The 55,518-nt window shown below is 71.5% G+C and carries 53 protein-coding genes and 3 pseudogenes (1 of these 56 only partly in view); 24 read left to right on the forward strand and 32 right to left on the reverse strand.

The window, feature by feature from the left end; all coding sequences use genetic code 11:
• Positions 1-91 (reverse strand): annotated as a pseudogene (locus ACFV2X_RS02570) (TetR family transcriptional regulator); the annotation flags it as partial.
• Between the two features lie 91 nt (positions 92-182).
• On the opposite strand from ACFV2X_RS02570, the gene ACFV2X_RS02575 reads away from it, so the two are divergent.
• Together ACFV2X_RS02575 and ACFV2X_RS02580 are read left to right on the forward strand one after the other, a co-directional pair.
• Entirely contained in the window at positions 183-629 is a 447-nt protein-coding gene (locus ACFV2X_RS02575; RefSeq protein ID WP_385610433.1) for an anthrone oxygenase family protein, read from the forward strand.
• A 107-nt stretch (positions 630-736) separates the two neighbouring features.
• Entirely contained in the window at positions 737-1,162 is a 426-nt protein-coding gene (locus ACFV2X_RS02580; protein WP_385610436.1) for a DUF4267 domain-containing protein, read from the forward strand.
• A 239-nt stretch (positions 1,163-1,401) separates the two neighbouring features.
• Here the strand turns inward: ACFV2X_RS02580 and ACFV2X_RS02585 are convergent, their stop codons facing one another.
• The 4 genes from ACFV2X_RS02585 to ACFV2X_RS02600 form a co-directional block, all read right to left on the reverse strand.
• Positions 1,402-4,410, reverse strand: coding sequence for a PQQ-dependent sugar dehydrogenase (locus tag ACFV2X_RS02585; RefSeq protein ID WP_385610439.1), 3,009 nt, complete (start codon positions 4,408-4,410; stop codon positions 1,402-1,404).
• A 102-nt stretch (positions 4,411-4,512) separates the two neighbouring features.
• Positions 4,513-5,274, reverse strand: a complete 762-nt coding sequence (locus ACFV2X_RS02590; protein WP_385610442.1) for a hypothetical protein — start codon at positions 5,272-5,274, stop codon at positions 4,513-4,515.
• Between the two features lie 206 nt (positions 5,275-5,480).
• Positions 5,481-5,948, reverse strand: a complete 468-nt coding sequence (locus ACFV2X_RS02595) for a MarR family winged helix-turn-helix transcriptional regulator (protein WP_385610445.1) — start codon at positions 5,946-5,948, stop codon at positions 5,481-5,483.
• Between the two features lie 150 nt (positions 5,949-6,098).
• Entirely contained in the window at positions 6,099-6,614 is a 516-nt protein-coding gene (locus ACFV2X_RS02600) for a hypothetical protein (RefSeq protein WP_385610448.1), read from the reverse strand.
• Between the two features lie 279 nt (positions 6,615-6,893).
• Here ACFV2X_RS02600 and ACFV2X_RS02605 point away from each other — a divergent pair, with 279 nt between their 5' ends.
• Positions 6,894-7,622, forward strand: a complete 729-nt coding sequence (locus ACFV2X_RS02605) for a GntR family transcriptional regulator (protein ID WP_385610451.1) — start codon at positions 6,894-6,896, stop codon at positions 7,620-7,622.
• 101 nt (positions 7,623-7,723) lie between these two features.
• On the opposite strand, the gene ACFV2X_RS02610 is transcribed toward ACFV2X_RS02605, so the two are convergent.
• On the reverse strand, positions 7,724-8,302 hold the full coding sequence (locus ACFV2X_RS02610; protein ID WP_385610454.1) for a TetR family transcriptional regulator: 579 nt from the start codon (positions 8,300-8,302) through the stop codon (positions 7,724-7,726).
• 210 nt (positions 8,303-8,512) lie between these two features.
• Between ACFV2X_RS02610 and ACFV2X_RS02615 the strand changes: the two genes are divergently transcribed.
• Entirely contained in the window at positions 8,513-9,436 is a 924-nt protein-coding gene (locus ACFV2X_RS02615) for an SDR family oxidoreductase (RefSeq protein WP_385610456.1), read from the forward strand.
• Between the two features lie 191 nt (positions 9,437-9,627).
• Positions 9,628-9,984 carry a DUF488 domain-containing protein gene (locus ACFV2X_RS02620; protein WP_385610459.1) on the forward strand — a complete coding sequence of 119 codons (357 nt, stop codon included), beginning with the start codon at positions 9,628-9,630 and terminating at the stop codon, positions 9,982-9,984.
• A 15-nt stretch (positions 9,985-9,999) separates the two neighbouring features.
• Here the strand turns inward: ACFV2X_RS02620 and ACFV2X_RS02625 are convergent, their stop codons facing one another.
• On the reverse strand, positions 10,000-10,551 hold the full coding sequence (locus tag ACFV2X_RS02625) for a hypothetical protein (RefSeq protein WP_385610462.1): 552 nt from the start codon (positions 10,549-10,551) through the stop codon (positions 10,000-10,002).
• A 2-nt stretch (positions 10,552-10,553) separates the two neighbouring features.
• A complete protein-coding gene (locus ACFV2X_RS02630) occupies positions 10,554-10,796 on the reverse strand; it encodes a helix-turn-helix transcriptional regulator (protein ID WP_014179785.1) in 243 nt (80 codons plus the stop codon).
• Between the two features lie 151 nt (positions 10,797-10,947).
• On the opposite strand from ACFV2X_RS02630, the gene ACFV2X_RS02635 reads away from it, so the two are divergent.
• The 5 genes and pseudogenes from ACFV2X_RS02635 (at position 10,948) to ACFV2X_RS02655 (ending at position 14,181) form a co-directional block, all read left to right on the forward strand.
• Positions 10,948-12,021 (forward strand): Ldh family oxidoreductase, encoded by a 1,074-nt coding sequence (locus tag ACFV2X_RS02635; protein WP_385610466.1) that lies wholly within the window; start codon positions 10,948-10,950, stop codon positions 12,019-12,021.
• Positions 12,018-12,320 carry a putative quinol monooxygenase gene (locus tag ACFV2X_RS02640; RefSeq protein WP_385610468.1) on the forward strand — a complete coding sequence of 101 codons (303 nt, stop codon included), beginning with the start codon at positions 12,018-12,020 and terminating at the stop codon, positions 12,318-12,320. The genes ACFV2X_RS02635 and ACFV2X_RS02640 overlap by 4 nt, the downstream gene beginning before the upstream one ends.
• A 31-nt stretch (positions 12,321-12,351) precedes the next feature.
• Positions 12,352-12,786 carry a cupin domain-containing protein gene (locus ACFV2X_RS02645; RefSeq protein WP_385610471.1) on the forward strand — a complete coding sequence of 145 codons (435 nt, stop codon included), beginning with the start codon at positions 12,352-12,354 and terminating at the stop codon, positions 12,784-12,786.
• Positions 12,783-13,283, forward strand: a pseudogene (locus ACFV2X_RS02650) (aldehyde dehydrogenase family protein); the annotation flags it as partial. The gene ACFV2X_RS02645 and the pseudogene ACFV2X_RS02650, both read left to right, overlap by 4 nt.
• A gap of 124 nt (positions 13,284-13,407) precedes the next feature.
• On the forward strand, positions 13,408-14,181 hold the full coding sequence (locus ACFV2X_RS02655) for an aldehyde dehydrogenase family protein (RefSeq protein WP_385611456.1): 774 nt from the start codon (positions 13,408-13,410) through the stop codon (positions 14,179-14,181).
• Here the strand turns inward: ACFV2X_RS02655 and ACFV2X_RS02660 are convergent.
• Positions 14,172-14,306 (reverse strand): annotated as a pseudogene (locus ACFV2X_RS02660) (TetR family transcriptional regulator); the annotation flags it as partial. The gene ACFV2X_RS02655 and the pseudogene ACFV2X_RS02660 sit on opposite strands and share 10 nt — an antisense overlap.
• 528 nt (positions 14,307-14,834) lie before the next feature.
• On the opposite strand from ACFV2X_RS02660, the gene ACFV2X_RS02665 reads away from it, so the two are divergent.
• Positions 14,835-15,692, forward strand: coding sequence for an NmrA/HSCARG family protein (locus tag ACFV2X_RS02665; RefSeq protein ID WP_385611459.1), 858 nt, complete (start codon positions 14,835-14,837; stop codon positions 15,690-15,692).
• 30 nt (positions 15,693-15,722) lie between these two features.
• On the opposite strand, the gene ACFV2X_RS02670 is transcribed toward ACFV2X_RS02665, so the two are convergent.
• The 4 genes from ACFV2X_RS02670 to ACFV2X_RS02685 all read right to left on the reverse strand — a co-directional run bounded on the left by ACFV2X_RS02670 (position 15,723) and on the right by ACFV2X_RS02685 (position 20,951).
• Positions 15,723-18,725 (reverse strand): NACHT domain-containing protein, encoded by a 3,003-nt coding sequence (locus ACFV2X_RS02670; RefSeq protein ID WP_385610473.1) that lies wholly within the window; start codon positions 18,723-18,725, stop codon positions 15,723-15,725.
• Between the two features lie 105 nt (positions 18,726-18,830).
• Positions 18,831-19,697, reverse strand: a complete 867-nt coding sequence (locus ACFV2X_RS02675; RefSeq protein WP_385610476.1) for a haloalkane dehalogenase — start codon at positions 19,695-19,697, stop codon at positions 18,831-18,833.
• Positions 19,698-19,734: 37 nt separating this feature from the next.
• Positions 19,735-20,124, reverse strand: a complete 390-nt coding sequence (locus ACFV2X_RS02680) for a pyridoxamine 5'-phosphate oxidase family protein (protein ID WP_385611462.1) — start codon at positions 20,122-20,124, stop codon at positions 19,735-19,737.
• A gap of 2 nt (positions 20,125-20,126) precedes the next feature.
• Positions 20,127-20,951 (reverse strand): SDR family oxidoreductase, encoded by an 825-nt coding sequence (locus ACFV2X_RS02685; protein WP_385610478.1) that lies wholly within the window; start codon positions 20,949-20,951, stop codon positions 20,127-20,129.
• Between the two features lie 106 nt (positions 20,952-21,057).
• Here ACFV2X_RS02685 and ACFV2X_RS02690 point away from each other — a divergent pair, with 106 nt between their 5' ends.
• Positions 21,058-21,651 (forward strand): TetR/AcrR family transcriptional regulator, encoded by a 594-nt coding sequence (locus ACFV2X_RS02690; protein WP_385610481.1) that lies wholly within the window; start codon positions 21,058-21,060, stop codon positions 21,649-21,651.
• A 6-nt stretch (positions 21,652-21,657) separates the two neighbouring features.
• Here the strand turns inward: ACFV2X_RS02690 and ACFV2X_RS02695 are convergent, their stop codons facing one another.
• Positions 21,658-22,761 (reverse strand): hypothetical protein, encoded by a 1,104-nt coding sequence (locus ACFV2X_RS02695; protein ID WP_385610484.1) that lies wholly within the window; start codon positions 22,759-22,761, stop codon positions 21,658-21,660.
• Between the two features lie 136 nt (positions 22,762-22,897).
• On the opposite strand from ACFV2X_RS02695, the gene ACFV2X_RS02700 reads away from it, so the two are divergent.
• Both ACFV2X_RS02700 and ACFV2X_RS02705 read left to right on the forward strand, forming a co-directional pair.
• On the forward strand, positions 22,898-24,121 hold the full coding sequence (locus ACFV2X_RS02700; RefSeq protein WP_385610488.1) for a DUF4032 domain-containing protein: 1,224 nt from the start codon (positions 22,898-22,900) through the stop codon (positions 24,119-24,121).
• A 151-nt stretch (positions 24,122-24,272) separates the two neighbouring features.
• The gene (locus ACFV2X_RS02705; protein WP_385610491.1) at positions 24,273-25,835 is read left to right on the forward strand and encodes a hypothetical protein; all 1,563 of its coding nucleotides are present in this window, start codon (positions 24,273-24,275) and stop codon (positions 25,833-25,835) included.
• 117 nt (positions 25,836-25,952) lie between these two features.
• Here the strand turns inward: ACFV2X_RS02705 and ACFV2X_RS02710 are convergent, their stop codons facing one another.
• The 8 genes from ACFV2X_RS02710 to ACFV2X_RS02745 all read right to left on the reverse strand — a co-directional run bounded on the left by ACFV2X_RS02710 (position 25,953) and on the right by ACFV2X_RS02745 (position 33,740).
• Entirely contained in the window at positions 25,953-27,554 is a 1,602-nt protein-coding gene (locus tag ACFV2X_RS02710; protein ID WP_385610494.1) for an AMP-binding protein, read from the reverse strand.
• A 10-nt stretch (positions 27,555-27,564) separates the two neighbouring features.
• Complete coding sequence (locus tag ACFV2X_RS02715; RefSeq protein ID WP_385610496.1) at positions 27,565-28,551, reverse strand: alpha/beta fold hydrolase; 987 nt, start codon at positions 28,549-28,551, stop codon at positions 27,565-27,567.
• A 22-nt stretch (positions 28,552-28,573) separates the two neighbouring features.
• A complete protein-coding gene (locus tag ACFV2X_RS02720; protein WP_385610499.1) occupies positions 28,574-28,996 on the reverse strand; it encodes an acyl-CoA thioesterase in 423 nt (140 codons plus the stop codon).
• Positions 28,950-29,426 carry a holo-ACP synthase gene (locus ACFV2X_RS02725; RefSeq protein WP_385610502.1) on the reverse strand — a complete coding sequence of 159 codons (477 nt, stop codon included), beginning with the start codon at positions 29,424-29,426 and terminating at the stop codon, positions 28,950-28,952. Before ACFV2X_RS02725 ends, ACFV2X_RS02720 begins: the two co-directional genes overlap by 47 nt.
• Positions 29,402-30,349: an acyl-ACP desaturase gene (locus ACFV2X_RS02730; RefSeq protein WP_385610504.1), complete on the reverse strand. Its 948-nt coding sequence runs from the start codon at positions 30,347-30,349 to the stop codon at positions 29,402-29,404. The genes ACFV2X_RS02725 and ACFV2X_RS02730 overlap by 25 nt, the downstream gene beginning before the upstream one ends.
• The gene (locus ACFV2X_RS02735) at positions 30,346-30,642 is read right to left on the reverse strand and encodes a hypothetical protein (protein WP_089506720.1); all 297 of its coding nucleotides are present in this window, start codon (positions 30,640-30,642) and stop codon (positions 30,346-30,348) included. The genes ACFV2X_RS02730 and ACFV2X_RS02735 overlap by 4 nt, the downstream gene beginning before the upstream one ends.
• Before the next feature lie 146 nt (positions 30,643-30,788).
• Positions 30,789-32,252: a cytochrome P450 gene (locus tag ACFV2X_RS02740; RefSeq protein ID WP_385610508.1), complete on the reverse strand. Its 1,464-nt coding sequence runs from the start codon at positions 32,250-32,252 to the stop codon at positions 30,789-30,791.
• 51 nt (positions 32,253-32,303) lie between these two features.
• Entirely contained in the window at positions 32,304-33,740 is a 1,437-nt protein-coding gene (locus ACFV2X_RS02745) for an MFS transporter (RefSeq protein WP_385610510.1), read from the reverse strand.
• A 237-nt stretch (positions 33,741-33,977) separates the two neighbouring features.
• Between ACFV2X_RS02745 and ACFV2X_RS02750 the strand changes: the two genes are divergently transcribed.
• Genes ACFV2X_RS02750 through ACFV2X_RS02775 form a run of 6 tightly spaced genes read left to right on the forward strand, consistent with a single transcriptional unit; the run spans position 33,978 to position 41,635 of the window.
• Positions 33,978-35,792: a fatty acyl-AMP ligase gene (locus ACFV2X_RS02750; protein ID WP_385610513.1), complete on the forward strand. Its 1,815-nt coding sequence runs from the start codon at positions 33,978-33,980 to the stop codon at positions 35,790-35,792.
• 1 nt (position 35,793) lies between these two features.
• On the forward strand, positions 35,794-36,060 hold the full coding sequence (locus ACFV2X_RS02755) for a MoaD/ThiS family protein (protein WP_089506723.1): 267 nt from the start codon (positions 35,794-35,796) through the stop codon (positions 36,058-36,060).
• Positions 36,061-36,065: 5 nt separating this feature from the next.
• Positions 36,066-36,917 carry an acyl-CoA thioesterase gene (locus ACFV2X_RS02760; protein ID WP_385610516.1) on the forward strand — a complete coding sequence of 284 codons (852 nt, stop codon included), beginning with the start codon at positions 36,066-36,068 and terminating at the stop codon, positions 36,915-36,917.
• Positions 36,914-38,674, forward strand: coding sequence for an acyl-CoA dehydrogenase (locus ACFV2X_RS02765; RefSeq protein ID WP_385610518.1), 1,761 nt, complete (start codon positions 36,914-36,916; stop codon positions 38,672-38,674). The genes ACFV2X_RS02760 and ACFV2X_RS02765 overlap by 4 nt, the downstream gene beginning before the upstream one ends.
• A 34-nt stretch (positions 38,675-38,708) precedes the next feature.
• Complete coding sequence (locus ACFV2X_RS02770; RefSeq protein WP_385610520.1) at positions 38,709-38,981, forward strand: acyl carrier protein; 273 nt, start codon at positions 38,709-38,711, stop codon at positions 38,979-38,981.
• Positions 38,978-41,635 (forward strand): acyl-CoA dehydrogenase family protein, encoded by a 2,658-nt coding sequence (locus ACFV2X_RS02775; RefSeq protein ID WP_385610523.1) that lies wholly within the window; start codon positions 38,978-38,980, stop codon positions 41,633-41,635. Before ACFV2X_RS02770 ends, ACFV2X_RS02775 begins: the two co-directional genes overlap by 4 nt.
• Positions 41,636-41,703: 68 nt before the next feature.
• On the opposite strand, the gene ACFV2X_RS02780 is transcribed toward ACFV2X_RS02775, so the two are convergent.
• From ACFV2X_RS02780 to ACFV2X_RS02790, 3 genes are all read right to left on the reverse strand, one after another.
• A complete protein-coding gene (locus ACFV2X_RS02780) occupies positions 41,704-43,914 on the reverse strand; it encodes a hypothetical protein (RefSeq protein ID WP_385610526.1) in 2,211 nt (736 codons plus the stop codon).
• A gap of 11 nt (positions 43,915-43,925) precedes the next feature.
• Positions 43,926-44,432 (reverse strand): hypothetical protein, encoded by a 507-nt coding sequence (locus ACFV2X_RS02785; RefSeq protein WP_385610529.1) that lies wholly within the window; start codon positions 44,430-44,432, stop codon positions 43,926-43,928.
• 142 nt (positions 44,433-44,574) lie between these two features.
• On the reverse strand, positions 44,575-45,399 hold the full coding sequence (locus tag ACFV2X_RS02790) for an alpha/beta fold hydrolase (RefSeq protein WP_385610531.1): 825 nt from the start codon (positions 45,397-45,399) through the stop codon (positions 44,575-44,577).
• 147 nt (positions 45,400-45,546) lie between these two features.
• Between ACFV2X_RS02790 and ACFV2X_RS02795 the strand changes: the two genes are divergently transcribed.
• The gene (locus ACFV2X_RS02795) at positions 45,547-46,467 is read left to right on the forward strand and encodes a LysR family transcriptional regulator (RefSeq protein WP_385610534.1); all 921 of its coding nucleotides are present in this window, start codon (positions 45,547-45,549) and stop codon (positions 46,465-46,467) included.
• Here the strand turns inward: ACFV2X_RS02795 and ACFV2X_RS02800 are convergent.
• Complete coding sequence (locus tag ACFV2X_RS02800) at positions 46,464-47,030, reverse strand: Clp protease N-terminal domain-containing protein (RefSeq protein ID WP_385610535.1); 567 nt, start codon at positions 47,028-47,030, stop codon at positions 46,464-46,466. The genes ACFV2X_RS02795 and ACFV2X_RS02800 overlap by 4 nt on opposite strands.
• Positions 47,030-47,239 carry a helix-turn-helix domain-containing protein gene (locus ACFV2X_RS02805; RefSeq protein WP_385610537.1) on the reverse strand — a complete coding sequence of 70 codons (210 nt, stop codon included), beginning with the start codon at positions 47,237-47,239 and terminating at the stop codon, positions 47,030-47,032. Before ACFV2X_RS02805 ends, ACFV2X_RS02800 begins: the two co-directional genes overlap by 1 nt.
• A gap of 91 nt (positions 47,240-47,330) precedes the next feature.
• Here ACFV2X_RS02805 and ACFV2X_RS02810 point away from each other — a divergent pair, with 91 nt between their 5' ends.
• Positions 47,331-47,990 carry a GNAT family N-acetyltransferase gene (locus tag ACFV2X_RS02810; protein ID WP_385610540.1) on the forward strand — a complete coding sequence of 220 codons (660 nt, stop codon included), beginning with the start codon at positions 47,331-47,333 and terminating at the stop codon, positions 47,988-47,990.
• A gap of 160 nt (positions 47,991-48,150) precedes the next feature.
• A complete protein-coding gene (locus ACFV2X_RS02815) occupies positions 48,151-49,176 on the forward strand; it encodes a hypothetical protein (RefSeq protein WP_385610543.1) in 1,026 nt (341 codons plus the stop codon).
• Here ACFV2X_RS02815 and ACFV2X_RS02820 read toward each other — a convergent pair.
• A complete protein-coding gene (locus tag ACFV2X_RS02820) occupies positions 49,121-49,615 on the reverse strand; it encodes a MarR family winged helix-turn-helix transcriptional regulator (RefSeq protein WP_385610546.1) in 495 nt (164 codons plus the stop codon). The two genes, ACFV2X_RS02815 and ACFV2X_RS02820, sit on opposite strands and share 56 nt — an antisense overlap.
• A gap of 70 nt (positions 49,616-49,685) precedes the next feature.
• Between ACFV2X_RS02820 and ACFV2X_RS02825 the strand changes: the two genes are divergently transcribed.
• Positions 49,686-50,258, forward strand: coding sequence for a carboxymuconolactone decarboxylase family protein (locus ACFV2X_RS02825; RefSeq protein ID WP_385610549.1), 573 nt, complete (start codon positions 49,686-49,688; stop codon positions 50,256-50,258).
• 52 nt (positions 50,259-50,310) lie between these two features.
• Here the strand turns inward: ACFV2X_RS02825 and ACFV2X_RS02830 are convergent, their stop codons facing one another.
• From ACFV2X_RS02830 to ACFV2X_RS02845, 4 genes are all read right to left on the reverse strand, one after another.
• Entirely contained in the window at positions 50,311-51,024 is a 714-nt protein-coding gene (locus ACFV2X_RS02830) for a response regulator transcription factor (RefSeq protein WP_353589591.1), read from the reverse strand.
• Positions 51,021-52,457: a sensor histidine kinase gene (locus tag ACFV2X_RS02835; protein ID WP_385610553.1), complete on the reverse strand. Its 1,437-nt coding sequence runs from the start codon at positions 52,455-52,457 to the stop codon at positions 51,021-51,023. Before ACFV2X_RS02835 ends, ACFV2X_RS02830 begins: the two co-directional genes overlap by 4 nt.
• Before the next feature lie 113 nt (positions 52,458-52,570).
• Positions 52,571-54,730 carry an MMPL family transporter gene (locus ACFV2X_RS02840; RefSeq protein WP_385610558.1) on the reverse strand — a complete coding sequence of 720 codons (2,160 nt, stop codon included), beginning with the start codon at positions 54,728-54,730 and terminating at the stop codon, positions 52,571-52,573.
• 117 nt (positions 54,731-54,847) lie between these two features.
• Positions 54,848-55,518 carry the 3' portion of a TerB family tellurite resistance protein gene (locus ACFV2X_RS02845; RefSeq protein ID WP_385610561.1) on the reverse strand. It continues 97 nt past the right edge of the window, so 671 of the gene's 768 nt are visible here — the last part of the coding sequence; its start codon lies beyond the right edge, outside the window — the gene reads right to left on this strand; the stop codon is at positions 54,848-54,850.

Here is a 55,518-nt window from a genome sequence, read left to right on the forward strand (position 1 = left end):
AGCCCTGCTGCTCGGCGAGTTCGCGGGCCGTCGCCACGATGAGGCGTTCGCGGTCCGCCCGTTCGCGCTGCTTGCGTTCCTGTACCGACATGATTCGACCCTAGCACCGCTAGACAAACAAGCAGCAGTAGTACTAGCGTTGCCTTGTCAGCTAGCAAGGCTAGATTTCAGGAGGGGCCGTCATGCTCAACGCACTCGAGGTCGTCACCACCGTGGTCGTCGGCCTGATGGTGGGGGTGGAGTTCTCTGTCGCCTTCGTCATGAATCCGATCCTCAAGGCCCTTCCCGACGACGCCAGCCAGATGGGCCACAGCCACGGGGGCCGGATGCTCGGCGCCGTGATGCCGTTCTGGTACATCGGCTCGCTCGTCCTCGCCGCGGTCTGGGCGGTCGCCGGATGGCACCACGACGGCGCCGGCCTCGTCATCACCGCCGCCGCGCTGCTGATCCTCAGCGTGGTCATGTCGATCCTGCTGCTCGTCCCGATCAACAACCGGGGCAAGACGTGGACCCCCGAGAACCGGCCCGCGGACTGGAAAGAGCAGCTGAACCGCTGGGAGCGCTGGCACTACGTCCGCGTCGCCGTCATCGTCGCCGCCTTCGCCCTGCTGGTCACCGCCCTCGTCTGATACCCAAGCCGCCCCGAGCCGCGTCCGCGCGGCTGATCAGCCCTCACACGACTCAGCAAGCTCCACGAAGCTCACCAAGTCGGCGAAGACTCGCAAGGAGAAGAACAATGTCGCTGAAGAAGATCAACACAGTCCTGGCCGCCGCCTTCATCCTCTTCATCCTCTGGTTCGGGACGGAGTTCATCCTGAGCCCGGAGACGACGGCGCCGGGCTTCGGCCTGCCAAGCTGGCCGTCCGGCGACGGCGGCGGCTTCCTGATCATCAAGGGAATCCGCGACGTCGTCTTGGCCCTGGTCCTGGGCATCCTGCTGGTGACGGGCCACCGCCGGGCGCTGGGCTGGGCGCTGCTGGTGGAGGCCCTCGCCGCGTACGGCGACATGACCACCGTGCTGGCCCACCACGGCTCCGTGGCCACCGCGCTCGGCATCCACGGCCTGACCGCGACGCTGATGGTGGTCAACGGCCTGCTGATGATGCACGAGACCCGCAAGGTCGCGGCCGCTCCGGCAACGCTCGCCCCGCAGCCCGCCTGACGCCACCTTGGCGCGCGTCACGACGTCGAGCGCCACTCCTGCCCTCGCTGCAAGCCGGAGCCCGGCACTCCCGTCCCGCTCGGGGCCCACCACCCCACCCGGATCGGAACCCAGGTCGCCGATCTCCTCCCGAACGGATTCGCCACCCAACCCCAGCGACCGCCCGAGAACGCACGCAGCCAGACGATGTGGGGTGGCCGGAGAGGACCCCTCCGGCCATCCCTACTTCATCGCAACGGCTACGTGCCCGCGTTGGAGTTGCCGCGCAGCTTCACGTTCGCCGTGCTCGCGTTCTTGATCGCCGTTTCGATCTGGGCCATCGAGGAGCCGGAGTCGATCCCGGGCACGGTCGAGCTGTTCACCGCGTACAGCGTGAAGGTGTACGGATGCGTCGAACCGCCGGGGCAGGGCCCGAAGTACTGCTGGGCGTTCGCGCCGCTGCCCATGGCTTTCTGTTTGGCGCCGTCCTGGCCTGGGACGTTGAAGCCGGACCCGAGCGCCTCGGGCAGTGACAGCTTGGTCGCCGGGATGTCCCAGATCGCCCAGTGGAGCTTGTTGCCGCCGTTGGCGACGTCCGCGAAGACGATGGCCCAGCTGCGACCGCCGGTGGTTCCGGCGCCCCAGGCCAGCGGGGGCAAGGGGTCCTGGCCCGCCGTTCCGTCCCCGGCGCAGGTGTGGCGTGTGGGGATGGCCGCGTTGTCGTTGAAGGCGCTGCTGCTGAGCTTGAAGTCACCGGCCGTGCCGTCGTCCGAGTAGACGATGTCGATCCGCAGGATGCGGTCGTTGCCGTCCGTGCCGTCCTTGTCGGTGGAGGTGGTGAGCCAGATGTCACCGTCGTGGTCGACCTCGACCGTACGCAGCCGGTCGTAGGTGCCCTGGAAGTACGTCTTCTGCTCGACGAGGTTCGACGAGGAGTCGATCCGCATCCGGTAGACGCGCTTCCCCACGGTGGTGGCGACGAAGACATGGTCATTGATGATGGTCAGCCCGCTGGGCGAGGCCGAGGAGGTCGACCAGGTCTTCTTGGGGGCGATGTAGCCGGAGCCGGAGCAGTCACCGCTGGTGCCCTCGCAGTTGGGCCAGCCGTAGTTGCCGCCCTTCTGGATGAGGTTGACCTCGTCCATGACGCTGTTGCCGAACTCGGACTCCCACAGGCGACCCTTGGAGTCGAAGTCCAGGCCCTGCGGGTTGCGGTGGCCGAGCGACCAGACGGCGTTGCCGAAGGGGTTGTCGGACGGGATGGAACCGTCGGGGTTGATGCGGAGGATCTTGCCGTTGAGCGAGTTGCGGTCCTGGGCCCGCGACTCGGTCTGGGCGTCGCCCATGGTGGCGTACAGCTTGCCGTCGGGGCCGAAGCGCAGTCGGCCGCCGTTGTGGTAGCGGCTCTTCTCCATGCCCTGGAGCAGCACCTTGTAGCCGCTGAGGGTGTTGTTCTCCAGGGTCATACGGGCGATGCGGTTGCCCTCACTGGAGGTGTGGACGAAGTAGAGGTAGTGGTCGGTGGCGAAGGTCGGGGAGACCTCGAGGCCGAGCAGACCGCCCTCGCCGCCGGTGGTCTGGGAGTTGGGCACCTTGCCGACCAGGGTCTTCGTACCGGACTTGGTGAGCTTGTAGACGTTGAAGGTGTTGCGCTCGGTGAAGATGCCCGTGCCGTCGGGCAGGAAGCCGAGGCCCCAGGCGACGTCGACCCCGCTCGCGATGGTGCTGACCGCGCCGGGGTCGGGGGTGCCGCCGGGCTGGGTGCCGGAGGTGGTCACCGTGATCTCGGGCGTGAAGGCTGACTTGTTGCCCTTGAGGTCGTACGCCCTGATCTTGAACGCGTACGCGGTGTTCGGGGTCAGGCCCGCGACGCTGGTGGAGGTGGTCTCGGAGGTGCCGGACAGGGCGCCGTCGCGGTAGATCTCGTAGCCCGCGACCTTGACGTTGTCGCTGGACGCGGCCCAGGACAGATCGACGGTCGTGGCCGTCTTCGACGGGGAGGTCAGGTTGCCGGGGGTGGTCGGCGGCTCGGTGTCCGGCGGGGCGGGCAGGGTCGCGATGGTGACGGCGTTGGATGCCTCCGAGGCGTTTCCGGCCGCGTCGCGCGCGAAGACGGTCCAGTCGTACGAGGTCTCGGGGTCGAGGTTTTCGACGGTCGCCGCGAGGACGTCCGGGCCGACCTTCTTCATCAACTGGCCGTGCTGATAGATGTCATAGCCGGTGACGCCCACGTTGTCGGTGGCCGCGTCCCAGGCCAGCGAGACGGTGGTGGCCGTCGGCTCCTTGTCCTTGCGGAGGTTCGCGGGGGCGGTCGGCCGCTCGGTGTCGGCGGGGCCGGTCGGGGTGACGGTCAGCTTGTCGAGGTTGGGGCCGTCGACGCCGGAGGTGGTCGCGCGGACCTTGTTGCTTCCGGCCTTGAGCGTGGCGTTCACGCTGACCGTCTTCCAGGTGGTCCAGGCGCCGGTCGCCGGGAAGGAGAGGTCGTCGGCGACGGTGGCGCCGCCCACGGCGATGTCGAGCGGGCGGTCGGCGGAGGGGCTGGCGTAGCGGAAGTCGAGCCGGGCGGGGCCGGCCTGTGCCGCGTCGACGGTGAACTCGACGTATGCGCCGGTGACGACGTCGAAGTTGACGAATCCGGTGCCGGAGTAGCCGTCGTGGTTGGACTCGGCCGCGCCCTGGGAGATCTGGGCGGACTCGGCCTCGTAGTCCGTGCCGGCCGGTCCGTCGGCGGCGGTGACATCGACGTAGTCGAGGTTGGGCCCGCCCTCGGCCGCCGCCGAGGTGGTGCGGATGGTGTTGGCACCGGCCTTGAGAGTGACGGTGGTGGTGACCGACGACCAGGTGGTCCAGGCGCCGGTGGACGGGAACGCCAGGTCGTCCGCCGTCTGGGAGCCGCCCACGGCGATGTCCAGCGGGCGGTTGGCGTCGGTGCCGTTGGCGTAGCCGAGGGTGAGGGTGGCGCTGCCCGCGGCCGGGGCGTCCACCGTGAACTCGACGTAGCTGCCTGTCTTGTTGTCGAAGTTGACGAATCCGGTGCCGGAGAAGCCGTCGTGGTTGGACTCGGCCGCGCCCTCGGAGATGACCGCGGACTCGGCCTCGTACCGTACGGGCGCGGCGGCGGCCTTCGCTCCGGAGGGCTGGGACACGGAGGGGTGGGTGCCGGAGGGCTGGGCCGCGCTGAGATTCGGCAGGGCGATGGTTAAGGCCGCGGTGGCCGCGGCGAGGAAGGCACCGACCGCTCGACGCGGTCTGTGGGAGATGGGTGGCACAGGGGTCCTCCCGCCTTGCAGACTGATAGGAAAGATTCCTAACAGTGATGCGCAGCCGACGCGTCCACGTCAAGAGGCGTGCAAGCGTTTACCGAAGGTGATCTAGACGCGGCCGGTGTGAGCGGTCGACCAGCGCATGCCACCGACCATGTGCTCCAAGTAGGCCGGGTCTCGCACCGTTGCCGTGAAGTCCGCGTAGAGGGACTCCCCGAAGCGGCGGGTGCCCGCGAACACCCATGTGCGCCAGTCGGACAGATCCGCCGCGCCCTCCAGGTCCGCGATCTCGTCGACGTCCCCCTCTTCCCACGGCTCGTCGGGGTCTTCAAACGCCGCGATCTCACTCCACAGCGGCACGTTGCGGATACGGCCCGGCTCGTAGGAGGTCACGATCTCGGCGGTTCGCCGGTAGAACTCCTCGGGGTTTCTTTCCGTCATGACATAGCGGGAGATCTGGTCCTGCCCGCCGCCACCAGTCAGCTGTTCCCCGTATACGGCTTTCGCGGTGCGCCTGGGGGTGAGCACGGTCTTGCCGTCGTCCGCCAGCAGACACCCGTCTTCGCCGACTCGCACCTTCTTGCCGAGGAGGGCGTCGAAGAGCTCACGGAACTCATCCTTCAGCCGCATGCCGTCCACGATCTCCTTGCCCCGCTCCGGGGAGAGCGGGTACCGGTCTTCGCGGTCGGGCATACCGTAACCCTCGGCCAGATACCCCTCGTCCAGCAGCCACCACGCGTCCACCAGCAGAATCAGGGGGAAGGATGCCTCCTGTGGAACGAACGGGGCGTCGGGGTTGATGATGTGCACCCTGCCGCGGAGGGTGCGCCCTTCGACGGAGTCGATGGAGACGGCGAAGAGATCGGTCATGGCGCGGTTCCCTCTCGTCGGGCGCGGGTCGCGACGGTCGCGGCGCCGTTCGGTGGCCGGTCCGGCCGAAGCCGGCGGCTCCGTCCGGTGTCCGTACGGCTGCCGCAGCCGTACGCCGTCCGGCGAGCACGATCCGCTTCCCCCGTACATCCATGACAGGGACCATAACCACAGTCTGTGACAACGGACTTGTTCAGAAGCAGGTGCTAGACCGGGGTGCCGCCGGTGTTGCGGATCATCCGCTGAAGGACCTTCAGGGTGGTGACGTAGTCGGCGTCGTCGACGCCGTGGTGGATACGGTCGCGGATCGCCGGGGCGTGCTGCTTGAGTCCGGCGCGGGCCTCGTCGCCGGACTCGGTGATCCACAGCCGCCGCTCGCCGTCGCGGGTGAGCCAGCCGCGCTCCAGCAGAACCTCCGCCTCGGCCTCCAGATCGTCCTCGGGCCTGAGGTAGCCGCTCATGGCCTGCTGGAGCTCGGCAATGGTCATACCGTGGCCGTCGGGTGAGATGTCGTTCTTCGACAGATTGCGCAGCAGCCAGTACTGGGGCTGGGTGAATCCGAACTCGGCCAGCTGGGCTCGAGTGAAGGCGATCAGGGACTCGTAGGCCACGCCGGTCCAGTACGCGGCGGGCTGTGCGGCGAGTTCGGCGTCGGAGAGGTGCCGGGTCTCCATGAGGGCGCTCCCTACGCGTGATGATCACTGACCCGAGCAACGTAAAACGTGAAGTGAGGTTGAGATCAAGACGAACGGGCCGGCGTCGAAGCGGTGCCGCTCCGGCATGGCCCGGGGGACGCGTGAACCCCGGGCCGCCGCACCTGACTGCTATGTGTACGGGTTGTCGGCGCTGTTGCCCGGGTAGAGGATCGGGCCGTGGCTGCCGTTCTTGACGTAGACCACGGCATTGATCGCCCGGATCTTCCACGAAGCCTCGAAGTGCAGGTTGTACCAGGCGTCAGCCGGCTTGCCGCAGGCGTGGTCGTACCGGTTCCAGTGCACGGGACCGCCCCACGTCTGCCCGCTGACGCCCAGGACTTGGAGCTGGACGCCGACCTGCTTGCCGTCGCACTTGGTGTCCCGCACCGACATGCTCACCTGAGTCAGCTTCTTCGCGCCCCAGGTCACGGTCACGCTTCCGCAGCCCCGCGAGCCGCACGCGTCGCTGCGTCCCGTGGCGGCGGCGATCGTGTGGGCGGCGTTGTCGGTGTGGCCCGATGCGGCGAGGGAGGTTCCAGGGGCCATGAGCAGCCCCGCCGTCGCCGCGGTGGCGACGGCCAGCGACCTCCACGGTCCGTGCTTCGACGCCTTCATCTCCGTCGTCTGCGTCATCTGCGTCTTCATATGCGCTGAGCTCCTTCGGATCGCCGTCAGCCGCCGTCTCGCGGCCGAACGATCCCCAGGCTCGCCACCCCGGCGAAGGCCGCGCCAGGGTCACGGGCGATTGCGGGACAAGGAGGGATGAAAAGAGCCATTGCCTGCGGAAACACCGTCCCGGACGGGATTCGCCGGAACACTCGCGGGCCACGGCAGCCCGATATTCCGGGCCACAAGCCAACACCGCCATGACGGTAGCCTGTGTATACAGGCAGGTGTGCAGGTGGATCGACAAGGAGAGCCACGATGGCCCGGGCGACCGGCAAGAGCGAGGCCGTCTACGAGCGGCTGAAGGGGGACATCGAGTCGCTGCGCCTGAAGCCCGGGGCGAAGCTGAGCGAGGTCCAACTCGGCGAGGAGCTGGGGGCCTCCCGTACCCCTGTGCGCGAGGCCATCCGCCGACTGTCCGCCGAGGGGCTGGTGGACTTCGTACCGGGCGAGGTGGCGCGGGTGGCCGCCATTTCGCTGGGCGGGGTGCGGGCGCTCTTCGAGATCCGGATGTTGCTGGAGCCCCGGGCCGCGGCCCTGGTCGCCACCTCGGGGGCGGCCGACGAACGCGTGCTGGCTCCGTTCCATGAACTGCTGGCGCGGCTGGACGAGTTCGAGGAGTCCTTCCGGGCACTGGACGCCGCCGGGCAGACACGCGGCTATCAGGACTTCTACGTGCTGGCCGAGGGCTACGACCAGGCGGTCATCGCCGCGTGCCGCAATCCGTACCTCGCCCGTACGATCCGCGATCTGCGCAGCCAGACCGTACGGCTGCGGCATCTGTCGCACAGTGGCCCGCGGCGCATGCTGACGTCGCTGGAAGAGCACCGCGCGATGCTGAAGGCGATCGCGCACGGGGATGCCCAGGCGGCCGAGTCGGCCTCGCGGCACCATCTGGCGCAGACCCTTCAGGCGCTGATCGACAGCCTGACGAGCGGCGAAGGCGCGGCGCCCGGCGTGGAGATCCAGTTGGACATCGCCCGTTGAGCCACTGAGCCTCAGAGCCACTGAACCTGAACCACTGAGCCTCAGAGCCGCTGAGCCTCAGCCACTGCGCCACCGTGCCTCAGCCACCGTGCCGCTGAGCCCTACTCCGACGGACACTTCCCCGCGGTCGCGGCTTTCAGCTCGTCGAGCGCTTCCCGGATGAGTTGCGCCAGGTCGCGCGGGTCCGGCTCCTCGACCCAGCACTCGAACGCGACCTTGAAAACGGCGATGCCCGCCTCGGCGATCAGACTCGCGGCCGGGTCCCCGACGCCGCGCTGACGCAGGGTGTCGGTCAGCGCCGCGGACCAGGCCGCGAGTTTGATCAACTCGCGCTCCCGGAGCTCCGCGTTGGCGGCGATGACGGCCTGGCGCTTTCGGGCGTGGGCGTGGCGCCCCTGGAACGCGGCGGCGACGGCTTCGAGGGCCGCGGCCACCGCGTCGATCGGCGCCACGTCAGCGGGTAGGTCGGCAACGACGCCCACGAAGAGCTCCTGAAGCGGGCCGCCGCCCGCGAACAGCACCTCCCGCTTGTCGGCGAAGTGCCGGAAGAAGGTCCGCTCGGTGAGCCCCGCCCGCTTGGCGATCTCCGCCACCGTCGTCTGCTCGAACCCGCGCTCGCTGTAGAGCTCCAGCGCCGCCTGTTCTAGTCGCCCGCGCGCGTTCGGCTCCCATCGACCCATGCCGCCGATCCTACGCGATGACAGTGAATGACATCAGATGAGATCAGGTGCTACGGTCGATGACAGTGACTGACATCGCCTATCGGTCCGTCCTGGTCGCCGCGCCCTGCCGTGCGGCAGGGATGGCTGCCTTGCCACCCGATTCACCACCCGATTCACCACCCGATTCACCGGCCGACTTACCGGTCGGCCTTACTGGAGGTCTCTCTCATGCGCGTTTTCGTCACCGGCGCTTCCGGCTGGATCGGCTCCGCCGTCGTACCCGAGCTCATCGGCGCCGGCCATCAGGTCGTCGGGCTCGCCCGCTCGGACGCCTCGGCCGCCGCGCTCACCGCGGCCGGTGCCGAGGTGCAGCGCGGCACCCTCGATGACTTCGACAGCCTGCGGAGCGCGGCCGTCGCCTCGGAGGGCGTGATCCACCTCGCCTTCAAGCACGACATCGCCTTCTCGGGGGGCTACGAGGAGGCCGCCGAGGCGGATCGCCGCGCCATCGAGACATTCGGCGACGCACTCGCGGGTTCCGGGCGGCCGTTGGTCATCGCCGCCGGGACGCTCGGGCTCACACCTGGGCGCGTGGCCACCGAAGCGGACGGCACCTCCAACCACCCGACACCCCTGGGCGGCGGGCGGAACGCCAACGCACAGCTGACGCTGTCCTTCGCGTCCCGCGACATCCGCTCGTCGGTCGTGCGGCTCGCCCCGACGGTGTACGGCGAGGGGGACCGCGGCTTCACCGCGATGCTGGTCGACATCGCCCGCACCCGCGGCGTCTCCGGCTACATCGGCGACGGGACCCAGCGCTGGCCCGCCGTGCACCGATTCGACGCGGCGCACCTCATCCGCCTGGCGGTCGAGAAGGCCCCGGCGGGATCGATGCTGCACGCCACCGGGGACGAGGGCGTGCGGATCCGCGCCGTCGCCGAAGTGATCGGGCGCCATCTCGACCTCCCCGTCGTCTCCGTCTCCCCCGAGGAGTCGGCCGAGCACTTCGGCTGGCTGGCGGGCGTCCTCGCGCTCGACGGCCCGACGTCGAGCGTGCTGACCCGTGAGCTTCTGGGGTGGCAGCCGGCCCACCCCGGGCTCATCGACGACCTCGGCAAGGGCCACTACTTCCGCACCCCGACCGCGCCCTGACCGCCTGACCGGCCTGACCGCCAGACCGGCCCGGCCGGCTTGCCCGGCCGGGCCGGCCGGACTGAACCGCAGGTGCCCCGTCTCGGCCGGCTGACAATGGAAGCAGGACCGCATCGCATGGCGGGCCGAGTCAGCCGGCGGTGCGGACGTCGGATACTCGAGATCGAGACTCCAGAAGGGGTGACGATGCCATGCAGGAGGTGCGCTCGCGCCGCGTTTACGAGCAGGCCGAACGGTCCGACGGCAGGCGCGTACTGGTGGACCGGCTGTGGCCGCGCGGCCTGTCCAAAGAAAAGGCCCACCTGGACGAATGGCTCAAGGCGGTGGCGCCATCCGATGAGCTGCGCCGTTGGTACGGCCATGAGCCCTCCAAGTTCACCGAGTTCAAGCGCCGCTACAAGACCGAGCTGACAGAACCGGACCGGGCCGAGGCATTGCGTCACCTGCGTGACGAGGCCCGGACCGGCCCTGTGACGTTGCTGACCGCGACAAAGGACATCGAGCACAGCGAGGCGGAGGTTCTCGTGCAGCTCATGTGCTCGAAGTAGGACAGCCCCGCGGGCTCACGTCATGCTGTCGGCCGTCGTCACCACAAATGCCTCGTCGTCGGCCGGCTCGTCCTGGGCCATCAGACCGGCCACCCACAGCGGCATCAGCCAGTGGGCGACGAGGGTGGCGATGAGCACGGGCGCCACATAGGCCCTGGGCGCGTCGCCGCTGGCGGCACCCGCCATCAGCAACCCGGCCGCGGCCGTGACCAGCAGCAGGGTCATCACCCGGTGGGCACGGGCCAGGACCCGGCTGCGCTCGGCCGACTGCCGCTCGTCCAGGACGCGTTCACGCAGTTCCAGCAGACCGCGGGTGGCGGCGTTGATCACCCCCGTCGCGATCATCCAGGGCAACAGCAGCACCGCCATCACGAGGATGGTCCACATCGGCTCGGATTCCGCGAGGTAGAGGTGGGTCATCAGCGCCCCGAAGGCCGCGGTGAGCGTGATGTGTACGGCGACGACCAGGCGTCGGCGTGCGGCCGTGGCGTACAGCGGCCGCCCTTGGGGGTTGTTCATCAGCCGCACCATGCGCCGGTCATAGTTGGTCATTCGAGTCGTCGGCATGGCTATTTCCTCCCGTAGACCTCGTCCGTGAGCGGCCGGAACGGCTCGAGGGAGAACAGCGCCTCCACCGGCAGGCCGAAGAACTTCGCGATCTTCAGCGCCAGGTCGAGGCTTGGGTTGTACTGCCCTCGCTCGATGTAGCCGATGGTCTGGTAATGCACCCCTACCGACTCGGCCAGGCTCTGACGCGACACTTTCCGCTCGGCGCGCACCATCGCCAGTCTGTTGTGCACCTGCTCGCTCATGTATAAGAAGTACTACATTCCGAAGCATGGTCGCAACAGAACCGCCGATACGGGTCCGCCTCCACCCCGCCCCTCCCCATGGCCTCCTTGTACGCACTGCTGTATACAGAACTGGATACAGTTATGTACCCCTGACGCGAGGACAAGCCTCATGCCGCATACCGTCGGCGCCGCCGGCCTGCTCCGGTTCGCCACCGCCGCCGCCGAAGCCCATGGCGTACCGCCCGGGGACGCCCGCCTGCTCGCGGACACGCTGGTGACCGCGGAGCTATGGGGACATCCCTCCCACGGGATGCTGCGTCTGCCGTGGTACCTGGACCGCCTCGCCACCGGCGCGACGGCCCCGGTCGCCGACCCGCGGATCGTGAGTGACGGCGGGGCGGTGCTCGTGGTCGACGGCCGGGACGGGCTGGGACAGGTGCTCGCCGGCCGGGCGGTGGATCAGGGCGTCGAGCGGGCCCGGGAGCACGGGATCAGCGCGGTGGCCGTACGCAACTCCGGTCACTTCGGCACCGCCGCGTACTTCACCCGCAAGGCCGCCGCACAGGGCTGTGTCGCGGTCCTCGCCACCAACGCCAGCCCGGCGATGGCCCCGTGGGGCGGGCGGGAGAAGCGCATCGGCACCAACCCCTGGTCGATCGCCGCGCCGGGCGGCCGCTACGGCACGGTCGTGATGGACATCGCCAACACCGCCGTGGCGCGCGGCAAGGTCTACTGCGCGAAGGAGCGCGGGCGGCCGATCCCCGAGGGCTGGGCGGCCGATGCCGACGGCGTGCCGACCACCGATCCGCGCCGGGCCGTCGAGGGGCTGATCCTGCCGATGGCCGGCCATAAGGGGTACGCCATCTCGTTCATGTTCGACGTGCTGGCCGGGGTGCTCACCGGCAGCGCGTTCGGGAGCTCGGTCGTCGGTCCGTACCGGCCGTCGGGCCGCAGCGGCGTGGGCCATCTGCTGCTCTGCCTGGACATCCGCGCGATGGCCGAACCGGCCGAGTTCGAGCGGCGGATGGAGACGCTGATCGAGGAGACCAAGGCCACCCCCACCGCGCCGGGCGTGGCCGAGATCTTCGTCCCGGGCGAGCCGGAGACCCGTACCGCCGAGCGGCTGCGCACCGAGGGCATCGCGGTCGCCGAGGACACCTGGCGCTCCCTCACCCGCGCCGCCGCCACCACCGGCGCACCTCTGCCCACACCGACCATGACGTCCAAGGAGCTCCCCGCATGATCGCGCTGACCGTATCCCTCCAGGTCGTCCCCGGCAGCCGCGATGAATTCCTGGCCGCCATCGAGGAGAACGCCGAGCGCTCCTTCCACGACGAACCCGGCTGCCGCTCCTTCGACGTCGTCTGCGATCTCGACGACGACCACCACTTCGTCTTCCACGAGATCTACGACGACGAGGCCGCCGTCGCGGCCCACCGCTCCGCCCGGCACTACGCGGTCTGGCGCGCGGCCGCCGCGAAGTACGTGGTGCCCGGAAGCCAGGTCAACACACTCTCCCACCGCCTGTTCCACCACTCCTGACCCCGTATCCCCAGATTGGAACCCCACCCCCATGTGCACCGAGCCCACCCCACCGAACCTGCTCATCCACCCCGACGAGGTCGAACGCTTCGACCGCGGCGGAGGTGTCGCCACCGTCCCCTACGTCGGCAAGTGGAACTCCGACACGGCCCTCATCACCACCGGCCAGACCGTATTCCAGCCGGGCACCGGACTCCCGCTGCACAGCCACAACGTCGAGGAGTCGGTGCTGATCCTCGAGGGCGAGGCGACGGCGGAGATCGACGGCGGACTCTTCGACCTGGAGCCCGGCCAGGCCACCTGGGTCCCGGCCGGCGTGCCGCACCGGTTCTTCAACCGGGGCGAGGGTGTGATGCGGATCTACTGGGTCTACGGCGGGCGGGATGTCACCCGGACCATCACCGCCACCGGCGAGACCTTCGCGCACCTCTCCGAGCACGACAAGGGAGGGGCACCCACCGCATGAGCGACACCACCATCGAGGTCGTCAACCCCGCTACGGGCCGGCTCATATCGGCCGTCGAGGGTTGGGACGCCGAGCGCGTCGAGGCGGCCGTGGAGCGGGCACATACGGCGGGCCGCGCCTGGGCGCTGGTCCCGGTCGCCGAACGGGCGGTCCGCGCCGCCCGCCTCGCCCACGCGCTGCGCGAACGCCGGGGCGCTCTCGCCTCCCTGGCCGTGGCGGAGATGGGCAAACCGGTGCGGGAGGCGGAGGGCGAGGTCGAGAAGTCCGCGCTCACTGCCGAGTACTACGCGCGGCAGGGGCCGACCATCCTCGCCGACCAGCACATCGAGGTCGACACCGCCGAGGCGGCCTGGGTGTCCCATGAGCCCCTGGGTCTTGTGCTGGCGGTCATGCCGTGGAACTTCCCCGTCTGGCAGGTCATGCGCTTCGCCATCCCCTCCCTGGTGGCGGGCAACGGCGTGCTGCTGAAGCATGCGTCGAACGTGACCGGGAGCGCGCTGGCTCTCCAGGACCTGTTCGTGGCGGCGGGTTTCCCCGAGCACCTGGTGACCGCGCTGCTGATCACGGACCGAGGTGCCCGAGGTCACGGCCCGGCTCATCGAGGACGACCGCATCGCCGCCGTGACCTTGACGGGCAGCGACCGGGCGGGCGCGGCCGTGGGCTCCGCGGCGGGGCGCGCGGCGAAGAAGTCCGTTCTGGAGCTGGGTGGTTCGGACGCCTTCGTGGTCCTCGACGACGCCGATGTCGGGGCGGCCGCGGCGGCCGCCGTGCAGGCGCGCTTCGCCAACTCCGGCCAGAGCTGCGTCTGCGCGAAGCGGTTCATCGTCAGCGCGTCGGTGGCGGACGCCTTCACCTCCGCGTTCGTGGCCGGTGTCGAGGCGCTGCGGGTCGGCGACCCGCGGGAGCCGGACACCCAGGTCGGCCCGCTGGCACGGGACGATCTGCGCGCGGCGATCCACCGGCAGGTCCAGGACTCCGTGGCGGCAGGGGCCCGCCTCCTCACCGGAGGCCGCCCCCTGCCGGGCGACGGCTACTTCTACGAGCGGACCGTCCTGGCGGACACCGGACCGGGCATGGCCGCCTTCGACGAGGAGACCTTCGGCCCGCTGGCCGCCCTCGCCGTCGCCCGGGACGACGAGGACGCCGTCCGGCTCGCGAACGCCACCGCGTACGGGCTCGGCCTGAGCGTATGGACGGCGGACCCGGCCCGCGGTGTGGCCCTGGCCCGCCGCGTGACCAGCGGCGCGGCCTTCGTCAACGCGATCGTCGCCTCGGATCCGCGGCTGCCCTTCGGCGGCACGAAGCGGAGCGGATACGGGCGGGAGCTGGCGGCCGCGGGCATCGTCGAATTCACCAACACCCGTACGTACTGGGTGGGACGCTGGTCGGCCTGATCGCGTGCGACCAGGCGCCGGACCAGGGCGGTGAGCAGCGCCTGGCGGGTGCGGTAGTAGGCGGAGGTGGTGCCGGGCGGCAACTGCGCCGCCCGGTCCACCGCGTGATGGGCCAGCCCTCGTATCCCGGCCTCGGCGAGCACGTCGGCATCGGCGGGCCGGCCGCCGCGATCGGCCTGCGGCTGATCGGCTGGGCGGTGACGGTCGTCGAACGCGCCCGCGCACTCGCCGATGTGAGCGCGGGCATCTCCCTGCACGCCAACGGCCTCCGCGCCGAACTCCACCGCCTGCTGCGCGCCATCACCGAACGCCCCATCCCCGCGGCCACGCTCGCCGCCACGCTCGCCGGCGGGCGCACCGTCCCCGCGGCGCTGTCCCGTTACGACGCCGAACGCCGCCCGCGCAGCCAGTCCGTCGCCCGCGCCGCCCGCCAGGCCGGCCGGATGGGACAGCGGCTGACGCACCCCTGGCCATCGCCGCGCGCAACACCGCCCTCCGACCGGCCCCGTCCCGCGTCACCGTCCAGGCAGTCCTCCGACACGGCGACTGGGCACCACCGCGGCTGCCGGCCGCTCGCTGATCATGTACGACGATGGGGGCGTACGAGGCACGACTCGGCTGTTCTGCGAAGAATACGAAGTAACGGAGTACTCATGATCACAGTGCTGGGAGCCACCGGTGGACAGGGCGGCGCGGTGGCACAGGCGTTGCTGGCGTCGGGGCAGGCCATCCGCGCCGTGGTCCGCAACCCCGCCGAACCGCGGGCGCGCCGGCTCGCCGACCAGGGGGTGGACGTGGTCCCCGGCAACCTGTCCGACGCGGCGTCGCTGACGGCGGCCTTCGAAGGCGCGTCCGCCGCCTTCGCGGTGACCACGCCGTTCGAGTCGGGCACGGACGCGGAGGTACGGCAGGGCCAGGCGATCATCGAGGCCGCCGGGCGGGCGGGGCTCGAGCATCTGGTGCTCGCCTCGGTGGCCTCGGCGGACCGCTCCACCGGCATCCCCCACTTCGAGAGCAAGGCACGGATCGAGCGCGTGCTGGCGGAGGCGGGCCTGCCCGCGACCGTGGTCGCGCCGACGTACTTCTTCGAGAACGCCATGGGCGGCCTGGACGAGATCGCCCAGGGCACCCTGTCGCTCGCGGTCCCCGCCGACACCCCGCTCCAGCAGATCGCCCGCCGCGACCTGGGCGCGGTCGTGGCCGCCGTGATCGCCGCCCCCGAGCGCTGGATCGGCCACCGGGTGGAGGTCGCGGGCGACGCGCCCACGCCGCGGCAGATGGCCCAGGCGATCAGCGCGGCGGCCGGCGGCCCGGTCGAGTACCGCCATGTGCCGCTGGACCTGGTCCGGCAGGCCAGCGCGGACATGGGAGCCATGTTCACGTTCCTCACGGAAACCGGCTATTCCGTGGACATCCCCGCGCTGCGCGACGACTTCCCGGGCATCGCCTGGACCTCCTTCGCGGACTGGGCCGCCGATCAGCGGTGGCCGCAGCCGCGTCCGCTGGGCTGAGCCGGGGCTGTCCCGTGTGATCAGGCCCGGTCAGGCACGGACCAGGACGATCGTCTCGGTCGGCGTGATGGTGCCTTCGGCGCGACGCTGAAGCACCAGAAAGCCGGCCGCGACGTCCCGGTAGGCGTCGGCCAAGTCGGGCCGCTGGAAGAACCGGTCCATCACCGCTGCCATGGTGAGCGCGGCGATCCGCAGATACGGGCCGTCGGCGGGATCCATGGCGTGCGGTGCGTCGGCGAGCACCCCGGCCCGAGAAGCGATGAACTCTGCCATTTCGCGGATCGTGGGCCTCAGCCGCTCCGGCGCGTCGCCCGGAAGCAGATCGTCGAGGAACCTCGCGCACGCGGCAGCCAAGGAGTGACGGTTGTCCGGGAAGTGGGATTCACGGCCGACGGTCATGGGGCCCAGCCCGTTCAGCAGCGGTCCGCAGCGTTCCGCGAGGGGCTGTGTCCCCGAAGCGGAACGAGCGTTCCCGTTCCCCAGCTCGCCCAGCGAGTAGAGGAGCGCCACACACCGGGTGGCCCACTCAACTCGCGCCGGGAATCCTAGATCGGTGAATTCGCCGTCCAGGAGCCGTAGTCCGGCCTCGGCACCGTTGAGATTGATCCGAACCTCTCCCGCGCGAACCCGGGCCATCAAGCCGCTGTCCATGTCGCGTGCGTGGATGATCCGGCGGGTGAGCTCGCGGTCGGTGCGAAGTTCGCGAAGTTCGTAGGCGACATCGAAGCCAGAAGTGCGACCGCGGCCCACGTCGGTTCGGAGGCTGATTGCGCGGGCGAGCCCGAGGCACCCCTCGGAGAAGATGATGTCGTCCTCCCTGCCCCAGCCGAGCCACGCACCATCCGCCGCACCCGCCGGAACCGCCCACGGATGCTCGCCCCCGCTCGGCACCCACAACAACGGCGGGGCGTCGGGCCCCGCCTCCGGGTCACCTTGGCACCACACCGACTGCTGGCCCGGCCCGAGGACCAGCCCGAACGCCTCGTCCTCCGCCTCCGCCCGGGTGGGCAGCCGGTAGCCGAACTCACCGCCCGCGCGAGCATTCACCCACTCCACAAAATCCCGCGCTTCTGTCCTCGTCATCCCGACCGCGATGTCGTCGGCCGGGCCGTCGGTGAGCCCGTGGGCCGCGGGGATGTCGCGCTCCGCCGCGAAGAGCCGGTAGACCTCCTTCGTCACCGGCCGCGCACAGACCAGGGTGTCCTCACCGAGCCGTACGATCTGCCGGAGCGAGCGGGCCAAGGTGACCCCCGTCATCAGCCTGCGCCTAGGTGAGACCACCGGGCCATCCATCAACTGCTCGTGCAGGGCCCGGAGACGGCCCGCCGTGGCCGGGGCGAGCTCGGTGGCCTCTTCCTCGCAGTCGAAGGCGAGCGCGAGTTTGTTGATGGTGAGGGTTTCCTCCCCGGCGAAGCAGGCCTCCACCACCGGCGCCGGATCCACCCGCGCCGCGTACAGCAGCGTGGTCTCCCGCCACCAGTCGTCGTCGACGCCGGCGACCAGGACGTCGGCCAGCCCCCGGTGCTGGATGTGCAGGGCGGCCAGGTGCTCCTGGAGGGTGAGATGGGCGAACGCGTACAGCTCGCGCTCCCGCTCCACCAGCAGCCCGCTGGAGACCATCGCGTCCAGGAACTCCCGCGAGGACATGGTCGCGGCGACCCTCAGGAGGACCGGCCGCAGCACCTCGGACGCGTACTCGCCCCGGATGTCCCGCAGCCGGTCGGCCATCATCACATACGCCAACTCGCGCGCGACCAGCTCCTTCTTGGCCCCGCTCAGCTCGTCCGGCGCGGCCGTGGCCCCCTTCGCCTCCTGCCGCCGCCACAGCAGAACCTCGCAGATCTCGCCGTACAGCTCCGCGCGGCTGCCCGGCAGCGCGCCCCGGTAGCGGTGGACGTTCGCGATCATCGTGAGCAGCAGGGGGTTGGCCGCGAGGTCGTACAGGACCGGGCGGGCGTGGAGGCGTGCGAGGAGGTCCCGGGCGCCCTCCTCCGCGCGGTCCGCCACGGCCGCGTCGTCCGTGCCCGTGCTCAGCCGCTCGATGGCGCGGTACCAGCCGTGGACGAAGCGGGTGATCTGCTCCCCCGTGAAGCGGCGCACCTGAAGCACGCGGGCGCGGTTGACGGGGGCGCTCGCATAGCCGTGGGGACGCGAGGTGAGCACGAAGTCGTTCGGCTCGTACTGCTCGATCTGTTCCTCGACCCACTTGGACACATTGCGCCGGTCCTCCTCGCGGGCCACCTCGTCCAGCCCGTCCAGCAGCACCACACACCGCCCGTCCTGGAGTTGCCGCTCGAACCAGCCGGGCAACTCGTCGTCCGGCGGGCGCCGCAGGGAGGCCCCGATCACCTCGGGGAGGGTGATGGCCGGGTTCGCGCTGATCGCCCCGGTGTGGTCCCGCAGAAGCAGCAGTACGGGCAGGTCGCGGCGGCCCCGCCCGCCGCGCTCCCGGGCCAGGCCCAGCGCGAGGTGCTTGAGCATCGTGGTCTTCCCGGTGCCCGGGGCACCGATCACCGCGAGCGCCGCGCCCTCCGGCCGGCCGAGGAATTCGCGGATCGACCGGCGTACGGGTATGCCGCCGCCCGGCGGCGGCCCGGGCACCGGACCCGCCAGCGACTCCTGCGATGCCTCGTGCGTCGGCCGGGGCACCAGGCTGACATCGACGAACACCTCCTCCAGGCCCGGGGTGTAGTCCCCGCGCGTCGCCAGCCCCTTGAGGTCGATGAACCGGTGGTGCCGCAACACATAGGCCCGGTAGTCCCGTTCGAAGCGGGATATCCGCCACTTCAGCCGCCGGTCGACGGCGTCGGCGGCCCGGTCCACCCACCGGTCGGCCACCTTGCCGTACACCTTCGCCGCGAACGCGATGGCGGCCAGCGCGGCCTCGTACGCCAGGAAGAGGAACAGCGCCACCACCGGATGGGCGGCGACGGACGACCAGAACTTGGCGCCCACCACCGCCGGCGGCCCCACACTGGCCGCCGCCAGACCGGCCTTGGTCAGGAGCTCCGCGCCCTTGCCACCACCCGCCACAGCCGTCGTCCCCCTCGCGCCTTCACGCCCTCGCGCCCTCGCCCGCTCTGCGTGCACTTCTCGTGACAATCTGTATAGCGCACAGCGGGGCGTGGCCGTGCCGAGTTACGGGTGGCGGAGGCCGAGTCGGTCCGCCCACGCCGAGATGGCGGCGGCCATCAACGCCGGTTGGTCCTCAGGGGTGTGATGGCTGGCCACGGCCTCGGAGTGTTCGATCTCAAGACCGGCGATGTTGGCCGCGCACCACGCGATGATGTCCGCCTGCATCATGGCCCCCGGCCAGGGCTGATACGTGAGCAGCAGCTTGGGCACTTCGGGGCTGGCCGCCAGCCACCGGTCGTACGCCTCGATCCTGGCCACGACGTCGGCGGGCTCGCCGCCCAGCGGCATCGAGCGCGGCCACTGCAGAAGCGGCAGCCGGCTCTCCCGGGTGGGGTAGGGCTTGCGGTAGACGTCGTGGTCGCCCTGGCTGAGGGGGGTGGCGACGGCGGCGGGCAGGGCCTGTTCGATGAAGGCGTTCTCGTCGAGGATCATCGCCTCGCCGACGCCGTCGGTCTTGATCGCCCGGAACAGCTCCCGGCCGCCCTCGGGGAACTCCTCCCAGGCCATCGGCTTGACGATGGTCTCGGTGAACGCGATGCCGCGCACCCGGTCCGGGTGGCGCGCGGCCCAGTCGAAGGCCAGCGCGCCGCCCCAGTCGTGACCGACGAGCACCACGTCCTGAAGGTCGAGCGCGTCGAACCAGGCGTCCAGGTAGTGGGCGTGGTCGGCGAAGGTGTAGTCGATATCGGGCTTGCCCGACTCACCCATGCCGATCAGGTCGGGGGCCAGCAGCCGTCCGGCCCCTACGGCCGGCATGACGTGCCGCCACAGATAGGAGGAGGTCGGGTTGCCGTGCAGAAAGACGATCGGCACTCCGGTGCCGGACTCCCGGTAGTGGATGGTCGAGTCGTGGATGCGGAGGACGGGCATTGCGGTTCCTTTCCCGGTCCGTTCAGTTCAGTTCGGTTCAAGGGAGGTTGAGGCTGGTGGAGCGGTCGACCGAGATCTCGATGACCACGCGGCCGGGCGGGGCGGGTGGCGGCGCCCCGTAGCGCGCGGTGTAGCGGCGGGCGCCCTCGGCCACCCGATCGGGTGCGTCGTGCACGGTGGCAGAGCCTTCGAGCGTCACCCACCGGAACCCCACCGCCTGGCAGAGCGCCGCGCGCCCGCCCGGCCCGGCGGTGAGGTTCCTGGCCTTGCGCGTCGTGTCGACGGTCAGGACACGGGCCAGGCCCGCCCGGGCGTCCCAGGTGAAGCGCACCGCGACCACGTGGGGCGAGCCGTCGGGGCGCAAGGTGGTCAGGGTGGCGATGTGCGGCTCGGCGAGGAAGTCCTCGGCCGACGCACTCACCGGCACCCTCACCGGAAGGCCGCGATATTGCGCTCGGCCCAGCCGGCGAAGGTGCCCGGCGCCCGGCCCAGGATGTCCGCGACGTCGGGGCTGACCTGCCGCTCCTCCTCGGTCGGCGCGCCCAGGAGGGCGAGGGTGCCCTCGACCACGGGCAGCGGCATGAACCGCGCCATCAGCTCATGGGCCTCCTCGCGGGTCTGCTCGGTGAACCGCACCGGCTCTCCCAGCGCGGCCGCGATCGCGGCGGCCCGCTCGCGCGGGGTGGTGGGGGCGGGGCCGGTGAGGGTGTAGACGGCGCCCTGGTGGGGGGCCTGGTCGCGCAGCACGGCGGCGGCGACCGCGGCCACGTCGTCGGGGTCGACGAAGGGCAGTCCGATGTCGCCGAAGGGCGCCGCGGCCTGCCGCGCCGTACGGATCGGCTCGGCCCAGGCGAAGGCGTTGCTGTCCAGCCCGCCCGACCGCAGGATCGTCCAGTCAAGACCCGACTCCCGTACGGCCGCCTCGAACTGGCCCGCGTGTTGGTACACGTCCGGGCGGGTCCCGGCGCCCTGGGAGGACAGCAGCACCACCCGGCGGATCCCGGCGGCCTTCGCCACGCCCAGGATGCCCTGCGGGTCCTCCCCCGCCACCAGCAGGAACAGCGCCTCCGCCCCGTCGAACGCGCCCCGCAGACCGGCCGGTTCGGCCAGATCGGCGGCCACCGCCCGCACCTCCGGGGCCGCGTCGGCGTCGGTGATGTGCCGGGCCACGGCCGTCACCGGCACCTGGGCCCCGGTGAGGGTCCGCACCAGCGCCCGTCCGACGTTTCCGGTCGCACCGGTCACAACGATCATGTCGATCTCCCTATGCCAAGAGTCTTGGGAATGAGTTAGTTGGCTGACTAACTCGCTGAGGCAGACGCTAGCACGCTTCGACCACCGGTTGTCTATAGTTAGTCGGGTGACTGACTCAGCGGATGCGCCACCTCGCCGGCAGAAGGCCGTCGGCAAGCGACAGCGGCTGACCGCCGCCGCGGCACGGGTCCTGCACGAGCAGGGCGTGGAGCGCACGACCATCGCCGATATCGCCCGCGCCGCCGATGTCCCGGCGGGCAATGTGTACTACTACTTCAAGACCAAGGACGAGCTGGTCGAGGCGGCCCTCGCCGAGCACGGCGCCCATCTGAAGAGCCTCACCGACCAGTTGGACCAGCTCCCCGACCCACGCGAACGCCTCAAGAGGCTCGTGGCCGCGTGGGTCGGCGGGCGCGACATCGCGGCCCGCTACGGCTGCCCCACGGGCACCCTCGCCGTCGAAGTCGACAAGCGCGCCGAGGGCGGCCTCGACCTCGCGGCGGGCCGGGCCTTCCGGCAGCTGCTCGACTGGGCGGAGAAGCAGTTCCGCGAGATGGGCGTGGCCGACCCCGACGGGCTCGCCATCGCGCTCGTCGGCGCCTACCAGGGCATGTCGCTGCTCTCCAACGCCCTGCGCGACCCGGAGATCATGACCCGCGAGGGGGCCCGCCTCACCCGCTGGCTGGACACCCTGACCTGAATCAGCTCACAGGGTCCACAGGTGCAGGGCGTCCCAGTCCTCGGACCAGGTGAGCCAGGTGCCGTCGCCCAGCGCCGTGGGCCAGTTCGACAGCGGGAACGGGTACTCCACCTGCCCGGTGAGGCTCATCCGCGCCGCGTCCAGCAGCCAGTTGCGGCCGCCCTCGCCCCCGGCCAGGATGTCGCTCTCGACCGTCCCCGTGATGACGGTGTCCTCGTCGAGGAAACCAGCGCTGTGGTCCCAGAACACCTCCTGGTGCATGAAGCGCGTATCGGCGTGGCGGGGCACCTCGGTCTCGGCGTCCGCCTCGGCGAAGACCGAACCGTCGGTGGCGCGGTGCGCGGCAAGCGTCTCCTGGTGGAGGGTCGCCGTCAGGAAGCGGTCGCCGGACGGGCTGACCGCGAGCAGCACGCGGTTGTCGTCGCCGAGCCGGTCGGCGGTGAGCGTCCGACCCTCCCGGCTGCCCCACAGCAGCGGCGATCCGTCCTCCCCCTCGCTGACGCTCAGACCCATCCGCCCGGGGTCGGGGTGCGGCACATGGTACGAGGCGACGCCCGACGTCGCCGTGTCCATCCGGCCGAGCACCCGGCCGTCCGCCGCGTCGAGCACCAGCCACTGGTCGAGCACGCCCGGGGAGGCGGCGGCGTCCGAGGCGAGCGGGCCACGGAGGTGGGCCCACACCAACGCGCCGTCCGCCGAGACGGCGGCCGAGCCACTGCCCGGGTGCTGATGGTCGTCCCGATCCGCGTACTCCTCGAGCGACCCATGTAATCGGCGGCAGCACCGCTGCCGGCAGCCGTGCTGGACCTCCCACCGCACCGCGCCCGTCGCGTCCACGGCGCGCAGCGCGTGCACCCCGGCGAAGACGGCGAGGTCCAGGCGCGGGGAGACGGTGACGGTGCCGAAGCGGCGCGGCCAGGGCGCCGGGAAGCGGACTGTCGCGGCCTCGCCCCCGGCGGCGCACTCATCGAGGTCGTACGCCACCACCTCGGCATCGCCGCGCTGCACGATCAGCCGCGCCTCCGGCCCGATCTCCGGCATCGGGGCGTCCGCCGCGGCCAGGTCCAGGGGCGCGGCGAGCGTGGTGACGAGACGGGCGGCGTAGGTCATGGCCCCTCCGGTGTGGACGGCATGGGGAAAACCGTACGGGGAGGGTCTGACAATGGCCCCCGGCCAGGTGTGATGCCCGTCGCTGCCGGGCGCCGAACCCTGGACTCCGGCGCGCTGGTGTGTCACTGGTTTCTCCATGGACCTCAAAATCACCGCGACCTCCCCCGAGCACCCGGCCGCCCTCCTGGACCTCCCGTGGAGCGTCCCGCTGGAGCAGTGGCCGGATGAGCATCTGGTCGCGCTGCCGCGTGGTATCTCGCGCCATGTGGTGCGGTTCGCGCGGGCGGGCGGGGAGGTGGTGGCGGTCAAGGAGGTCGGCGAGTGGGCGGCCGTGCGGGAGTACGGGCTGCTGCGGGATCTGGACCGGCTGGCCGTGCCCGCCGTGGACGCGGTCGCGGTGGTCACGGGGCGGACCGACGAGCGCGGGGAGCCACTGGAGCCCGCGCTGATCACCCGGCATCTGGTGGGGTCGCTGCCGTACCGGTCGATGTTCGAGACGACCATGCGGCCCGGCACGATCAAGCGGCTGCTCGACGCGCTCGCCGTGCTGCTGGTGCGGCTGCATCTGAACGGCTTCGCCTGGGGCGACTGTTCGCTGTCCAACACGCTGTTCCGGCGGGACGCGGGCGCGTACGCGGCGTATCTGGTGGACGCGGAGACCGGGCAGCTCCATCCGCGGCTGTCGGGCGGGCAGCGCAGCTATGACCTCGAGGTCGCCCGGGTGAACATCGCGGGCGAGCTGATGGACCTGGAGGCGGGCGGTTCGCTGCACCCCTCCGTGGATCCGGTGCTGTTCGGCCGGGAGATCGTCGAGCGGTACGACGAGCTGTGGCACGAGCTGACCCGCGAGTCGGTCTATCCGCTGGCCAAGCGGCACTACATCGACCGGCGGGTGCGGCGGCTGAACGAGCTCGGTTTCGATGTCGCGGAAATGCAGATCCAGCGGTCACCGGACGGGGATACGGTCACTTTTCTGCCGAAAGTCGTGGACGCCGGACACCATCAGCGGCAATTGTTGCGGCTGACGGGTCTCGACGCGGAGGAGAATCAGGCGCGCAGCCTCCTCAACGACCTGGAGACGTGGATGGTCTCGCAGGACGACTACGCCCCTGGCGATCCGCTCGGCGCGCGCCCGGAAGTGCTCGCGCACCGCTGGGTCCGCGATGTCTTCCGGCCCACCGTCCGGGCCGTGCCCCTGGAGCTGCGGGGTTCCACCGATACCGCGCAGATCTACCACGAACTGCTCGAACACCGCTGGTCGTTGTCCGAGCGGGCGGGCCGGGACGTGGGGATCGAGGCGACGGTCGAGGACTATGTGCGTACGGTGCTCGCCCCCCGGCGGGCCGAATTCGGAAAATAATCCGCGGAACATTTCCACTGGAATTTAGATCAGTAATCTCGTGAACTGCGGTTTCCGATAATCAGGACCCCGCGGTGTGCATTAATGGCGAGTGTTTGATAGAAATCCTTCTCGCTGCCGGTTCACATTGTCTGCGAGAAGGAGAATCGGGATGTCCCAGCCGCCCCCGCCGTCCGGATACGGCTATCCGCCGCCGGGCCCCCCGGGACCGCCGGCCCCACCGCAGATGCCGCAGCAGCCGTACGCGTCACAGCAGCCGCAGATGCCGCAGCAAGCGCCCCCTCCCGGCCCACCAACCGGCCCGCCGCCCGGGGGCCGGGCGAGCCGCCGGCGGCAGCAGTCGAAGTCGCCCGTCGGGATCATCGTCGGCGCTGTGGTGGCGCTCGCGCTGGTCGCCGGCGGCGTCTGGTTCGCCGTGGGCAGCGACTCGGGGGACGGCGGGGGCGGGAAGGGCGGCGACTCGGCGTCCGGGACCGTCGAGGGACGGCTGCTGAACAAGATCCCGATGCCGAAGGTCGACGAGTTGGTCAACACCCCCGGCATGTGGGTGACCGACAAGAACTGGGTCAAGTCGGACGTCAACAAGATCGTCGGCTATCCGCTCACCGGGGGCGCCGCCGCGTGGGAGATCCCGCTCAAGGGCGAGCTCTGCTGGTCATCGCCGCAGGTCACCGAGGCGGGCCTGACCGCGGTCCTGTTCCAGGACGACTCAACGGACAACCCGGTCTGCACCCAGATCGGCCTGGTGGACCTGAACAAGGGCAAGCTGCTCTGGACGAAGGAGGGCAAGGAGACCGGTGAGCTGGCGTCCGACAGCCCGATCATGTTCGACGAGGTGTCCATCGGCGGCGACACCGTTGCCGCGGGCGGCATCAGCGGCGGCGCGGCCTGGTCGATCGACGGCAAGCCGCTGTGGATGCCGAACGATGACGAGGACTGCTCGGACAACGGCTATGTCGGCGAGGGGCCGAAGCTGATCGCGGTGCGCGAATGCGAGGTGTCCGGCAGCCCGCAGCTGGAGGTCCAGACGGTGGACCCGAAGACCCGGGCGGTGAAGTCCTCGTACAAGGTGACTTCGGGCATCGAGTACGCCCATGTGGTGTCCACCGACCCGCTGGTCATCGGGATCAACGCGGGTGACTCGTCGGGAGCGGGGGTCTCCGACTTCCTGGCGATCGACGACAGCGGCAAAGAGGGCAAGCTGCTGAGCAAATTCGGCATGCAGGGCGGCAAGTACGAGGCCGACTGCGAGGCGACCAGCGTCGGCGGCTGCGCGGAGATCGCGGTCAGCAAGTCGGCCAACAAGCTCTACCTGGGCACGGACTACCGTGCGAGCGCCGCATCGGGCCCGTCCAACGAGATCGTCGCCATCGACCTGAAGACCGGCAAGGTGACCGCCAAGGCCGACGGCGCCGAGGGCGGCCCGCTGGTGCCGGTCAGCCTCGACAAGGACGGCTCCCTCATCGCCTACCAGGAGGCCACGCTCAGCCAGGGCAGCGCGGTCTGGCGCGTCGACACCAAGTCGTACGAGAAGAAGAAGTTGATGCAGAACCCGGAGGAGACCGCGTTCATCGAGAGCGTGTCGCTGCACCATCAGGTCATCTACGCAGGTGGGCGGCTCTACATCGGGAACACCAGCGCCTCGAAACCGTCGACCGACTCCAGCGACCCCGACAAGAAGGCACCACTGGCCCTGGTGCTCGGGGCGAAGTAGCCCCGGGCCATCAGCATGCGGCTCCGCCGCGCGGCTCGGGTTCCGCCCCCGGACGGGGGTCTGGGGCGGGGCCCGGCGCGGCGGAGCCGTGTAGGTTCACCCGGTCGCGGGTCGCGGCTACGCGCCCGCGGGCAGGTCGAAGGTCAGCCCCTTCAGCCGCCCCTGCTCATACGCCTCGGCGATCGCCCGCCGCCGCAGCTTGCCGCTGCTGGTGCGCTCCAGCTGGCCGGGGCGTACGTAGTGGACATCCGTGGCCCGCACCGTCACCCCGACCGTGCGCACCAGGTGGTCGACGACCTTCGCCCGGCTGCCCGCGATGTCCTCGCGTGCGGTGCGGTCCACCTCGGTCAGGACGACGATGTCCGCGCCGATCTGGAGCACGGCGGTGCGGCCGTCGCGTACGAACTCCAGCCGCTCTATCGCCTGCTCGAAGTCGGAGGCGAAGTAGCTCTGGCCGCCCACCTTGATCCGGTCGCTGATGCGGCCGGTGATGAACAGCTCGCCGCCGTCGAGGAATCCGATGTCGCCGGTGGCGTAGTAGCCGTCGTCCCCGGTCAGCGGGGCCTGTTTGTCGAGGTAGGAGGCGGCCAGGCTGCCACCGGTCAGCTCGATCTCGCCCAGCTGGCCGTCCTCGCACACCCGCCCCTGCTCATCGCGGAGGCGTACGGTGTACTCCGGCATCGGGGGGCCCACCGAGATGGCCGGCACTCCCGAGGGGGTCTCGACGCACCGGATCTCGCTGCTCACGGGGCGGCTGGAGACCAGCAGCACGGCCTCGGCCATGCCGTAGCAGGGCATGAACACATCGCGCCGCAGCCCCGCCGGGGCCATCAGGTCCAGGAAGGCGTTGAGGTTGGGCAGGTTGATGGGTTCGCTGCCGAGGTAGATCGAGCGCACCCGGGACAGATCGATCTCGGCCAGATCCTCTTCGTCGAGGTCCTGCATCAGCTTGAGCGAGTAGTCGACCGCGAAGTTGGGGATCACCGTGCCTGCGGCCCCCTCCCGGGCCATGTGCTCCCACCAGCCGGGAGCGTCGAACAGGAAGGTCACCGGCTCGGCGAGCAGCAGATCGCACCCCGCGGCGAGGCAGGACAGCAGCCCGCCGACCAGCCCCATGTCGTGGTAGAGCGGCAGCCAGCTGCTGACCCGCTCCTCGGGCTGACGGCCGTCCGTACGGGTGATCATGTCCAGGTTGGCGCGGAGCATGTCCTGCCGGACCGGGATCCCCTTGGGGAAGGACGTCGACCCGGACGAGAACTGGACGAACGCCAGCTCGTCGGCCGCAGGGGTGCGCAGCCGGGCGCCGGGCTCACGGATCCCGGCCGGCGGCAGCGGCAGGCCGGGGACGGGCAGATCGAGCGGGGCCACGGTCGGGGTCTCCAGCACGCGGACCGCCTCGTAGTCCCGCGCGACCCGGCCCAGGAAGTCCAGATAGGAGTCCTTCGGCGTGTCCAGGACCAGCGGTTTGACCGACAGTGGGACGGCGCCGAGCTCCATGAGGCCCAGGAAGGCGAAGATCACCGCGCTGGAGGTCTCGAACGGGAACAGCACCCGCGTCCCCGGCTCGATGCCCTGGTCGCGGAAGTAGTCGGCGTACGCGGCGACCTGCTCCGGGAAGTCCTGGTAGCCGAAGAACTCGGGCGGGTCGATGAACTTGTCGTACAGGTACAGGCCCCGTTCGGGCGGGCACTCCTGGTTGCGCTGAATGTGCTCGAGCACCGCGCCTCTCCTACTCCTTGGTCGTGTCGTCGGTGGTCGTGTCGTCGGTGGCGCCGCCGCGGGCGTCGCCGGCGGGGGCTGTCCCGCGCATCCAGGCCACCAGCCTGGGCAGCACCTGCTCCTGGGCGCGGGCGCCGCGGATCACATCGACATGGCCGGGGTCCCAGCTCAGCCCGGTCTCCCGGCCGAGGAGGGTGAACTCCGCGCCGCCGCCCAGGTGGTCGGCCAGCTTCCGGGCCCGGGCGGGGGACGCGTGGAAGGTGTCGCCCGCGCCGATCCCGACCAGCACCGGCAGCGTCACCTGGCCAAGCGCCTGCCAGTAGTCCGTCGCTCCGTCGGCGCTGCGGAAGGCGCCGGAGGGGGCCCAGGCGGCGAACTGCCGCATCAGTCCGGGCGGTTCGTCGCACCGGCCCTGTTTGAGGGCCCGGGCCGGGAACCGTCCGACGAGCCGGGAGATCACCGAGGAGAAGGTCATCTGGGCCCGTTTGGACAGTCCGCCGTCGCTGTAGTCGTTGACCGCGGACGAGACGGTGGCCACCCCGGCGAGACGTTTCTGCAGGTCGGGCTCGACACCGAGGGCGGCCAGGGCCGCATAGCCGACCATGCTGTGCGCCAGGACGAACAGCGGCCCGTCGTGGGCCGCCGACACCGCCCGGATCAGATCCGGGACGTCGTGGCGCACATAGGTGTCGAAGTTCCAGTCGTACGCCCGACGCTCGGGCCAGCGGCTGGGGCCGTGTCCGCGCAGCGAGGCCACGTACGCGGTGAAGCCCTCGTCCAGGAACGCCTTCGCGGGCCCCTGCCCGGACCTGCCGAGGAAGAACCCGCCGTCCGCGAACAGGCCGGGCAGGAACAGCACTCCGGGCGCTCCCCCGTCGTCGGCCCCCGGCCGCACCTGCCTGAGGTGCAGCTCATGGCCGTCGGAGGTCGGCACCCAGCGTTCGGTCTCGGCCCAGTCAACGGTCGGTTCGCCCGCCGGATCGTCTGCCGTGCTCATCGCGCTCTCCATTCCTGCTCGTTCAGCTGGATACGGCGGAGGCCGCGAGGAAGTCCTGCATCGAGACCAGGCACCGCTGCTCGGCGTCCAGGAAGGCCACGGTGACCAGGGCGTCCACCGCGGGGCGCGCCGCCTCCGGAAGGTGGAGGCGCTGCCGGAACCGGGCCCGGAAGGTGAGGTCGTCCTCGTCGAACTCCTCCGCGGACGGCGACTCGAGCCACGTACGCACCTCGATCTGGCCGCGAGGGATCTCAGCCAGGTAGTCGATCTCGGTCCGGGCGACCACCGCGATCATGCGGTCGCCGTGCACAAGACCCTGGCGGCCGAGCCAGTCCCACCGTCCGGCCTCCAGATATTCGAGCGCGACCGCGTTGTTCACATGCCCCAGCGCATCGAGGTCATTGGGGCGCACCGGCAGGGTCAGCCGGGATTCGCCGAAAAACACGTCGTACCGCCCGATTGGTCGTATCGAAGAAACGCGTCAGTGCCGAGGTCCGGCCGGTCACCATGACCACGGCGGAGACAAAGCCACCGCTGTGCGAAAGCGAAACGCTCACCCGCAGCCGGTGCCGGGCCAGATGGCCCGCCAGCGTCCCATGGGTCTGGAACCGCGGTGCGCCATGGTGGTCGTGGACCAGCTCGGCATCGGTCCAGAACCAGGTCTCATCCGCCGCCGGAATTGCTTTGAAAAGAGCTTCTTTGGCCGCGAACGCGCCCGCCATGCTCTCCAGGGGAGAGATCTTCGATTCGAAGTGGCGCAGTTCTCCGCGGGTGAAGAAGACATCGGGTTCGCGGAGCGAGGAAGCGACCTCCAGTTCACTGATCAGCTGGAGGTCGTGCCCCAGACCGATCAGCTCCCGACGAGATCCATCCACGTGTCCTCGACCTCTTCACGGGAATGAACCTCGATCCCGGTGATCTTCTTCAGAGCGCCGCAGATCAGCTGCTCCTTCTTCTCCAGCGCCTCGGGACGGAAGTCGCTGTCGCCCACTTCGAGCTGGTCCCACCAGTTCACATGCGAACCGCGCTGCTCCAGCTGGGTCCGGGCGCTCCCCTGGAGCTCCCCGTCCTCGCGGAGGAAGAGGTGGGCCACCGCGAAGGCGTCCTTGGCCGGGTATTCGCCGCTGTCCACCAGCGCCTTGGCGAAGGAGACGAAGTAGTTGCGGTGCTGAATCTCGTCGGCGGCGACCTGCTTGAAAATACGGCGCAGCCCCGGGTCCTCGATGACGTGCTGGCACTGGCCGTAGTTGACCGCGGCCGTGATCTCCGAGATGGCGAGCAGCACCAGCGTGCGGAGCATGTCGTCGTCGGGGAAGACCTGGCGGAACTGGATGAAGGTCTCGTCCGAGATCGGCTCCATCCCGCTGAGATCGGCCAGCCGGTTGAAGACCGTCTCGTGGTGGGCTTCCTCTTCGTTCCAGTAGCGGCTCCAGGTGCCGCACGCCTCCATGATCGAGGCGACCGTGGGGTTCTTGTCCTGCCAGCGCCGGACCTCGGCCTCCGACTGCCGCTCGAGGCGGTCCGCGCCCGGCTTGGTGGTCAGCTCGGCCCGGCCCGCGTTCCAGACCAGGTTGCGGTCGAGCGGGGTGAGGCTCTCCAGATCGACGGCCGCCAGCATCTCCACGACGCTCCACCGCCGGGACTCGTGCAGCCGCTGCTGCTCCCAGGTGACGTCGACCAGGGACATACCGCGCTTGGTCAGCGCGTCATAGAGGTCGGTGATGATGGCGGGCGGCCCGTCGGAGGCGGCCGACCGGCGGATCACCGGGGAGGAGGGGTCGGTCTCGGCGATACTCATACGGCCGCCTCCTTTTGCTCGCGCTCGAATTCCTCGAGGAAGGTCTTCAGCACCGTCGTAATCGGGGTGTCGAGAGGAAGCGCGGGGAGGCGCACCCGCACCCCGTAGTCCTTGCGCAATCCGTTTGCGGTGCGTGCAAACGCTTCCATGAGATCGATGCTGTTGGTCATTCGCGGGCTACTGGCGATGACGTCGGCCAATGTCGCGTCGGCCGTGAATAGCTGCTCCTCCGTGAGGCCCGCGTTCTCGGCGAATTTCTGCCGGATGTAAGGCTCTACTTCAGGTGTGACCATGGATCAGAAGCGTACTGGCTTTCGGCTCCAGCGGCCAAGCGATCGGAGAAACAGGCAAGTTGATGCCAATCGAGCCGAACAAACGGAGGGCATCGATCCGAGATACCGAATGTACTGGTCCGGCGAAATCTCGGCAATGTCGCCAATTAGGCGCGGGATCGTACACGGACTCGCACCGGCCCCTTCGTCATGAGTGTGATCCCGGCGCCGAGCGGAATGTCGCCGCCGTCCGTCGCGTCCTCCACCTCGTACGCGCGCAGCAGCGTCGCCAGGCTCAGCACCGAATGCAGCGTCGAGAAGTGCTGCCCGATGCAGGCCCTGGGCCCGCCGCCGAACGGAAAGTACGCATACCGCGGCCGTTTGGCCTCGGCCTGTGGGGTGAAACGCTCCGGATCGAAGCGCTCCGGATCCTCCCAGTAGTCGGGGTGGCGGTGCGCGACCCACTGGCTGACCAGCACGGCGGCACCGGCCGGGATACGGCGGCCGCCGATGGCGGTCTCGGCCACGGCGAGCCGGCTGACGGCCGGGGACGGCGGAAACAGCCGCATGGCCTCCTTCAGCACCATGGTGAGTCGGGGCAGGGCCTCCAGATCCGCCGCGGTGGGGGTGCGGCCGCCGGGGAGCGCCTGGTCCAGCTCCTCGTGCACCCGGCGCTGCTCCGCCGGGTGGCGGGCCAGGAGGTGCAGGGCGAAGGTGAGCGCCGTGGCGGTGGTGTCGTGTCCGGCGAGGAAGAAGACCAGGACCTGATCCCGCAGTTCGGCGCGGGTCAGGCTGCCGTCCTCGGCGTTGTGGGCGCCGATGAGGAGGGTGAGCAGATCCTCGGCGGCGCCGTCCTGCGGTACGGGGCCGTCCTCCGGTCCGGATCCGGGTGCGTGTCCGAGTCCGGGTGTCTGCTCGCGCTCCTCGCGCTCCCGGGCGGCCATGCGCCTGCTGATGATCGCGTCGCACAGCGCGTACAGCCCGGCCTGGGCGCGGGCGGCGCGGCGGTTGGCGGGGGTGGGCCAGTCGCGGGGCAGCCTGACCGGGGACAGGGCGCGGGCCCGCGCGCGCTCGTTGAGCATCGGCAGGCTGTCCCGGACGACCTCGATGGTCTGCTCGACATCGGAGCCGAACAGAACGCGGCCGACGACGCGCAGCGCGTATCCGCGCATCTCCTCCACCAGTTCGACGGCGCCGCCGGTCCCATCGGAGTCTTCCCGCCAGCGGGCGGCCAGTGCGGTGGCCTCCGAGGTGACGGCGGTGGCGTAGCCCTCGACCCGGCGGCGGGTGAACAGCGGCTGGATGAGCCGGCGCTGGCGCCGGTAGCGCTCGTCCTGGCTGGTGAGCAGGCCGTTGCCGAGGCCCTGCCGCAGCTCCTCGTAGATGGCGTTGTCCTTGCGGAAGTTGGCCGCCTCCGTGGCCAGGACCTGCTGGATGCCCTCGGCCGAGAACACGCCGTAGATCTCCCGCCGCAGACCGGGCGGCCCGGCGCGGAACCGTACGACGTCGCCGTGGTCGCGGCGGGCCCGCAGATACGCCGCCAGCGGATCGCCCAGGAGATCGGCCATCGAGCCGAGCAGCGGCGTCCCGGCCGCGCACGGCGCTTCGGTCACCTCAGTCGCTTCGGTCACGTCAACCGTCGTGGTCGTGCTCGCCTTGGTCGTCATCCTCTGTCTCCGGTGTCAGGCCGCCGCCGGGGCCGTGGTGCGGCGTACGGTCACGGCCGCGAGCACCGCCACCCCGGAGGCGAAGCCGATCGAGAGGTACCAGGTGTTGCGCGCTCCGCCGACCGCGTCGCTCGCGGACGCGGTGACGATGGACACCGCGAGCGCCGTGCCGAGAACGGCGCCGAGCTGGCGGAAGGCCGCGTTGGCCGCGCTGGCGGTGGCCAGCCGGCTGGGTTCGACGCCCGCCAGGGCCACCCCGCCCAGCACCGGCCAGACCAGACCGGCGCCAAGACCCATGACGGCCGCCCCGGGCAGCCAGTGGGTGAGGAAGTCCGGGTCCTGGCCGCCGCCCCAGAACAGCAGCAGGGTGCCGCAGATGTAGATCAGACAGCCCGCGATGACGACCAGCGGGTCGCCGAACTTCTCCGCGAGGCGGGCGGCCGGCCGGGCCACCAGGGCGCTGGCGAGCGGCGGCGGGGTGGTGGCCAGGCCCGCGGTGAGCAGGGACCAGTGCCAGTGGCCGGTCAGGAACAGGATGTTGTTCAGGATGACGGCGTAGAAGGTCACCGAGAACAGCATCGAGCCGATGTTGCCGCCCACGGCGTTGCGCGAACGCAGCAGATCGAGGGAGACGACCGGGGCCGGATGGCGTGCGCTGCGCACCACCACCGCTGCCGCCAGCACCGCCCCGCCGACCAGACAGCCGATGGTGCGCGTGCTCGCCCAGTCCCAGTCGGGGGCCTTGACCAGGCCCAGGGCGAGCAGGCCCAGCGAGGCGCCGAGCAGCGCCGAGCCCAGGACGTCGGGGGTGGGGCCGCTACGTTCGCGCTGCTCGGTGAGGTGCCGGCCGGCCCATACGGCGACGATCCCGATCGGGATGTTCACCAGGAACACCGCCCGCCAGCTCCAGTGCTCGGCGAGCAGCCCGCCGAGGCCGGGCCCGATCCCGGCGGCCAGCGCGGCGGACGCGCTCCAGAGGGTGATCGCCGCCAGGCGCTTGGCCATGGGGAACATGGGCAGCAGCAGCGCGAGCGAGGTGGGGACGAGGATCGCGGCGCCGACCGCCTGCACCAGCCGGGCGCCGATGAGGACGGCGGCCGAGTCGGCGATCCCGCAGACCGCGGACGCGACGGTGAACGTGGTGAGCCCCACCGCGAAGGACCGCCGGCAGCCGAGCCGGTCGGCCGCCCGGCCGGCGGGCATCAGGAGCGCGGCGATCACCACGTTGTAGCCGTTGAGCACCCAGGACAGGGTGGGCAGGTCGGTGGTGTCGAAGGTCTCGGCGATGTTGGGGAACGCCACGTTCACGATGGTGCTGTCCAGGAATGCCACGAAGGCGCCGAGGCAGCACAGCAGGACCAGTTTGACGGGTGGCCTGGCGGGTGGGTCGGCGGCGGAATCGCCCGCCGCGGCGTCCCGCGTTCCCTCGGGAGCGACCGGTACGTCGGTCATGGGTGTCCTCTCCTGGACAGGCACGCGGTCGTTGAGCACCGATCCTTCACCCTGGTTCAGCCGATCACGATGCTCGTTGTTACCCGTGAGTGTCAATCCCCCCAGGGACCCCACGGAACACGTCCGCACGTCCTCAACCACCCATCGTCATAAGATCATTGACCATTCGTCAGCCTTGCTGTAACACTTGCTCGCCGTATCGATCACGGGGGTCGATCACGGGGGGAGACAGCTCAGTTGGCTGGTCCACATGGGCGCGGTGCCGGAAGCTTCGCGCGGCTGCTGCGTGAGCGGGCGGCGTACGAGCCCGACGCCCTCGCCTACCGGTTCGTGGCGGACGACGAGTCGGCCGCCGAGATCACCTACGCCGAACTCGACGCGCGCGCCCGCGCCGTCGCGGCCCGGCTGTCGGCCGCCACCGACGGGCGGCCGGACCCGGCGCTGCTGCTCTTCGCGCCCGGCCTCGACTATCTCGCGGGGCTGTTCGGCTGCTTCTACGCCGGGGTGCCCGCGGTGCCCGCCTTCCCGCCCGACCCGGCGCGCCTGGCCCGTACGATGCCGCGGCTCGCCGCCATCATCGAGGACACCGGCTCGGACACCGTCCTGACCACCTCGGACATCGCGCCGCTGCTGGCCGACTGGCTGACCACGGCGCTCGGCGGCCGCACGCCCCGGCTGATCGCGACCGACCGGGCCGACCCCGCCGACGCCCCCGCCGACGCCCCCACCGACGAGGGTCCGCTGCCGGAGATCCGGCCGGAGCGGCTGGCGCTGCTCCAGTACACCTCGGGGTCGACATCGCTGCCGCGCGGCGTCATGCTCAGCCACGCCCAGCTGCTCGACAACTCCCTGCAGATCGCCCGCGGGTTCGGGCTGCACCAGGGCAGTTCGGGTGGCGTCTGGCTGCCCCCGTACCACGACATGGGGCTGATCGGCGGCATCCTCACCCCGCTGTCCACCGGCATTCCGGTGACGCTCATGTCGCCCGTGACGTTTCTGCGCCGCCCGCTGTCCTGGCTGCGCATGGTCTCCCGCTACGGCGTGACGGTCACCGGCGGCCCGAACTTCGCATACGACCTGTGCGTACGGCGCGCGAAGGACGCGGACCTGGAAGGGCTCGACCTGTCAGGTGTGGAGCTCGTCTTCACCGGCGCCGAGCCGGTCCGCGCCGATACCATGGCGCGCTTCGCCGAACGTTTCGCGCCGTGCGGCTTCAGAGCCGAGTCGTTCTATCCGTGTTACGGGCTCGCGGAGGCGACTCTGTTCGTGACCGGCGGTAAACCTCTGGGCGGCTGGCGCTCGGTGTCGGTCGCGCGCGACGCGCTCGAAGCACACGGCACGGCCCGCCCGGCCGAGCCGCGGGAGCGCTCCCGGTCGCTGGTGAGCTGCGGCTCCCCCGGCCCGGGGACCAGGCTGCTGATCGCCGACCCGGCCACCGGCGAACCGCTGGGCGAGGGCGCGGTGGGCGAGATCTGGATCGACTCGCCGAGCGTCGCCGACGGCTACTGGCGGCGCCCGCAGGACACCGACGCCACCTTCGGCGCCACGACCACCACCGGCGACGGCCCCTATCTGCGCACCGGTGACCTCGGGTTCGTCCTGGACGGCGAGCTGTTCCCGGCGGGGCGGCTGAAGGACCTGATCGTCGTCAACGGGCGCAACTACCACCCCGTCGACATCGAGCGGGTCTGCGAAGCCGAGGTCACCGGCATCCGCCGCAACTGCGGCGCCGCCTTCGCGGTCGAGGACGACGAGGGCGCGGCCGAGCGGCTGGTGCTGGTTTACGAGGCGGACCCCCCAGAAGAGGGGGAAGAGGAGCAGTACGCGGCGGCCGTCGAGGGGATCCGGCGAGCGGTCTCGATGGAGCTGAGCGTCCCTCCGTACACCGTGGTCCTGGTGCGGCCCCGGACCATCCCCAAGACATCGAGCGGCAAGGTGCAGCGCTGGCTGGCCCGCCGCCAATTCCTCGCCGGTGAGCTCGACGAGCTCGCCCGCTGGCAGGCTTCCGCCCGGCCCGCACCCGATATGACCACATCCACGAGGGGGAACTGACGTGATCGTCAAAGTGCGGGGCGTCCTGCTCCGGTTCACCGACTACGAGAGCGAGATCGAGGTCGGCGGCGACACCGTGCGCGACGGGCTGGCGGCGCTGACCGACCGCTACCCGGACCTGGCCGAGGTGCTGATGGACCGCGAGGGAAGCGTACGCGCCACGCATCTGATCGCCCTCAACGGCGAAAAGCTCACCCTGAACGAGCTGGACCGGGAGGCCACCGAGGACGACCGGGTGGACATCGTCACCGCGATATCCGGGGGCTAGCCCCGATGCCGCGCGGCTCCACGTACGAGGTCGTGCTCGACGCGAGCCTGTTCACCCCGGCCCAGCTGCAGCCCACCGCCGTCGGGCGGCTCGCGTTCCAGGCCGGCACCCGCTGGCTGCGCGACCATGTGTGCAGCCATCGCACGCTGGTGTCCGAGCACCAGGTGGGGTTTGTGCTGTGGGCCTGGCAGCTGGAGTACGAGCAACCCCTGCGGTTCCTCGACGCCGACGAGGCGCAGGTCGAGGTGCGCGCCCGGGTTCGCGGACCGCGCTCGTCGCAGCTGGAGATGGAGATGACGGTCTCGGGCCCGGCGGGCGTGGCGGTGCGCACCCGCGCCACCTCGGTGCCGCTGCGGCTCAGCGGCGACCGGGCTCTCTCGGGCGCCCCGACGACGCTGCCGGACTCGTTCGTGGCGGGCTTCCACGAGGACGAGGTCGAGCGCTCCCCGTATCTGTCGCCGGTGCGCGGGCTGTTGGGCGCGTACGAGCGCGAGGGCGAGCGCGTCGCCGCCCACACCACGACGTTCCGCGTCCACCGCCACCACTGCGAGGTGGCCGACCAGTGGTACTGGGTCGAATCCCTCGGGTTCGCGGGCGGCGCGCGCGAGGAGTGCGTGATGCGGCACGGCGGGAAGGCGCCCGAGCTGCGGCGTGCGCTGGCCGAGGGGATCCGCCGGGTCGACGCGACCTGGCTGCGGGCCGGTCAGCTGTGGGATCAGCTGCGGGTGCACACCACGGTCTACCGCCACGACGGGCGGCTCGCGTTCGTCCATGAGCTGGGGCTGGCCGACGACGACAACGGTGACGGCGACGGCTTCGACGGCGGGCCGTACGCGATCGTGGTGGAGCACGTATGACCGGGGCATCGCTGACCGCGTTCTCGGCGTTCGCGGCGGCGGAGGAGCTGGAGCGGGCGCTGGGCTGCCCGTTCGATCCGGACACCGGTATGTCGCTGGCGCGCGGCGTACGCGCGGACGATCTGGAGGCCGAGCCCACCGCGGCGTACGAGGCGGCCTGGGCGGCCGGGCTGCATGAGCATCTGGTGCCGGTCGCCGAGGGCGGGCGGCTCGGCTCGTTCGAATCGCTGCTGGCCGTGGTGCGCGCCGCCTCGCGCCGGGAGCTCGCGGTCTCGGTCGGGTTCGGCTCGACGCTGCTGGCCACCGCGCCGGTGTGGACCTGGGGCGACGACGCCCAGCGGCGCCGGGTCGCCGAGCTGGCGCTCGGCCGCGCCTGGGGCACCGCCGGGATCAGCGAGGAGGCGGCGGGCAGCGATCTGCTCGCCACCGCCACCCGCGCGGCGCCCACGGGCGACGGGTTTGTGCTGAACGGCAAGAAGTGGCTGGTCGGCAACGGCAGGCGGTCCTCGTTCGCCACCGTACTGGCCGCCTCCGACCCGTCCTTCGGACTGTTCCTGGTCGACTTCGAAGCAGTCGGCGGCGGCGCGGTGCGGCGGCTCCCGAAAGTGCCCACCCACGGACTGCGCGGCCACGACCTGAGCGGCTTCGTCCTCGACGACTGCCGGATCGGCTCCGGCGCCATGATCGGACGGCCGGGCCGCGGCGTCGAGATGGTCACCGGCATGCTCCAGTTCACCCGCACGCTGGTGGGCGGGAGCAGCCTCGGCGCCGCCGACACGGCGCTGCGCATCGCACTCCGGCATGCGCGCGGGCGGGTGCTGTACGGCGAGCCGGCGCTGGCGCTGGCCCCGGTGCGCTCGCTGCTGGCGCGCGCCTTCGCCGATCTGCTGATCGCGGAGTGCACCGGTCTTGCCGCGGCGCGCGCCCTCGATGTGGCGCGGCAGCGGATGGCGCTGTGGTCCGCGGTGGCGAAGTACGTGGTGCCCGCGCTCTGCGTGGACGCGGTGAACGCGTGCGGCGAGGTGCTGAGCGCGCGGGCGTATCTGCGCGAGGGGGTCGCGAACGGGGCGTTCCAGAAGCTGGTGCGCGATGTGGCGATCACCCCGGTGTTCGAGGGCACCCAGCTGGTGCAGCTGGACACGGTCCGCGCCCAACTGGTCAGCGGGGCACGGCGGCGGGCCGGGGGGCTGCGGGCCGAGGTGCCTTTGCCGCTGCTGTTCGGGTTCGGCGAGCCGGTGACCCCGGTGGCGCCCCGGGACCAGCGCCCGTCGCTGACGTACGGGGCCGCCGATGAGGTGGTCGACCTCCTCGACGAGGCGGTGGCGGCGCTGGGCGACGACCAGGAGCTGTTCTCGCTCGGGCACACGCTGCTGAAGGTGCGCGACGAGACGCGGGAGACACTGCGCGCGCTCGGCACGGCGCGGGACTCCGAGGCGTACGAGGCGGCCCGCAGGCACTGTCTGGTACATGCGGGCGCCTGCTGTCTGCACACATGGCTGCGGCGCCGGGACGCGCTCGGCGGCCTGGCCGCCGACCGGGCCTGGCTCTCGGCCGCGCTGCGCCGCGTGGTGGAACGGCTGGGGTTCCCGGCCGAACCGGACCGGGAGGCCGAGGACCGGCTGGTGCGCCGGCTCGAAGACCTTGACGACGACGATCGGGCGTTCTCCCTCGTACCGCTGCGGCTCGCCCCGCAGTACCGGGGGTCCGCGCCGGGCCCCGTCCAGGCCCCATCCAGGCCGTATCCAGGCCGCTCGTAGGCAGCTCGTAGGCCGCTTGTAGGAGGACGACGCCATGACCACCGAACACCGCGACGGCACCGCCGAGTCCGCCGGCGCCTGGCTGCCCTCGCTGATCGGGGAGCTGCTGGGCCTCGACGGGCAGCGGCTGCCCGTCGACCGACCGCTGGGCGAGATCGGCATCGACTCGCTCACCGCGGCCCAGCTCTCCGTCGAGGTCGAGGAGCGCACCGGCGCCACCATCCCGCTGGAGCGGTTCCTCGGCGAGGAGACGCTTGCGGACCTGGTACGCGAGCTGGACACCGACACGCAGGAGGTCGGCGCATGACGGGCCGGGGCATGACGGGCCGGGCGCACGCCGCCGATGTGATGAACCGGGCGGCGCCCGGCCACCCCACCCTCGACGCCGAGATCGAGCGGATCCGCCGCGAGGCCCGACGCCGGTTCGGCAGCTTCGTCCTGGATGTGGCCAACCCCGGCTCGCACTTCCGCAACAAGGAGTGCCGGCCGCTCGACAACCGCGTCTTCGAACAGGCCGGTGAGCTGGGGCTGATGGGGTTCTCGCTGCCGACCGAGATCGGCGGCGAGGGACGGGACAAGCTGGCGTGGGGCGTGGTGGTCGAGGAGATCGCCCGCCTCTCGCGCGACCCCGGCTTCGCCGTCCTGCTCGACATCAGCGTCGAGATCACCGAACTGATCCTGTCCAGCGGCACTCCGGAGCTGATCGAGACCTACGTTCCGGACCTGGTGGCCGGCCGGCGGTTCGGGGTGCAGGGCGCGTACGAGAGCCGGGACCCGTACGACTACCACTCCACGGCGCGGCTGGAAGGCGACGTTTGGGTGCTGAACGGCGCCAAGCGGTTTCTTGCCGGGGCGCGCTTCGCCGACCTCTTTGTGCTGTTTCTGCGTGACGAGGCGTCCAACGACATGCTGGCGTTTCTCGTCGAGAAGGACGACCCGGGCGTCACCCCCGTACACATGGACACCATGGGCATGCACACCATGGGCCTGGGCCAGGTGATCCTGCACGACGTGCGGCTGCCCGCGGCGCGGCTCGTGTGGCGCGCGGATGCGCTCAGCGAGCTGAACACCTATGCGCGCATCCGCCGGACCATGAGCGCATGCGGGGTGCTGGGCGCGCTGGACGGGGTGATCGAGAACTGTGTGGACGCACTGGACCCCCGTAAGCGCGGCGGGCGTCGGGTGCTCGAATACCCCAACGTCGAGCGCTCGGTCGGCGAGATGCGCATGCTGCTCCAGTCGGCCCGCGCGAGCGTCTACCGGGCGCTGGACGGCACCAGGTCGCCGGACCGCGATCCGTACTTCGACGAGTACGCGACCGTCGCCAAGCACCACGCGTCCGAGTGCGCGCTGCGCGTCGGCCAACTGGTGATGAGCCTCCAGGGCGGCGAGGCGTATATGTCCGCGTTCCCGTGGGAGCGGTTCATGCGCGACATCCTGGGGCTGATCTCCGGTCAGGGCTCCCAGGAGATGCTGCTGCTGCAACTGGGGCAGCGCACGATCGTCGGGCTGGAGGGCAAGCGGGTACGGGAGGAGGCCGCCGAGCGCGCCGTGTCCAAACTGGCCGACGGGTGGTGGGCGCTGCACGCCGCCGCGCACGGGGGCGGCGAGGAGTACGCCGACGCGGTGGCGGCGGTGCTCTCGGCGGCCGGGTTCGACGCTCCCACCACTTCCGACGCTTTTGAGACGGCTGGGCGCGGCGCGGTGGCCGCGCTGCTCGAACGGGCCCACGCCCTGGTGGCGGCCGTACGGGCGGGACGGCCGCCCGAGGCGCTGCCGCAGGGGCCGGAGGGCCTGTTCGAGGGGCGGCTCGCGAAACTGGCGGCGGGGGCGTGGGGCCTGCTCGCGTGCGGGGTGGCGAACGAGACCGGGCTGCTGACCCGGCTGCTGGAGCCGTGCACCGTACGGGAGGCGGCCGAGGATCTGCTGCCGCCCGCTCTCGCCGAGGGGCTGCTGGAGGCCCTGGTGGCCGCCTCGGTGGTGCGCCGGGACGGCGAGGGCCGGTACGTCGCCGACGAGGGCCTGGAGCGGGTGCTGATCGGCGGCCCGCGCGCCTCGGCGTTCGCGGCGCGGCTGCGGCGCGCGCTGGACGGCGGGGCCCGGCTGCTGAGCGACCTCGGGGAAGTGAGGCACGCCCCCACGCCGCCCGGCACGGCACCTCGCCGCGTTGTCGCAGCGCCCGCCACGCCGCGCCAGCGGCATATCGACCGCAGCGCCCAGTACGAGGGCGCCGCTCCGCCTTGCGATGCACCGCACCGAACGACGCGGGAACGCACCCCACCTCCCCGAGGCCGCTCAGACGGGAAGCCGGTCGCGGGGCGGGAGTCGCTGACCGGGTGCGGAGGCGAGGCGGCGGCGCTGGCGGATGTGCTGGTCAACTCGCTGCTGGGCAGGCTGGAGGGGCTGCCCGAGCTGCTGGACCGGCCCGGGGCGCAGGTGGGCTGCGCGGCCGGGGACGGCGGCCGGTCCGCCGTCGAGCTGGCGCGTCATATCCCGTTCGTACCGGTGCTCGCGCTGGAGCCGGAGCCGCTGGCCTTGGGCACGGCCGGGGGCGATGGTGAGGTACGGATCCGGGTCGACGACGGCACGGGAAGCACGGCGGCGGGCTTCGCGGCGGAGGACTTCAAACAGGCGGGGGACTTCAGAGAGGGCGACCGGCTCGCGCTCGCCTGGCTGCCCGCCGCCGGGCCGCCGGACCCCGAGCAGCTGCGGGCGGCCGTCGCCACGGCCATGGAGGCGCTGCTGCCCGGCGGCTGGCTCGTGCTGCCGTGCCCGCTGCCGCCCAAGCGCCCCCTGGGGGCCGCGGCGGCGCGCCTGGACCTCGCGCTCGCGGGCGGGCGTACGCCTGCGGACGGCGAGGTCGAGGGCGCGCTGACGGCGGCGGGTCTTGGCCACGTACGGACCGCATGGGACGACACCGCACTCGGCGTCCGGCTGATCGCGGCGCGCCGCCCCGCCTGACGGAGGTACGGCCGGTGCGGGACCCGCGGCCGTGCCTGCGGGACCCGCACCGGCCGCCAGGAGGAGCCTCAGTAGTCGGCGCGCAGATGGATCAGGGCCTGGTTGCGGCCCTCTGCGTGCTTGGTCTGGCCGATGCCGATGAGGTCCTTGGTGTAGTCGCTGTCCTTGGCGTGGCCCCGGGTCTCCGCCCAGTTGGCAACCATGGAGTCGACCTCCTTCTGGCCCGCCGTGAACTGCTTGGCGTTCTCCACGCTCGCGTCCAGGTTGGCCTCTTTGATGCGATCCCACATGATGCCGTGGGATTCGGAGCGGATGATCCGGTAGAGGATCTCCGAGCCGAACGCGGCGGCGTTGTTGGACACGAACTTCGGGCCGATGCTGGTGACGCTGGTGAGGGCGTTGTTGAAGTCCCGTTCCCACTGGATCTTCTTGTCGCGGTCGTCGAAGAGGACGTCCGCACGCACCCCGTCGTACATGCCGAGGGCCGAGGACGCCTCCTGGATCGGCACCCGGGTGCGCTCGGAGATCTTCTCCGGCATGCCGGCGAAGGTCCCCGCCGCGTAGTGCCGCTCGGCGTTGTAGAGATCCGCGAACGCGCTGGGGTCGTTGGCGACCCCACGCATGATCTTGACGAGGTGTTCCTCGGGGACGGAGACCCTGAGTTCGCCGTTGTCGTTCCAGAGTCCGTTGTGCTCGCGGTAGAGGGGGTTGTCGCGGGCGAGGGTCTGGTGCAGGTCGGGGGTGTAGTCGGCGAGGATGTTCGCCATCGGCCGGCGCAGCATGGGGTCCAGGTTCTCGGCCGCGCCCGCCTTGTTGAGCGATTCGATGGCCTGGTACATCACCCGGGCCTGGTCCTCGGTGTGCTTCCCCAGGGGGTAGTCGGTGCCCGGGACATGGCCGGTGGCGGCCGCTTCGAGCGCGGCGCCGAAGCCCATCTTGCCGAACGTGTCGTCCATCGACTGGGGCGGGCCGTAACCACCGTTCATCACCTGCTTCGGCCAGTCGCGCTGCTCGATGAGATAGGTGAGGTGGTCGTTCTTCAGCGCCCCCTTGCCCTCGGGGTCGAGGAACGCGGTGGCGGTGTCGGGGTCCTTGCTCATGAGGCCCAGGACGGTGTCGAGCGGATCGTTGACGAATTTGGGGTCGGCGCCGCTCCACTCGTCCCACACACCCGAAGGCTGTTTCTTCTCCGCTTTGATGATGTCGTCGCCCAGTGTGTAGAGGTACTGGTCGTCGAACTTGTCGTAGTTCTGGAGCATGGTCAGATACGACTGGTAGCCGTACCGCGGCACCTGCTTGCTGCCGTACTTCTCGAAGCCGACCTTTCGGACGCCTTCCGTCCACTCACGGAAGAACTTTCCGTCCGGGCTGTTCAGCCAGGCGTTGAACTGCGGTGAGCCGGGCGGGCGCTCCTTGAGGGTTCCCGGCACCTCGGTGGCCGTGGCCACCGAATGGGCCAGCCCCTGCTCCACGGAGAGATATTCGGTGTTGCTGACCGTGCCGTCGCGGTTGTACGAGAGCCCGACGAGCTTGTCGCTCAGCTTGATGGCGTCCCCGGCGCCCAGGCCGCTGAGGAACGTCTGGCTGAAGGGCTTGCTGTGCGCGTTGTTGCGCATCAGTATCTGCATTTCCTTCAGCTCCGCGGGCGACAGCTTCCCGTCGACGAGCTTCTCCCCGAGGTCCGTGGCCCGCCGCCCCTCGTACACCTCGACATCGCCCTGCGCGGCCCCGTTGAAGCCGTGCGGGTCGCCCTTGCCGTCCGTGTCCTTCACGGACTCCCGCAGCGCGAGCTTGACGCCGTAGTCGGCGTCGTCGACGGCCTGGACGGCCTGCTCGATCCTCTTGGTCCAGGAGCGCTCGGTCTCCGGGAGGTCGGGGTCGTGATGGGCGGAGAAGGCCGCCTCCTTGGTGGCCTTGGCGTAGTCGAAGGTGCACCGGCCATCGGCGTCGACCTTCATCCCGGCCGCCTGGGCCTCCTTGACCGCGCTCTTGACCGCACCCACCAGCCGTACGAACTGGCCGTGGGCATCGCGCAGCAGATCGGCGACGGCCCGCGCCTCCACCTGGGCCGCGTCGAACTCATGGCGGGTGTCGGTGGCCAGATTGAGGTGGGAGTTGGCGCTGACGCCCCTCCAGGACATACCGGCGCTGATCTTCTGGACCTTGGTCTGGTAGGTCGTCTCCAGCTTCTGGAGCTGGTCGGCCATGTCGTCCCACGCCTGGGCGGCGTCGGTCAGCTTGGCGAGGTCGGTGTCCATGACCTGGCGGTAGGTGACCATTTGGTTCCCTCTCAGGGGTGCGAGGAGGTGAGGGGGAGGGGCAGCGAGGGCTGAGAGCCGCCGCTGGCAGGCGTGCCGTACGAGTTGTTCCCGAAGATGCCGCAGAAGCTCGAACCGGTATGCAGATCGGTGCCGGTGAGGAGGGTGTTGGTGCCGCGCAGGGCCTCCTTCTCCCCGCCGATCCGCTTCGTCAGGGCCTTCACCTGCGTCTGCCACTCGGTCAGGACGTGCTTGAGCCCCAGGGCCGTGTCCCAGCCGTGGAACTCGCTGATCGCGGTGTTGGACTTGGTGTCCGCGTCGTCGCCCGCCTTGGTCAGGCCCGGCTCGAGCTCGTCCTCGATCACCCCGGCCGCGGTCTTCTTCTGCGCCGGAGACGTGCACAGCCCGCCGTACGGGGTGATCAGACCACCGCCGCCACCGTCGAGCTGGTTGAGCCGCGTACCGCTGGACCGCCCCGCCGCCGAGTGCTCCTCCCGCGCGGCGGCCTTGAGCTGGGCCCATTCCTCGTCGAAGGACATCTTGAACTTCCCCCCGTCCCTACACACGGCGCATGGCCGTCAACTATCCCCTGGGCATGGTTCGGGACGACGGAATACAGATCTTTACGAGGATGGAAACAAAACCCCTACTCCAGCTGTAGATCTTGGGCTTCGCCGCAGGTCAGCGCACCTGTGGCGCGGAGTTCAAAAACTGCCGTACGGCCGGGGCCACCGCCTCGGCGAGGTCGGCGGCGGTGCGCAGATCCGGCGAAACACCCACCGGAGCGAGCCGGCCGCGGGGCATGATCCGGGCGACGCGCGCCGCCAGCTCGGTCGGGTGGCGCGCGTCGGTGCCGGGCACAACCAGGGTGGGCACCTGGACCGCGGCCAGCTCGGCGATGTCATGGAAGGCCCGGTCGTGGCCGATATGCGCGGCGGCGGCGACGCCGGCCGGGTCCGTACGCGGAAACGCGTCGCGCACCATCGAGCCGATCACCGGCGGCATCGCCTCCAGGATCGGCGCCCACGCCGCCTCGAGCCCGTCGGCCAGGACGCGGGCGGCGAACGCGTCAAGGAACGCGGTCTCGGCCGCTTTGGCCTCGTCGTCCTCGATCTCCTCAAGGCTGATCAGAACGGTGGCCGCCACCCGGTCGGGGTGGGTGAGCGCGGTGCGCAGGGCGACCGTGGCACCGAGACCGGTGCCGCCCAGGGCGGCGCCGGGCGCCTCCAGGTGGTCGAGCAGCGCGATGACGTCGTCGGTGTACCGCGCCCAGGTGTGCCGGGACGGATCGGAGCAGACGGAGCGGCCGTAGCCCCGCACGTCGGGGAGGACCACCGTCACACGGTCGGCCAGCAGCCGGGCCAAGGGCAGCAGACTGTGGTGGTCCGGGCCCCCGCCGTGCAGCAGCACCAGCGGCGGGCCGGCGTGGTCGGACCGGCCGACCGTGGTGGCGTACAGCGGACAGCCGTCGCCGCCGTGGAAGGTGAACTCGCCTACCGGAATCATGGGTTCGCCTCACTCTGCCTCATACGCGGATCCGAATGGCCGCTCCTGCGAGGCTAATTGGCGTCTTCGCGGCAAACAAAGACGACTATGGTGAGGTGGTCATAGCCAGATGGCTATGACGTATGCACGGGGGAAGGGGCCGCCCGGGTGGACAACCGGATCTCGCTGCACAAGCTGGAGGTCTTCTGCACGGTCGTCGAGCTGGGCGGGATCGGCCGCGCCGCCGGCCGGCTGTATGTCTCCCAGCCGGTGGTCAGCGGCCATATACGGTCCCTGGAACAGCGCCTGGGAATACGGCTCTTCGACCGTTCCGGGCAGCGCCTCGAGCTCACCGACGCCGGCCGGGCCGCGTACGGCTGGGCGCGCGACACGCTGCGCCGCGGCACTGAGCTGGAGCGCGAACTCGCCGGGCTGGCCGACGGGACCGCGGGCGCCGTGGCGGTGGCCACCAGCATGACGGTGGGCAGCTATCTGCTGCCGCCCGTCCTCGTCGACTTCGCCTCGGCCCACCCGGCCGCCCGTATCGCCGCGCATGTGCTCGACCCCAACCACATCTGGGAGGCCGTCACCTCGGGCCTGTGCGACCTGGCCGTGACCATCGCCCACCGGATCCCGGCCGGTCAGGGCCTGTCCGGCGAGCTGGTGGGGCATCATGACCTCATCCTGGTCGGCGCCGCGGGGGCGGAGGGCACGGCGGACTCCCCGGTCCAGGTGGCCGACCTCGCGCGGATGCCCTTCGCCTCCACACCGCGCGGCTCCCGCCGCCGGGACATCGAGGACATCGAACTCGCGAAGCTCGGCGTCATCGACCGCGACGTGGTCATCGAGCTGGGCCACCCCGAGGCGATCAAACATGCCGTACGGGCCGGGCTCGGGGTCGCGCTGCTGTTCCGCGCCTCGGTCGCGGCCGAGCTGGCCGACGGCTCGCTGCGCGAGATTCGGATCGCCGACGCCCGGCCGCGGCTGCCGGTGTTCGCCGTCCGGCGCGCGGACCGGCGACCGTCCGCCCTGCACCGGACGCTGCTCGCCGCGATCCACCGCGGCCTGGGCGGTGGCGAAGAGCGCTAGCCCGCCTCGGCCCGGCGGCCGGTGAGGAACCGTTCGACCTGGACGTATGTGACTCCGTGGTCGGCGAGCACATGGGCGGCGACGCCCGGACGGGCGGTCAGGGCCAGCAGCAGATGCTCATCGCCGATGTACTTGTCGCCGCGGCCCAGCGAGATCCGCAGGGACCGCTCCAGGACCGACTTGGCCTCCCGTGCGAAGGGGCGCCGGAGCGGGCGGCCGCGCCGACGGGCGGTCTCCGCGGGCCCGGCGAGGGCGCCCGGGCCATGGACCCGCTCGACCTGCGCGACGACCTCCTCGACATCGATGCCGAGCCCGGCCAGGGCCTTCGCGTCCCCGGCCGAGATGCCGCCGCGGCGGCGCACCGCGGCCAGGTCGCGCTCGATCGCCGCGCGCCGGCCGGCCGCGCCGAGGGCGGTCAGGACGTCGGCGGCGGGGGTGCCCGTACGGTCCAGGAGCGCGAGGAGCAGCTCCGCCTCCCCGACGGTGCCGCTGCCCGTACCGTCGGCGTACATCACGGCGCCCTTGACGACCTGGCGCGCGCTGGTGGTGAACCTCTCGAACATCAATGCCTCCCGTGCTTCTTGTGGACCGCCTGCCGACTGACGCCCAGCTCGGCAGCGATCTCCTGCCACGACCACCCTTTCGCGCGGGCGCTGCGCACCTGCACGGCCTCCAGTTGCTCCAACAGCCGGCGGAGCGCGGCGACGGCACGCAGCCCGACCCGGGGGTCCTGGTCGCCGGCCCGCTCGGCGAGGTTCGTTGCCTCGGTCATGGTGTCAATGTAGGTTGACATGACGGAAGACGTCAACCTTGGTTGACGAAATTGGTTCGACGGACGACCCGGCGTCCGGCAGCCTCTCGCCATGGAACTCCATTACTGGCCGCCCTACGGGTTGCGGCTCACCACCCCACGCCTGGAACTGCGCCTCCCGGACCTGGAACTCCTCGACGAGATGGCCGCGGTCGCGGCGGCGGGCGTACACGACCCCGCCGAGATGCCGTTCTCCTTCGCGTGGACCGACAACCCCCCGGAGCAGGTGGGGCGCAGCACCTTCCAGCATCTGCTGGGCACCATCGCGCAGTGGAGCCCGGAGAAGTGGAACATGAGCTTCGCGGTGCTGCACGAGGGCAAGGTGGTCGGCCGTCAGGACCTGTTCGCGACCGACTTCGCGGTGACCCGGCAGGCGGAGACGGGTTCCTGGCTGGGCCTGGCCCACCAGGGGCAGGGCATCGGCACGGAGATGCGGGCGGCGGTGGCACACCTGGCCTTCGAGGGGCTGGGGGCGCGCAGCGTGATCTCCGGCGCCATGCTGGAGAACGCGCGGTCGCTGGGCGTCTCGCGGCGGATCGGCTACCGCCCCGACGGCATCGAGGTGCTGTCCGTACGCGGGCAGTCCCGCACCATCCAGCGACTGCGCCTGGAGCGCGCCGACTGGGAGGCGCGGCGGACCGTCCCGGTGGAGGTGGCGGGTCTGGAGCCGTGCCTGGAGCTGTTCGGGGTGGGTGCTTCGGACGGCGAGTGAGCCAATGCCGGGTGATCGGCCGGCCGGTGCGCTCGGGCCGGCCTGGCCGATGAGAACGGGCTCCGCCGGATGGGGGAGCCGGGTGGTTCCGGCGGTGGATGCGGGCGCGCGGGGTGGGGTTCGAGGCTGGAGTTCCGGCGGACAGAGGAGGGAAGTCCGGATGGAACGCTGGGACCGGATCGGGCGGCGCGCGGCATACGGGGCGGCGCTGGCGCTGCTGCCGTATGTGCTGATCAAGGTGTCGTGGGTGATCGGCTCACTGGCAGGGCTGGCTCCGGTCGGAGGGGGGTTCAGCCTGGCCGGGTGGGTGCTCTTCAACATGGTGACCGTCGGCATGGCGGGGACCGGGATCGCCCTGGCCCTCGCCCTGGCACGGCCATGGGGGATGCGGATACCGGGGCGGCTGGTGGCGTTCTGCGCCTGGACGGGCTCGGGGTTCCTCGTGTCCGTGCTGCCCTACTCGATGCTCAGCGCACTGCTGGACTCCGGGTCCGGCGGTCGGGACGGGGGCGACGACCCCGTGATGCCGGGCTGGGAGGCGGTCCTGGTCCAGTTCGGCTTTGTCGGGATGGGCCTGGGACTTGCCGTCGCGCTGCCCGCCTATCTGAGGCGACGCTGGCCCGCGGCGTTCACCGGGCGCGTCGGGGACGGCGCCGGGGACGGGGATGGCGACGGGGACGGCGAAGGTGCCAGTACTGGTAGCGGTGCCGGTACGCCGCCGTGGTCCGCCGCCGTCGCGGCCGTGGTCGGGCTGGTCTGGCTGTACTGGACGGCCGGCGGCACCCTGGGAATCGCGCATCCGGCCGAGCGGACCAGCAGCGGCTACCTGCTGACCGGCATGGGCGCGGGGTGGGCGCTGGCCGGCGCCGCCGCCCTCTGGGCGCTCGTCCGGGCGCGCCCGGCCCGGCTGCCCCGCTGGCTCCCGATGGCGCTCGGCTGGCTCGGCTCGGGCTCGCTGTTCGCCTGGAGTGGCTGGAAACTGCCGGTCACACTGTCCGTTTCACTGGCCGACCCGTCCGAAGTCACGCAACCGGAGAACCTTGCCGTTGCCACGGTGCTGCACCTCGCCGCCGTCGCGGCGGGCGCCGACATGATGCGGAAACTGGTGGCCCGCGCCGCCGGTGATGGACTCAGGGGCCGAACCACCCGGCCGCATCGAGACGGAAGCCGCTGGGCGGCACCATGACGCTCAGGTCGTCCTCCAGGTCGCGCAGCCGCTCGGGGCCGAGCGCTGCCGCCCACTGGGCACGCAACTCCTCGAAGATGGCGGCCGATTTGGCCAGCGAGTCCAAGCCGCGCGGGGTCAGCCGGATCACCTTGCGCCGGGCGTCCGCCGGATCGTCGGCCCGGACGGCGTAGCCCAGCGCCTCCAGGCGGTCGGCCGTCTTGCCCGCGGCCTGTTTGGAGACGCCGAGCCGTCGGCCGAGCTCGCTGGCGGTGGCCCCGTCGCGGCCGATGGCCTGCATGGCGAAGCCGTAGGCGGCGCGGCCGTCCGGGTGGCCCTGGCGGGCCAACTCGGCGTGCAACTGATCGATGATCGACCGGAATCCGGCGAACAGCAGCAGAGGCAGCTCGTAGCCGGGCCGGTCCTGGGCGGGCGGCATGCGCCGGATCTCATCGGCCATTGCGAAACTCGACAACCTGGTTTACTTTTTCGACAACCACGTTGTCCATCCTAGGTCAGGGGGATCCGTCATGCCCACCCACCCGTCCACTCCGTTCGTCGATCACACCCTGGAGTCCGCCCCGGCCGCCTCGCGCGGCCTCATGGAGGCCGTGTCCCGGCGCCTGGGCTACCTCCCGGCGCCCGTCGGGCGGCTGGCCACCGCGCCCCAGCTGCTGGACGGCTTCCTCAAGGTCAGCGGGCTGTTCGAGACGACGACCCTGGACCCGCTGGCGCGCGAGGTGGTCATCCTCACCGTCGCGACCCGTAACGCCTGCCACGTCTGCGTCGCCATGCACACCGGCAAGCTCGCCGCGCTCGACGCGGACGCCGAACTCACCTCGGCCCTCCGGGAACGGCGGCCCCTGGCCGACGAACGGCTCGAGGCCGTACGGGTCTTCACCATCGAGGTCCTGGAGCGCGCGGGGGCGGTCGGCCCCGACGCCCTCGACGCCTTCCTGGCGCACGGCTATACCCCGCGCAACGCCCTCGAAGTGGTGCTGGGCATCGGCGCCTACACCATGTCGACCCTGGCCAACCGGCTGATCGACGCCCCGCTGGACGAACAGCTCGCGCCCTACGCCTGGCACGAGCACGCGGCCTGAGCCGCCGGTCCGGTCCGGCGGGCGTCAGGGTCCGCCGGACCGGGCCCGACGGTCAGGGCGCCTCGGAGCGGGACGGGGTGACCAGGCCGCACTCATAGGCCGCGATGACCAGTTGGGCCCGGTCGCGGGCGTCCAGCTTGCCCATGATGCGGCTGACGTGGGTCTTGGCGGTCAGCGGCGACAGCCCGAGCGCTTCGGCGATCTCCGCGTTGTTCAGGCCGCGGGCGACGAGGGTGAGGACCTGACGCTCCCGCTCGGACAGGGCGCCGAGCCCCGCGGCGGCCAGGGCCGCGGGCGGCGGGGCGGCCGGGAGGCGCAGCATGCGGGCGATGAGGCGGGCGGTCGGGCCGGGGGACAGCAGGGACTCACCGGCCGCCACGGTCCGTATCCCGTCCAGCAGATCGGCGGGCCGGGTGTCCTTCACCAGAAACCCGGAGGCGCCCGCGCGCAGCGCCTCGACGATGTGGTCATCGGTGTCGTACGTGGTCAGGACGAGGATCCGGACCCCGGCGAGATCGTCGTCGGCGGCGATGCGGCGGGTCGCCTCGATGCCGTCGAGATCGGGCATGCGGATGTCCATGACGACCAGGTCGGCGCGCGCGGTGCGGGCCAGTTCGACCGCCTCCCGGCCCGTGCCCGCCTGTCCGACGACCTCCATACCGGGAGCCGACTCGATCAGCATGGCGAAGGCCGCGCGTACCAGCGTCTGGTCGTCGGCGAGCAGCACCCTGATGGGGGCGCTCGGGGTCGGCTTCGTCGCACTCATGCGGTTCCCTCTGTTCGTGATGTGGGGAGCGAGGGCGGGGGCGGCGCCGCGCGCTCCCGCCCGGACCTGCCGTACGGGAGGACGGCCGTCACGGCGAAGCCGGGGCCGTCCTGGCGCGGCCCGGCGGTCAGGGTTCCCGCCACGCTGCGGGCGCGTTCGCGCATGCCGACGAGGCCGTAGCCCCGCGGGCGGTCGGGGTCCTCGGCCGCGGACGGAGGAGGACCGCCGGCTGAGAAACCCGGCGGACCCGGCAGACCGGACGGACCGTCGTCCACGGCCGCGACGCGCAGGCCGCCGACCGCCTCCCGCGCCACGCTGAGCCGCACCAGGGTGCCGGGCGCATGGCGGACCGCGTTCGTCAGGGCCTCCTGCACGATGCGGTACGTGGCCGCGCCCACGGCCGGCGACAGGTCCGCCTCGTCCACGTCGACGGTCAGCCGCACCCGTACGCCCGCCGCCTCCGCCGCTGCCGCCAGGTCGGCGAGACCAGCGAGCCCCGGCGGCGGCCCCGTACCGACTCCGTCGGCCCCGTCCGCCTCCCCGGCCTCGCCGCCCTCCCCCGCCCTCAGCACCTGCAGGGTCGCCCGCAGTTCGGCACGCGCGTCGCGGCAGGTGTCGGAGATGGAGTCGAGCGCCTTGGCCAACGTCCCGCGGTCGAGCCGGTCGGGGTCGGCGATCAGGACATGGGCGGCGACCGAGGTCTGGACGCCGATCAGCGTGATGCTGTGCGCCAGCAGATCGTGCAGATCGCGGGCGATCCGCAGCCGCTCCTCCGCGACGCGCCGGGCGGCCTCCTCCTCGCGGGTCCGCTCGGCGCGCTCGGCCCGTTCGACGATCGCCGCGATGTACGCGCGGTGGATCCGCACCGCCTCGCCGACCAACACGACCGACAGCACCCAGCCGGAGCTGCGCAGCATGTCCACCGCGCCATGGGGTCTGCCGCCCCACGACATGATCGTCACCATGATCCCGATCACAAAGGTGACGGTCAGCAGGGAGCGCAGTGGCGGGCCGAGGACCGCGAGGGTGTAGAGGGCGGTGAGCCCGGCCGGGACGACGGCGACGTGCTCGTAGTTCAGCGCGTGGTACGGGCCGACCATGAGGATGACCGCCACGGTGACGAGCATCGGGCTGTGCCGGCGCCCGATCAGCGCCAGCGCGCTGCCGACCAGCAGCGCCCACCCGGTCGCGTCGAGCCCTCGGTTGCCGTCCACGTGCACGAACAGCGCCAGCGCGCACTGCACGGCCAGCACGACCGCCGCGACCGCGGCGTCGACCCGCCGCCGGGACGCGGCCTCGGCGGGGGTCTCGGCCGCGGCGCGGCGGCGGTGGAGGGCGCGCGACAAGCGCGCCGCCGGCGGTCGGCGTCCCGGGCCTGGCGGCGTGGCGGGCTCCGTCAGCCGCTCGGGCTCGGTGCGGGTCAGTGGGGGCACGGGTCCATCCTGACGGGTCGTCCCGGGCGAGTCCCGGCCCGAGCCGGGCGAACCGGCTCGGGCCGGGGGGCTGTATCGACATGCGGCTCCGCCGCGCGGCGCCGCTCATCCCCTCATCTCCGGGCTGCGGGCACCGCCCGCCTCGGGGCAACGGCCCCGGGGGCGGCCGGGCGGCGGGAGAGCGCTCCGGGCCACCACACCCAGCGCCCCAGCAGCAGGCTCGCCGAGGTCACCAGATACGTCCGGACCAGGAAGGTGTCCAGCAGCACCCCGACCGCGACGACGAACCCCATCTCGGCCAGCATCACCAGCGGCAGCGACCCCAGCACCGCGAAGGTCGCCGCGAGCACCAGGCCCGCCGAGGCGATCACGCCGCCCGTGGTGCGCAGGGCGGTGACCGCGGCCTCCGATACGTCCGCGCCGCGCAGGGACTCCTCCCGCATGCGGTGCATCAGGAAGATGCCGTAATCGACGCCGAGGGCGACCAGGAAGACGAAGGACAGCAGCGGCAGTCCGGGGTCGATGCCCGCGAAGCCGAAGACCGGCTCGAAGAAGAGGCCGCCGAGGCCCATCGCCGCGCCCCAGACGGCGACCACGGCGACGACCAGGACGAGCGGCGCGACCAGGCTGCGCAGCAGGGCGGCGAGGATCAGCAGGACGGCGAGGAGGACGAGCGGGACGACGACCGCCCGGTCGCGGGAGTTGGTGTCCTCCAGGTCGAGTTCCTGGGCGCTGGCCCCGCCGACGTGGGCGTCGGCGCCCTGGATGCGGTGGAGTCCGTCGCGCAGGGCGTGGATGGTGTCCCGCTCCCCCGCGGACTGCGGCGGAGCCTTGGCGTAGACGTCGATCTCGGTCCATCCGCCGCCACTGCGGCCCCGCTCGGCCCGCTCGACGCCCTCCGTACCGCCCGCGCGGTCGAGCACGTCACCGGCGCGCTCGCTGCGCGCCAGGACGCTGATCGGCTGGCTGCTGCTCCCGGGGTAGGCGTCGGCGAGGGTCCGCATGGCGACGACGGACTCGGGCCGCTCGGTGAAGGTGTCGGCCTGCTTGAGGTCGCCGGGCAGATTGAGGATGCCGAGCGCGAGGGCGCCCAGCAGCGCGCCTCCGGCGACCAGGACGGTGCCGGGCCGGCGCCCCGCCGAACTCCCCATGGCGGCGAACAGGCCGCGCCGGGCGCGGGGTTCGCTGCCGTACGCGGGGATCAGCGGCCAGAACACCCGGCGGCCGAGCAGCACCAGCACCGCGGGCAGCAGCGTCAGCATGGCGGCGAGCGCGCACACCACGCCGACCGCGCCGACGGGCCCGAGGCCGCTGCTGCTGTTGAGGTCGGCGGCGAGCAGACACAGCAGCCCGGCCGCGACGGTGCCGCAGGAGGCGAGGACGGCGGGGCCGCAGCCGCGTACGGCGGCGCGCATCGCGTCGTACGGGAGCCGGTGGCGGCGCAGCTCCTCGCGGTAGCGGGAGACCAGCAGCAGCGCGTAGTCGGTGCCCGCACCGAAGACGAGGACGGTCATGATCGACGAGCTCATGCTGGTGACGACCAGGTCGAAGCCCTGGACCAGTCCGTAGACGACGGCCATCGAGGCCGCCGCGGCGGCGCCGACGACCGCCAGCGGCACCAGCCACAGCAGCGGGCTGCGGTAGGTGAGGATCAGCAGCACGGCGACGACGCCGACGGTGGCGAACATCAAGGTGCCGTCCGTGGACGCGAAGACTTCCTGCGAGTCGGCGCTCAGCGCGCCCTGGCCGCCCACCTGGACGCTCAGCCCCTTGGGATGGCCGGCCAGTTCGGCGCGTACGTCCTTGACGGCGTCGGCGCGCTCCGTCTCGTCGGTCAGCGCGGTGAGCGCCACCGGGTACATCACGGTGCTGCCGTCCCGGGACGGGATGGCGCGCGGTGCCCTGCCCTGGACCGTCGCGTGGCGGTCCACGACCCGGGCGACCTGCGCGGCGGCCGCCTCGCGGTCGGCGGCGGTCAGCCCGCCGTCCCGCCGGTAGACGAGGACGAGGTCGGTGGTGTCGCCGCCGGGCAGCGCCGCCTGGAGCTTGGCTACCTGGGTGGAGTCGGCGCTCGCGGGCAGATAGTCGACCGCCGTATCGCGCTTGACGTCGCCCAGCTTGCCGGCGAAGGGCACGGCGGCCAGGAGCACCAGGGCCCATACGGCGATGACCGTCCACGGCAGTGCGCGGCGGCGCCCGGTGGCACGGCCTGGCTCTTCCGGTCCCTCCGGTTTTCGTGGCGCGGTCGTATGCGTCGGCTGTGTAGTCTGCATGCCCTCCAGGCTCCCGGCGCCGGGCGGGCGAATCGTCGCGCCGGCGAGGGAGATGGCGGCTACTGCGCCGGGTGCGCGGCGGGCCGTATTACTCCCGGGGGAGTACTCCGGCCCGGCTCAGAACGGCGCGCGGATCGCGGCCATCAGCCGGGCCGTGTCGTCGGGGCAGATCATCAGCGCCCGGCCCACGGTCTCCAGCACGGCGCGCTCCGCCGGCCGGTACGGCCCGTCGGCCACCGCGATCCGGGCGCCCTGCAGCAGGATCGACTCCCGCCCCGTCGGCGCCAGGTGGGGCGCCAGCGGCTCCAGGGCCTCGTGGAGCTCGATGGCCAGCGCGGTGCCGCACGGGTCGAGGCCGTCCCGCCCGATGTCCCGCCCGCCCGGTCCGGCGGTGCCCGCGGCCGCGGCGGTCGCGGCGTCGTACGCGGCGGCGCCGGGCAGCCGCCCGGTGTCGGCGGCCAGCGCCTCGACGATCTCCAGCAGCTGCTCCTCGCCGCATTCGGTGAACCCGGCGGCCCGCACCGCGCCGACCGCGGCCTGCCGCACCGCGGGCGAGTCGGTGCCGCCCGCGGCGAGCACCGCGAGGGCCACGGTGTGCACGGCGTCGCGGAGCATCGCGGAGAAGCGGGTGGTGGTGGGGTGGTCCAGCGCCTCGGTGCCGAAGCGGCCGCCGCAGGCGGCGCATTCGACGACCGGCGCGACCGGCCCGCGCGGCAGCACCGGCAGGCCGAGGACGACGATACGGCGGCGTCCGGTGCGGCGGCGATAGTTCCGGTCGCCTCCGCACT

Origin of the sequence: Streptomyces sp. NPDC059679 (genome assembly GCF_042734105.1) — a bacterium.
Lineage (GTDB): Bacteria > Actinomycetota > Actinomycetes > Streptomycetales > Streptomycetaceae > Streptomyces.

Coding starts and splice junctions, on each gene's coding strand:
- ACFV2X_RS02780 (WP_385610526.1), bottom strand. CDS start 43,914: ATGGTCACCTACCGCCAGGTCATGGACACCGACCTCGCCAAGCTGACC.
- ACFV2X_RS02645 (WP_385610471.1), top strand. CDS start 12,352: ATGTGCACCGAGCCCACCCCACCGAACCTGCTCATCCACCCCGACGAG.
- ACFV2X_RS02765 (WP_385610518.1), top strand. CDS start 36,914: ATGACCGGGGCATCGCTGACCGCGTTCTCGGCGTTCGCGGCGGCGGAG.
- ACFV2X_RS02580 (WP_385610436.1), top strand. CDS start 737: ATGTCGCTGAAGAAGATCAACACAGTCCTGGCCGCCGCCTTCATCCTC.
- ACFV2X_RS02635 (WP_385610466.1), top strand. CDS start 10,948: ATGCCGCATACCGTCGGCGCCGCCGGCCTGCTCCGGTTCGCCACCGCC.
- ACFV2X_RS02810 (WP_385610540.1), top strand. CDS start 47,331: ATGGAACTCCATTACTGGCCGCCCTACGGGTTGCGGCTCACCACCCCA.
- ACFV2X_RS02630 (WP_014179785.1), bottom strand. CDS start 10,796: ATGAGCGAGCAGGTGCACAACAGACTGGCGATGGTGCGCGCCGAGCGG.
- ACFV2X_RS02705 (WP_385610491.1), top strand. CDS start 24,273: ATGTCCCAGCCGCCCCCGCCGTCCGGATACGGCTATCCGCCGCCGGGC.
- ACFV2X_RS02785 (WP_385610529.1), bottom strand. CDS start 44,432: ATGTCCTTCGACGAGGAATGGGCCCAGCTCAAGGCCGCCGCGCGGGAG.
- ACFV2X_RS02575 (WP_385610433.1), top strand. CDS start 183: ATGCTCAACGCACTCGAGGTCGTCACCACCGTGGTCGTCGGCCTGATG.
- ACFV2X_RS02825 (WP_385610549.1), top strand. CDS start 49,686: ATGCCCACCCACCCGTCCACTCCGTTCGTCGATCACACCCTGGAGTCC.
- ACFV2X_RS02805 (WP_385610537.1), bottom strand. CDS start 47,239: ATGACCGAGGCAACGAACCTCGCCGAGCGGGCCGGCGACCAGGACCCC.
- ACFV2X_RS02735 (WP_089506720.1), bottom strand. CDS start 30,642: ATGGTCACACCTGAAGTAGAGCCTTACATCCGGCAGAAATTCGCCGAG.
- ACFV2X_RS02665 (WP_385611459.1), top strand. CDS start 14,835: ATGATCACAGTGCTGGGAGCCACCGGTGGACAGGGCGGCGCGGTGGCA.
- ACFV2X_RS02770 (WP_385610520.1), top strand. CDS start 38,709: ATGACCACCGAACACCGCGACGGCACCGCCGAGTCCGCCGGCGCCTGG.
- ACFV2X_RS02600 (WP_385610448.1), bottom strand. CDS start 6,614: ATGAAGACGCAGATGACGCAGACGACGGAGATGAAGGCGTCGAAGCAC.
- ACFV2X_RS02840 (WP_385610558.1), bottom strand. CDS start 54,730: ATGCAGACTACACAGCCGACGCATACGACCGCGCCACGAAAACCGGAG.
- ACFV2X_RS02790 (WP_385610531.1), bottom strand. CDS start 45,399: ATGATTCCGGTAGGCGAGTTCACCTTCCACGGCGGCGACGGCTGTCCG.
- ACFV2X_RS02820 (WP_385610546.1), bottom strand. CDS start 49,615: ATGGCCGATGAGATCCGGCGCATGCCGCCCGCCCAGGACCGGCCCGGC.
- ACFV2X_RS02615 (WP_385610456.1), top strand. CDS start 8,513: ATGCGCGTTTTCGTCACCGGCGCTTCCGGCTGGATCGGCTCCGCCGTC.
- ACFV2X_RS02685 (WP_385610478.1), bottom strand. CDS start 20,951: ATGATCGTTGTGACCGGTGCGACCGGAAACGTCGGACGGGCGCTGGTG.
- ACFV2X_RS02775 (WP_385610523.1), top strand. CDS start 38,978: ATGACGGGCCGGGGCATGACGGGCCGGGCGCACGCCGCCGATGTGATG.
- ACFV2X_RS02830 (WP_353589591.1), bottom strand. CDS start 51,024: ATGAGTGCGACGAAGCCGACCCCGAGCGCCCCCATCAGGGTGCTGCTC.
- ACFV2X_RS02675 (WP_385610476.1), bottom strand. CDS start 19,697: ATGCCCGTCCTCCGCATCCACGACTCGACCATCCACTACCGGGAGTCC.
- ACFV2X_RS02695 (WP_385610484.1), bottom strand. CDS start 22,761: ATGACCTACGCCGCCCGTCTCGTCACCACGCTCGCCGCGCCCCTGGAC.
- ACFV2X_RS02745 (WP_385610510.1), bottom strand. CDS start 33,740: ATGACCGACGTACCGGTCGCTCCCGAGGGAACGCGGGACGCCGCGGCG.
- ACFV2X_RS02730 (WP_385610504.1), bottom strand. CDS start 30,349: ATGAGTATCGCCGAGACCGACCCCTCCTCCCCGGTGATCCGCCGGTCG.
- ACFV2X_RS02590 (WP_385610442.1), bottom strand. CDS start 5,274: ATGACCGATCTCTTCGCCGTCTCCATCGACTCCGTCGAAGGGCGCACC.
- ACFV2X_RS02760 (WP_385610516.1), top strand. CDS start 36,066: ATGCCGCGCGGCTCCACGTACGAGGTCGTGCTCGACGCGAGCCTGTTC.
- ACFV2X_RS02605 (WP_385610451.1), top strand. CDS start 6,894: ATGGCCCGGGCGACCGGCAAGAGCGAGGCCGTCTACGAGCGGCTGAAG.
- ACFV2X_RS02595 (WP_385610445.1), bottom strand. CDS start 5,948: ATGGAGACCCGGCACCTCTCCGACGCCGAACTCGCCGCACAGCCCGCC.
- ACFV2X_RS02700 (WP_385610488.1), top strand. CDS start 22,898: ATGGACCTCAAAATCACCGCGACCTCCCCCGAGCACCCGGCCGCCCTC.
- ACFV2X_RS02800 (WP_385610535.1), bottom strand. CDS start 47,030: ATGTTCGAGAGGTTCACCACCAGCGCGCGCCAGGTCGTCAAGGGCGCC.
- ACFV2X_RS02815 (WP_385610543.1), top strand. CDS start 48,151: ATGGAACGCTGGGACCGGATCGGGCGGCGCGCGGCATACGGGGCGGCG.
- ACFV2X_RS02625 (WP_385610462.1), bottom strand. CDS start 10,551: ATGCCGACGACTCGAATGACCAACTATGACCGGCGCATGGTGCGGCTG.
- ACFV2X_RS02620 (WP_385610459.1), top strand. CDS start 9,628: ATGCAGGAGGTGCGCTCGCGCCGCGTTTACGAGCAGGCCGAACGGTCC.
- ACFV2X_RS02640 (WP_385610468.1), top strand. CDS start 12,018: ATGATCGCGCTGACCGTATCCCTCCAGGTCGTCCCCGGCAGCCGCGAT.
- ACFV2X_RS02715 (WP_385610496.1), bottom strand. CDS start 28,551: ATGAGCACGGCAGACGATCCGGCGGGCGAACCGACCGTTGACTGGGCC.
- ACFV2X_RS02610 (WP_385610454.1), bottom strand. CDS start 8,302: ATGGGTCGATGGGAGCCGAACGCGCGCGGGCGACTAGAACAGGCGGCG.